The 48,339-nt window shown below is 61.8% G+C and carries 42 protein-coding genes, 7 tRNA genes and 1 pseudogene (1 of these 50 cut by a window edge); 40 read left to right on the forward strand and 10 right to left on the reverse strand.

Annotation, left to right across the window (positions count from 1 at the left end; genetic code table 11):
* The 3 genes from H618_RS0109910 to H618_RS0109920 form a co-directional block, all read left to right on the forward strand.
* Positions 1-994, forward strand: partial view of a hypothetical protein gene (locus tag H618_RS0109910; RefSeq protein WP_028694919.1) — the 3' end only. Its footprint begins 1,004 nt before the window's first position; 994 of the gene's 1,998 nt are visible here — the last part of the coding sequence; its start codon lies off the left edge, out of view; the stop codon is at positions 992-994.
* Positions 995-1,142: 148 nt separating this feature from the next.
* Entirely contained in the window at positions 1,143-3,335 is a 2,193-nt protein-coding gene (locus H618_RS0109915; protein WP_050577279.1) for an autotransporter outer membrane beta-barrel domain-containing protein, read from the forward strand.
* 410 nt (positions 3,336-3,745) lie between these two features.
* On the forward strand, positions 3,746-5,197 hold the full coding sequence (locus H618_RS0109920; protein ID WP_245586766.1) for a hypothetical protein: 1,452 nt from the start codon (positions 3,746-3,748) through the stop codon (positions 5,195-5,197).
* 14 nt (positions 5,198-5,211) lie between these two features.
* Here the strand turns inward: H618_RS0109920 and H618_RS0109925 are convergent, their stop codons facing one another.
* The 3 genes from H618_RS0109925 to H618_RS0109935 form a co-directional block, all read right to left on the reverse strand.
* On the reverse strand, positions 5,212-5,937 hold the full coding sequence (locus H618_RS0109925) for a fimbrial biogenesis chaperone (RefSeq protein WP_154660646.1): 726 nt from the start codon (positions 5,935-5,937) through the stop codon (positions 5,212-5,214).
* Positions 5,938-6,008: 71 nt separating this feature from the next.
* Positions 6,009-6,548 (reverse strand): fimbrial protein, encoded by a 540-nt coding sequence (locus H618_RS0109930; protein WP_028694923.1) that lies wholly within the window; start codon positions 6,546-6,548, stop codon positions 6,009-6,011.
* Between the two features lie 400 nt (positions 6,549-6,948).
* A complete protein-coding gene (locus H618_RS0109935) occupies positions 6,949-7,341 on the reverse strand; it encodes a PA2817 family protein (RefSeq protein ID WP_028694924.1) in 393 nt (130 codons plus the stop codon).
* 147 nt (positions 7,342-7,488) lie between these two features.
* Here H618_RS0109935 and H618_RS22105 point away from each other — a divergent pair, with 147 nt between their 5' ends.
* Entirely contained in the window at positions 7,489-9,012 is a 1,524-nt protein-coding gene (locus tag H618_RS22105) for a hypothetical protein (RefSeq protein WP_154660643.1), read from the forward strand.
* A 38-nt stretch (positions 9,013-9,050) separates the two neighbouring features.
* Here H618_RS22105 and H618_RS0109945 read toward each other — a convergent pair whose 3' ends face one another.
* Positions 9,051-11,498: an acyl-CoA dehydrogenase gene (locus H618_RS0109945; RefSeq protein ID WP_028694925.1), complete on the reverse strand. Its 2,448-nt coding sequence runs from the start codon at positions 11,496-11,498 to the stop codon at positions 9,051-9,053.
* A 203-nt stretch (positions 11,499-11,701) separates the two neighbouring features.
* Here H618_RS0109945 and H618_RS0109950 point away from each other — a divergent pair, with 203 nt between their 5' ends.
* From H618_RS0109950 to H618_RS0109960, 3 genes are all read left to right on the forward strand, one after another.
* Positions 11,702-12,325: a glutathione S-transferase gene (locus tag H618_RS0109950; RefSeq protein WP_028694926.1), complete on the forward strand. Its 624-nt coding sequence runs from the start codon at positions 11,702-11,704 to the stop codon at positions 12,323-12,325.
* A gap of 142 nt (positions 12,326-12,467) precedes the next feature.
* A complete protein-coding gene (locus H618_RS0109955) occupies positions 12,468-13,400 on the forward strand; it encodes an ABC transporter ATP-binding protein (protein WP_028694927.1) in 933 nt (310 codons plus the stop codon).
* Positions 13,397-14,176 (forward strand): ABC transporter permease, encoded by a 780-nt coding sequence (locus tag H618_RS0109960; protein WP_028694928.1) that lies wholly within the window; start codon positions 13,397-13,399, stop codon positions 14,174-14,176. Before H618_RS0109955 ends, H618_RS0109960 begins: the two co-directional genes overlap by 4 nt.
* Positions 14,177-14,185: 9 nt before the next feature.
* On the opposite strand, the pseudogene H618_RS22430 reads toward H618_RS0109960, so the two are convergent.
* Positions 14,186-14,686 (reverse strand): annotated as a pseudogene (locus tag H618_RS22430) (DUF2062 domain-containing protein); the annotation flags it as partial.
* 136 nt (positions 14,687-14,822) lie between these two features.
* Between H618_RS22430 and H618_RS0109965 the strand changes: the two are divergent.
* The 8 genes from H618_RS0109965 (at position 14,823) to murB (ending at position 21,689) form a co-directional block, all read left to right on the forward strand.
* The gene (locus tag H618_RS0109965; RefSeq protein WP_028694929.1) at positions 14,823-17,063 is read left to right on the forward strand and encodes a DNA internalization-related competence protein ComEC/Rec2; all 2,241 of its coding nucleotides are present in this window, start codon (positions 14,823-14,825) and stop codon (positions 17,061-17,063) included.
* Positions 17,064-17,163: 100 nt separating this feature from the next.
* Positions 17,164-17,799, forward strand: a complete 636-nt coding sequence (locus tag H618_RS0109970; protein ID WP_028694930.1) for a MotA/TolQ/ExbB proton channel family protein — start codon at positions 17,164-17,166, stop codon at positions 17,797-17,799.
* Positions 17,796-18,230: an ExbD/TolR family protein gene (locus tag H618_RS0109975; RefSeq protein WP_028694931.1), complete on the forward strand. Its 435-nt coding sequence runs from the start codon at positions 17,796-17,798 to the stop codon at positions 18,228-18,230. The genes H618_RS0109970 and H618_RS0109975 overlap by 4 nt, the downstream gene beginning before the upstream one ends.
* Complete coding sequence (gene lpxK, locus H618_RS0109980) at positions 18,230-19,222, forward strand: tetraacyldisaccharide 4'-kinase (RefSeq protein ID WP_028694932.1); 993 nt, start codon at positions 18,230-18,232, stop codon at positions 19,220-19,222. Before H618_RS0109975 ends, lpxK begins: the two co-directional genes overlap by 1 nt.
* A gap of 40 nt (positions 19,223-19,262) precedes the next feature.
* Positions 19,263-19,448, forward strand: coding sequence for a Trm112 family protein (locus H618_RS0109985; protein ID WP_028694933.1), 186 nt, complete (start codon positions 19,263-19,265; stop codon positions 19,446-19,448).
* Positions 19,445-20,209 carry a 3-deoxy-manno-octulosonate cytidylyltransferase gene (gene kdsB / locus H618_RS0109990; RefSeq protein ID WP_028694934.1) on the forward strand — a complete coding sequence of 255 codons (765 nt, stop codon included), beginning with the start codon at positions 19,445-19,447 and terminating at the stop codon, positions 20,207-20,209. Before H618_RS0109985 ends, kdsB begins: the two co-directional genes overlap by 4 nt.
* The gene (locus H618_RS0109995) at positions 20,209-20,673 is read left to right on the forward strand and encodes a low molecular weight protein-tyrosine-phosphatase (RefSeq protein WP_028694935.1); all 465 of its coding nucleotides are present in this window, start codon (positions 20,209-20,211) and stop codon (positions 20,671-20,673) included. The genes kdsB and H618_RS0109995 overlap by 1 nt, the downstream gene beginning before the upstream one ends.
* Complete coding sequence (gene murB / locus H618_RS0110000; protein ID WP_028694936.1) at positions 20,670-21,689, forward strand: UDP-N-acetylmuramate dehydrogenase; 1,020 nt, start codon at positions 20,670-20,672, stop codon at positions 21,687-21,689. The genes H618_RS0109995 and murB overlap by 4 nt, the downstream gene beginning before the upstream one ends.
* 93 nt (positions 21,690-21,782) lie before the next feature.
* Here murB and rne read toward each other — a convergent pair whose 3' ends face one another.
* Positions 21,783-25,178, reverse strand: coding sequence for a ribonuclease E (rne, locus tag H618_RS0110005; RefSeq protein WP_028694937.1), 3,396 nt, complete (start codon positions 25,176-25,178; stop codon positions 21,783-21,785).
* Positions 25,179-26,195: 1,017 nt separating this feature from the next.
* Here rne and rluC point away from each other — a divergent pair.
* From rluC to H618_RS0110020, 3 genes are read left to right on the forward strand one after another with little or no spacing between them, the layout of a single operon-like run.
* Positions 26,196-27,152 (forward strand): 23S rRNA pseudouridine(955/2504/2580) synthase RluC, encoded by a 957-nt coding sequence (rluC, locus tag H618_RS0110010; RefSeq protein WP_028694938.1) that lies wholly within the window; start codon positions 26,196-26,198, stop codon positions 27,150-27,152.
* Positions 27,142-27,822, forward strand: coding sequence for an HAD family hydrolase (locus H618_RS0110015; RefSeq protein ID WP_028694939.1), 681 nt, complete (start codon positions 27,142-27,144; stop codon positions 27,820-27,822). Before rluC ends, H618_RS0110015 begins: the two co-directional genes overlap by 11 nt.
* 2 nt (positions 27,823-27,824) lie before the next feature.
* A complete protein-coding gene (locus tag H618_RS0110020) occupies positions 27,825-28,808 on the forward strand; it encodes a S49 family peptidase (protein WP_028694940.1) in 984 nt (327 codons plus the stop codon).
* Positions 28,809-28,864: 56 nt separating this feature from the next.
* On the opposite strand, the gene H618_RS0110025 is transcribed toward H618_RS0110020, so the two are convergent.
* Entirely contained in the window at positions 28,865-29,443 is a 579-nt protein-coding gene (locus H618_RS0110025; RefSeq protein WP_028694941.1) for a Maf family protein, read from the reverse strand.
* Positions 29,444-29,538: 95 nt separating this feature from the next.
* On the opposite strand from H618_RS0110025, the gene H618_RS0110030 reads away from it, so the two are divergent.
* From H618_RS0110030 to mltG, 9 genes are all read left to right on the forward strand, one after another.
* The gene (locus H618_RS0110030) at positions 29,539-30,066 is read left to right on the forward strand and encodes a YceD family protein (protein WP_028694942.1); all 528 of its coding nucleotides are present in this window, start codon (positions 29,539-29,541) and stop codon (positions 30,064-30,066) included.
* Between the two features lie 13 nt (positions 30,067-30,079).
* Positions 30,080-30,262, forward strand: coding sequence for a 50S ribosomal protein L32 (gene rpmF / locus H618_RS0110035; protein WP_008096416.1), 183 nt, complete (start codon positions 30,080-30,082; stop codon positions 30,260-30,262).
* Between the two features lie 3 nt (positions 30,263-30,265).
* A complete protein-coding gene (gene plsX, locus H618_RS0110040) occupies positions 30,266-31,300 on the forward strand; it encodes a phosphate acyltransferase PlsX (RefSeq protein WP_081673753.1) in 1,035 nt (344 codons plus the stop codon).
* Positions 31,301-31,401: 101 nt separating this feature from the next.
* The gene (gene fabD / locus H618_RS0110045) at positions 31,402-32,340 is read left to right on the forward strand and encodes an ACP S-malonyltransferase (protein WP_028694944.1); all 939 of its coding nucleotides are present in this window, start codon (positions 31,402-31,404) and stop codon (positions 32,338-32,340) included.
* 16 nt (positions 32,341-32,356) lie between these two features.
* On the forward strand, positions 32,357-33,097 hold the full coding sequence (gene fabG / locus H618_RS0110050; protein ID WP_028694945.1) for a 3-oxoacyl-ACP reductase FabG: 741 nt from the start codon (positions 32,357-32,359) through the stop codon (positions 33,095-33,097).
* Between the two features lie 201 nt (positions 33,098-33,298).
* Positions 33,299-33,535 (forward strand): acyl carrier protein, encoded by a 237-nt coding sequence (gene acpP, locus H618_RS0110055; protein ID WP_028694946.1) that lies wholly within the window; start codon positions 33,299-33,301, stop codon positions 33,533-33,535.
* A gap of 103 nt (positions 33,536-33,638) precedes the next feature.
* Complete coding sequence (fabF, locus tag H618_RS0110060) at positions 33,639-34,883, forward strand: beta-ketoacyl-ACP synthase II (RefSeq protein WP_028694947.1); 1,245 nt, start codon at positions 33,639-33,641, stop codon at positions 34,881-34,883.
* Positions 34,883-35,698: an aminodeoxychorismate lyase gene (gene pabC, locus H618_RS0110065; protein WP_028694948.1), complete on the forward strand. Its 816-nt coding sequence runs from the start codon at positions 34,883-34,885 to the stop codon at positions 35,696-35,698. The genes fabF and pabC overlap by 1 nt, the downstream gene beginning before the upstream one ends.
* 3 nt (positions 35,699-35,701) lie before the next feature.
* Entirely contained in the window at positions 35,702-36,880 is a 1,179-nt protein-coding gene (gene mltG, locus H618_RS21555) for an endolytic transglycosylase MltG (protein ID WP_033727595.1), read from the forward strand.
* A gap of 24 nt (positions 36,881-36,904) precedes the next feature.
* Here the strand turns inward: mltG and H618_RS0110075 are convergent, their stop codons facing one another.
* Positions 36,905-37,714, reverse strand: a complete 810-nt coding sequence (locus tag H618_RS0110075) for a deoxynucleotide monophosphate kinase family protein (protein ID WP_028694949.1) — start codon at positions 37,712-37,714, stop codon at positions 36,905-36,907.
* Positions 37,715-37,900: 186 nt separating this feature from the next.
* On the opposite strand from H618_RS0110075, the gene H618_RS0110080 reads away from it, so the two are divergent.
* The 5 genes from H618_RS0110080 to H618_RS0110100 all read left to right on the forward strand — a co-directional run bounded on the left by H618_RS0110080 (position 37,901) and on the right by H618_RS0110100 (position 41,984).
* Positions 37,901-38,887, forward strand: coding sequence for a DNA polymerase III subunit delta' (locus tag H618_RS0110080; protein ID WP_028694950.1), 987 nt, complete (start codon positions 37,901-37,903; stop codon positions 38,885-38,887).
* A 30-nt stretch (positions 38,888-38,917) separates the two neighbouring features.
* Positions 38,918-39,700, forward strand: a complete 783-nt coding sequence (locus H618_RS0110085; RefSeq protein WP_028694951.1) for a TatD family hydrolase — start codon at positions 38,918-38,920, stop codon at positions 39,698-39,700.
* Between the two features lie 368 nt (positions 39,701-40,068).
* Positions 40,069-40,704 (forward strand): TetR/AcrR family transcriptional regulator, encoded by a 636-nt coding sequence (locus H618_RS0110090; RefSeq protein WP_028694952.1) that lies wholly within the window; start codon positions 40,069-40,071, stop codon positions 40,702-40,704.
* A gap of 84 nt (positions 40,705-40,788) precedes the next feature.
* Positions 40,789-41,394 (forward strand): DUF4823 domain-containing protein, encoded by a 606-nt coding sequence (locus H618_RS0110095; protein ID WP_028694953.1) that lies wholly within the window; start codon positions 40,789-40,791, stop codon positions 41,392-41,394.
* Between the two features lie 8 nt (positions 41,395-41,402).
* Complete coding sequence (locus H618_RS0110100) at positions 41,403-41,984, forward strand: DUF1285 domain-containing protein (RefSeq protein WP_028694954.1); 582 nt, start codon at positions 41,403-41,405, stop codon at positions 41,982-41,984.
* A gap of 53 nt (positions 41,985-42,037) precedes the next feature.
* On the opposite strand, the gene H618_RS0110105 is transcribed toward H618_RS0110100, so the two are convergent.
* Together H618_RS0110105 and H618_RS0110110 are read right to left on the reverse strand one after the other, a co-directional pair.
* Positions 42,038-42,113: transfer RNA gene (locus tag H618_RS0110105), tRNA-Asn, on the reverse strand.
* Positions 42,114-42,167: 54 nt separating this feature from the next.
* Positions 42,168-43,364, reverse strand: a complete 1,197-nt coding sequence (locus H618_RS0110110) for an amino acid aminotransferase (RefSeq protein WP_028694955.1) — start codon at positions 43,362-43,364, stop codon at positions 42,168-42,170.
* Positions 43,365-43,640: 276 nt separating this feature from the next.
* Between H618_RS0110110 and uvrB the strand changes: the two genes are divergently transcribed.
* The 8 genes from uvrB (at position 43,641) to H618_RS0110150 (ending at position 48,214) form a co-directional block, all read left to right on the forward strand.
* The gene (uvrB, locus tag H618_RS0110115) at positions 43,641-45,656 is read left to right on the forward strand and encodes an excinuclease ABC subunit UvrB (protein WP_028694956.1); all 2,016 of its coding nucleotides are present in this window, start codon (positions 43,641-43,643) and stop codon (positions 45,654-45,656) included.
* 115 nt (positions 45,657-45,771) lie between these two features.
* The gene (gene gltX, locus H618_RS0110120) at positions 45,772-47,253 is read left to right on the forward strand and encodes a glutamate--tRNA ligase (protein ID WP_028694957.1); all 1,482 of its coding nucleotides are present in this window, start codon (positions 45,772-45,774) and stop codon (positions 47,251-47,253) included.
* Positions 47,254-47,483: 230 nt separating this feature from the next.
* Positions 47,484-47,559, forward strand: a tRNA-Ala gene (locus tag H618_RS0110125).
* A 72-nt stretch (positions 47,560-47,631) separates the two neighbouring features.
* Positions 47,632-47,707 (forward strand) — tRNA-Glu (locus H618_RS0110130).
* A gap of 52 nt (positions 47,708-47,759) precedes the next feature.
* Positions 47,760-47,835: transfer RNA gene (locus tag H618_RS0110135), tRNA-Ala, on the forward strand.
* A 43-nt stretch (positions 47,836-47,878) separates the two neighbouring features.
* Positions 47,879-47,954 (forward strand) — tRNA-Glu (locus H618_RS0110140).
* A gap of 65 nt (positions 47,955-48,019) precedes the next feature.
* Positions 48,020-48,095, forward strand: a tRNA-Ala gene (locus H618_RS0110145).
* Between the two features lie 43 nt (positions 48,096-48,138).
* Positions 48,139-48,214 (forward strand) — tRNA-Glu (locus H618_RS0110150).
* Positions 48,215-48,339: the final 125 nt, after the last annotated feature.

Below are 48,339 nucleotides of genomic sequence, written 5' to 3' on the forward strand. Positions count from 1 at the left end.
GGTCTTCGATCTGGCGCCGAGTTTGTTGTGGGACCAGTACGGCGCCGCGAGCACCGGCAATGTCACCACTACGGTGCAATACAAGGTGCGCCGCGGAACGGTGGCTCAAGGCACCAAGACGATCGACATTGAAGTCAATCTTGAGCGACTGGGTCCGGTAGGACCTGACCCTGATCCGGAATGGCCCGATCCGGTGAACCCGCGGCTGGCATTGGCCGAGGTCTACGGCAAGTCCACCCCGACCCTTAAAAATGAATTGACCGATGCTGACGAGAATGAGCCTGCAACGCTGAAAGTCACTGTCGACGCTGCGCTCAAGGAGGGTGATACCCTCTCGTTCCATTGGGCCGATACGCCTGTCAGTGAAGCGGACTACGTCGTCAGGAGCGGCGACTTGGGTAACCAGGTCGAGCGGGAGATTCCCTGGTCCTACATCGCGGTTGGCAATGGTAACTTCAAGGTTCATTACACCGTCGCTCGTGCCGGCAATCCCAACTCGGTGCATTCGCCGAGCACGGATGTCACGGTCGACGCGAACGTGCTGAGGCCTGAAGCCGCCGAGTTTCTCGGGGCCAACACGAGCGCCCCAGTGGGCTGGCTGACCTGCAGGGCGCTGTATGCCGACCCGGTTCATCCAGGCGACCCAGCGATCAGGGTCGAGGTTCCGGATCTGACGGAATATGGCGTCGCGGCCGGTGCCGATCTGACGATGGAATGGAGCGCGGTGCACGGCTTCGTGGGTGAAACCGCCATTCCCGACGCGAGCTTCTCCGATTCGATCAAGCTCGATGCCACGACCGTCAAGGGCTTTGTCTGGCGAGTGCCCTACACCGACCATGTGCTGCCGATCTACGCCTTCCATGCGACCGACCACGACGGTCGAGGAAGGGTCACCTACCGCTTCGACCTCAATGGCAAGACCATCGTATCGAAACAGCTCGAGGCCATCGTTTCCATGCACGATGCCAGCGGCAGTTGTCCGTTGCGGCCCTGAGGAAAACGATATCGCTCCGTCGGGGCTCAGGCGCAGCTTGAGGAAGTGGGGATTTTTCCTACATGAAGCTGCTTTTGATGTTTGTAAGCTCCCCCGCGACTGGCTAGCCGGTCATGATTTCCACGTGGCATGACCGAGGTAGCCATCTATGCCTTTGACCCGATTCGTTCTATTCAATCCGTTGGCACATTGCCTGTTCGTCGGACCTGCGCTGCTCGTCACTTGCTGTCAGGCGTATGGCCTCACTAACGTCGAGGGCAGCAAGACCATCACTGCGGCCACGTCCACGGACAGCTATCGAGTCACTTCAGGTTCGACGCTGACGGCCAATGGCGCTACCACGCTACAGATCCAAGTGGATGCTACGGGCCGCCTGGTTACTCAGAAGGCGTCCATCAGCGCGACAGGTACGGATGCCATCAGACTGTCTACAGGAGCCGAGGCTACGCTTGGCGGCGACACGCGTGTCACCAGTGATCGTTATGGAATCCGCTTGAGCCGTACCGCTGCAGTCGGCTCGCAAGCGGTAATCAATGACAGCCACGTCGAGGGCCGATCAGGGGGGGCGCTGGTGTCCGCAGCGTCCAGTTTGACGCTGCGCAACAGTGAGCTCATTGGCTCGGGCACGACGGCATCGGCCGTTCTGTTCGGCAATGCCCGCCTGGAGGCAGAGGGCAGTAAACTGACCGGCGCCAGCGAGGGTCTGCACCTGTTCGCCGATAGTGACTTCGCAGAGTCTGCCAAGGTGAACTTGCTTGGCTCGCAGGTCGAAGGCAAGGATGGCTCGGCCATCCTGGTGGGCAACTCGCTGATTGGTCCGGCTCAAGCGCAAATCCTGGTTGGGGACGGTTCGACCTTAATTGGCAGCAACGGCGTACTGCTCGAAGTAGTAGGCAACTCCAGCGCCCTGATGACGGTAGATAACAGTACGCTGTCCGGTGACGTACGCGCCGAGGCTGGGTCCACTGCCAATCTGGTTCTGGATAACCGTGCCAGTCTCGTCGGTCGCCTCGACAACGTCGCGGGCCTGACGTTGACCAACGATTCGCAGTGGACGATGGTCGAGGACAGCCAAATCGGTAGCCTGGCGATCAACGGCAGCTCCATCCGATTCGGCGAGCCTGGTCAGTATCAACGCCTGACCGTTGGCACGCTGGCAGGCGCAGGTACGTTCATCATGGACGCCGACTTCAGCACTGGGCAGACCGATTTTCTCGACGTGACCGGGACTGCCACCGGGAATCATGCGTTGTTGGTCGGCAGCAGCGGGGCCGATCCAGTCGCTGAAAGCCAGCTGCAGGTGGTCCGTGTTGGGGCAGGTGATGCCCAGTTCTCTTTGCTGAACGGTCCAGTCGATCTGGGCGCGTTTTCCTATGAACTGGTGCAACGTGGAAATGGCTGGTTCCTCGACGGCTCGAGCAAGGTGATCAGCCCAGGTACAGCCTCGGTCCTCGCGTTGTTCAACACCGCGCCTACCGTGTGGTATGGCGAGTTGACTTCATTGCGCGGACGGATGGGCGAAGTTCGTCGCGATCAGGGCAAGGCAGGTGCCTGGGCCAGGGCGTATGGCAACAAATACAACGTTTCCGATGCCGCTGGCAGTCCTTACCAGCAGGTGCAACAAGGATTTTCACTGGGAGCGGATGCGCCATTGCGCGCAGGCGATGGGCAATGGCTGCTGGGGGTGATGGCCGGGCACAGTTCGTCGGAGCTCGACCTGATTCGCGGTGCTACCGCGCAGGTCAAGAGTTCCTATATAGGGTTGTACGGCACTTGGCTGGATGCGCAGACCGGTTATTACTTCGACAGTACGATCAAATTCAACCATTTCGACAACAGTGCCAAGGTATCGCTCAGCGATGGTCAGCGGACCAAGAGCGAGTACAGCAACCTCGGCGTGGGCGTCTCGCTGGAGCTGGGCCGCCACATCGAGCTCGGTGATGGCTATTTCATAGAGCCGTTCACACAGTGGTCGGCAGTGACGATCGGTGGCAAGGATTACCATCTGGACAACGGCTTGCAGGCCAAAGGCGACGATACCCAGTCAGTGCTGGGCAAGGTAGGCACCACACTGGGACGCACGCTCGACCTTGGCGGCGGGCAGTTCGTCCAGCCGTACGTACGCCTTGCTTATGCCCACGAATTCGTCAAAGACAACGAGATTCAGGTCAACGAAAATCGGTTCGACAACGATTTGTCCGGCTCTCGCGGTGAGGTCGGGGCCGGTATCGCAGTGGGGTTGTCCGAGCGTTTGCAACTGCACGCTGATTTCGACTACGCCAACGGAGACAAGATCGAGCAGCCGTGGGGGGCAAACCTTGGCCTGCAGTACCGCTGGTAGAAGGCGTAAAAACAAGTGCGTACTTGCCTCGACTCGCTTGGGCAGTCGCTGCAGCCCCACTGTCACGCCATGCTGAAGCCGCTTGGACCTCCAGACCTCGACTGCACGGCCATGTGCGGTAATGAGCTTGAGCCATGGCCGATCCTGCGGCTTGCCTGAGCGAACGGCATCTCAGCCTGCGCCCATCGTCGGCTCAGGCTGACCTGCGATGGCTGCCAAGGGACCCTGACGGGTGTACAGGTCAGGCGAATCAATACATCAAGGCCAATGCCTGATGCTGCCCAGTCAGCAGTGCAGAAGCGGGCTCAGCGTAGCGCCGGACCGTCGGCTTCTGCATGTTCTTGACTGACTGGCATCGGCCCAGCGCCTTTGCTTTTTCGATAGCGCTTGTGCCTGGAGGGTGGATAATCATGAGCAAAGCGTCGAGCAATCATGCGACAAGCACGCTGGCGCTTGCGCCAGCAATTTCTGGCGACGCACTACCGGATATTCCCGGTGGTAGTGTCAATCTCCTGCCCGTGACCGCGCTGTCCCAGCCCTTGCGCTTGAACGTGCTGCCCTGGCTCAACTCACGTCCTACACCCGATACGCCCGAACGGCTCACGCTGTACTGGAACGATCAGCCAGTGGGCGAGAAGAGCTGGGATGACACCATACGACCCGCCGATCTCTACATTGATGTCCCTGTAAGCTATCTCGTCGATGGCCAGGCCACCGTGACCTATGAGGTGCAAATCTACAACGGTGTGGTGACTCCGTCGCAGCCATTGCTTTTGACTGTTGATCGGATCGCACCGACACTGGGTGGGGACGAGGGCCAGCTGCAGTTCGACACTCATGAGGTAACGGAACGATACCTGGAGCAACATGACGACATCCTGCTGGGCGCGGTACCGGCTTACGCACAGGCCTCGGCGGGCGATACGCTGATTTATTACTGGGACGCGCGTCCGTTCGCCAATCAGAAGGCCGGTGAGCGCGAGCTGACCATCCGCGACATTGGCAAGCCGCTGTTCATCGCCTTCGAGGGTGAGCTGATCCGTGAACGCGAAGACGGTGAGCGCTATGTGCATTACCAGATCCGCGATCGCGCCGGAAACCTGAGCCCACGTTCAAGGCCTGCCGTACTCAGCGTTGCGGCGCTACCGGCCCCACGGATCCTGCCCGGACTGGATGTAGCACAGGCAGCCGGAGCAGGCGATCGGCTCACGTTGAACCTGGATGACTTCTCCCCGCCATTGCTCGTCCAGGTGCCAGCCTGCGTGGTCATCTATCCTGAAGAGACCCTCACGGTGGAGTGGGGCATGCCCGGAAGTGCCGATTACTATTGCACGCGCACCGAGCATCCCAATGGTGAGCGCCAGTACGAAATTCCCCTGGACAAAGTCCTGGCGCAAAGCAAGCGGACAATTCGCCTGGACTACACCTTGGTCGAGGATGGGCGTACCAGCGTTTCCACCCCAATCGAGCTGACTGTCAAGGCGTTGTCCCGAGGCTTGCCCCAACCCAACCTGACGGGTGCCAGCGCAACCGGCTTCAGCCTGGCGACGGCACCTGCGAACGTGCCGATCACCCTAGGTACCTGGCCGTTCATACAGGTCGGGCAGCGAGTTTCCATCAGCGTCACGGGTGTGCTTGCGAATGGCGCTGAAGCGCCGCCCTATCACGTTCTTGTGGCCCATGCAGTGACCGAGCTGCAGGCTGAACAGGGAATCGGCCTGGGCAACGAGGCTACCGTGTCCAAGGCGTTCCTGGCCGGCCTGAAGCGTCTCGAGCGCTTTACCACGGTCGCGCAAGTCAGTTTCGATGACGGCGCCACATGGGTCAGATTCCCTGTCTTGAACCTGACCTTGCGCGACTGATCTAGGTCGATCGATCACTGCCGGGCTACGGGACTGGTGAGCTCGGCCGAGGTGCCGCTGTAATCATTGATCGTGGTGAATCTGACCTCAAGGTCGTCCGCAGCGCTGAAGCTGCGCAGGGGGTACGACTGCCTGCCCAGTGGTGGCGCCATGTTGTTGGCGTTGACGCTTTCACTGGTACTGGCGCTGCTGACGACGACATTGTTGAAGGTGTAGTGGTACGGCGTAGGGTTATCCACCACAAGATGCGCTTTGCCCTCCACCATTTGCACCGACCAGGTCAGATCCTTGAGTCCGTCCTGGGGTGTCTTGCCGAGCATGCTTGGACGGTAGAACAGCTTGATGCGCGTTCGCAGGGCAATGGTCAGGGCATTTTGTGCATCGCCAGGCTGGCTCTGCGGAATTTCCTGCAGATTGAAGTAGAACAGTGATTCGCGGTCTTGTGGCAAGTCATTGGGCAGGGCATTGATCTGCACACTCTGTTCTTTGCCTGGATCGATTCGGAACAGGCTGGGGGAGGCGACCAGCGCTACTGGAGTGGTTTGGTCGTCCGCCTCGGTATTGACCCACGCCTGAGCCGCGAAGGTCCTGTCCGATGGGTTGGCGATGATCACCGACGCGCTGCGTTTGGCGCTGTCGTGAATGATTCGAGTGTGACTGATCGTCAGCGCGGCATGGGCGCTCGACACACTGCCGAGCAGCAGCAAGCCGCAGGCGAGGCTGTTGAAAATGGGGGGCATGGGGCGCATGGGAATCGACCGAAGCGATGGGTAAATCGACACCAGGCGCACGTATGCACCTGGTGATGCGGTTATGGCAGTGAGACCACGAAGCTGACCTCAGCCTCCGCCAGACCGTCGCCGACGGATGCTTCATACGACTCGTAGGCCGCATAGAACCTCAGGTCGGTGGGGCGATTGTCGTAGAGATCGTAGTCTTTGGATGCGGCGCCTGGGGTGATCTTGGCGTGCAGCTCGTCTTTGATCGACATGCCCAGCCCGGACGCACCGCCCTGACGGATCGCGTAGAGGTCAGTGCCGACCGAACCATGCAATGGCGTGAAGGTGATGCTGGCTTTGCTGTTGGGTGGAATGACGCACGTCGCATCAGGGGTGACGCGCAGGGCGAAGCTGACTTCCGGGGTAGAGACGCCCACTTTGGAGAAGTATTTGCTGGTGAAATTACCGAGCGTCACTCGCGGAATGACACTCCCACCAGGATTGACCACTTCGATCGGGCATGTGCCGCCAGCGTATACAGTCCCGTAAAAGTTGATTTGACCAGATTCGTCCGCTGCAAATGCGGTGCTGCTCGCCAATCCCAGAGCGAGTGTGAGTACAGTCCATTTCATGAGGAATTTCCTTCGTGTTGGTTCGCGCACGCCCGGTTGGATTGATCGCTCCGGAAGGCCAGGCAATGCGAGTTAGGGAGCGGCGAACACAGTAGCGAAGGGGAGGCTGAGTGTTATGTAGGAATAGTCAGTAGGACCCAGGGGATCTTTGGATGGCACGGGCGTTATGGCGTGGTGTAACGACTTAGGTTTTGTACGAAAAACTTTGATACTTGGTGATACATTGTTGAAAACAGCCGGGGGCGCCTAGGCGGGGCACCTAGCCGGGGGCGCCAAGCCGGGGGCACCTAGCGGGGGCGCCTAGCCCGATCGAAATGCTCACGTGCTGCAGTAGGCTCCGCTGTTCGCCTGTTTTGGCGAGGCCGCCGTCGGCCTTGCCTCACCGGCGTCTCAGTACTGTTTATACAGACCCGAGCAGCGCTTTCTCTTGTTGCCAGTCAAAAGGTTCCCCTTGTTGCTCGGCCTCATGGCGGCGCTCTTCGAGTTGTTGGTAGAGATCCAACTCTTCATCGGGCATGAAGTGCAGGCAATCGCCACCGAAGAACCACAGCAGGTCGCGCGGCACCAGATGAGCAATTTGCGGATAGCGTAGGAATATCTGGCAAATCAGTTCCTGGCCCAGGTACTGCGAATCCAGCGGGTCGCCTGGCAAAAGGGCCAACAGTTCGTCGAAGCGTTCGAGAAACAGATGGTGGCTCTGTTCGGGTATAGGCTGCGCATCGTCGAGGGCGACGAGAATAGTGCGCAGGTGTTGCAGCAATTGCATGTGGTATTCGAGGTTGGGAGTGAGCATCGACATAGACTCTGCTGCGAGAAAACCCTCGAGTATACGTAGGAAAAGGGGGGGCGTGAAGGTCGCCATTGTCAACTGGCTGTTCTGTCAGTTGTCGCCCAGTGCCATGCCTGATTTGCTTGGAGCTCCTTCCTCGGGGATCAGCCCATGGCAAAACATAACGCTGAGCACGAATCGGCAAGTTCAACGACAGCTTCAGGGCTGCCAATCATCTATGTGACAGTCACGCGCGATATGCTCGCCCGTGCGTGGGCTCAGTATGCTTCGCAACACGCCATGGAGGTTACCGAGCGGGTTCAGTATTACCGAACCTCCGAGAATGGTACCTGGCAAGCGGGCTCTATCGCCGTCGGTGTCAGCATGATGGAATACGGCCAGCATGAAGTGACGCTGCGCAAGCGGATCCTTCAAGACAGCCTTTTCACCCTGAAGAGAGACTTCGGTCATGGCGGGCGACATATTCAGGAGATGCGCGACACTTGGCCCCCTGCCGGTACTCGCCTGTCGATCAAAGTGCCACTGGCTGACAGCTGTTTGCGTTACCAGTTGAATGAAGCCACTCAGCGCAACGAGCCGCCTGCGCTAAAACTGCATTGGTCAGGTCGGCCCACTTACGAACGCTCAGACGGAAACTACAGCTGGTCCGCACTCATCGAGTACTACAACCGTAGCAAATGCTCCGTGCTTTATCCGATGCCTCCCTCTTCGAGTCCATTGCTTCATCAGTTGCAAGGTGACTTCGTGAATCGCGCGGGGGAACTTGACATCCATTTCAACCTACTCGATTCCCTTCCGCACGCCATTAGCGGCGATATGCCGCCGGCCACTGTAGTCAGCGATCAGATCGTTATTTCATTCTTGGCCTTGATTTTTCCCGAGGTTCTTTTACCCGGTATGGCGCCGTTGCAACGACATTGGGTTGGGCAGCTTTTCGTACCGCCATCGACAGCGAGGTACTCATACGGCGCGTTCTGGCCGGTTACCGGATACTTCGTTGCCGGTTATGAATGCACCGCGTCGCGGCACCAGCCGATCGATAGCAAGATCGAGCAGCTTCCATTGACCATCACTCCTGCCTTCCGGGTGGTCAGTGCCGGTGCTCAGAGGCAGACGCTGGCCTTCGAGCCTGCTGGAGTCGTGGCTCAGTGCACGTTGGCGGCTGGAGCTGTGGGAGTGCTTGAGAACGTATCAGGGCAATGGTTCTATCAGCCAGCGCATGCCTCGGTCTCGGCAGCCATGCTTGAAGTGAACAACAAGACCAATGTCCCTGCATTGATCCGCTCGTCGAAGGCGTTTCCACTCGCCGTGGACGTCGTCACTGCCAGGAGCGGTTCCCGAACTGCGAATTCTTCATTTCTGACGATCTATACGCAGCCTACGCATTACTTCAAGGCCCATGTGCAGGCTGGCAAGATACGCTTGGCGCTGTGGTACACCAGCTTCGCAGGCCAGGCGACCGAAGTTCCTGCCGAAAAGGTTAGGTGGACGGTGAAATTCGGCAATGGCAGCGTGGATGCAGGCGGTGTGTTTACCGCTGCTGCCAGTCAGCCAACACCCTACACAGTAGTGATGGCTGAGGATCCCGACGCGAACTACCTGTACTGGGCATATCTGGTAATGGCAGTGCCTGCATTGGAGCCTGAAAGGATGGCGGAGTACATCAACTCCTGAGGGGCGGGCCGCAGCCGCGCCCCTCTGCAATTTTCAGGTCAGCGCACCTGCCCAGGGGAATGGGCAATGGCCTGTTTGTCGAACGCATCGACGTCGATGACAACCCTGCGTGCCGCCTCCGTCTGTTCCAGGCGCTGGCCCTCACTCGCTGAGAGGGCGCCACTGTCCACTGCTGCATCAATCAGTGCCTGGCCAGGTAGCGCCTTGACAGTGCCGTCCCTGACGGCTTGACGCAGCGACTTATGCACAGATGCGTTTTGATCAAGCAGGTCACTGGCCCGCTGCAACGCTGCCACCGGATCCCCCTCGGCCTGCGGTCTGTAGCAACCGGCAAGGAGTTCTTCCAAGGCAGGATCACCTTTGCTGCGGCCGATCAACGCAGCCACTTCGGCATCCAACTCATCGCTCGGCCCGGTGTGGCAACGGCCGAAGGGGAACACCAGCACGCGCAGCGCGCCACCGACCAAGCGATTGGGGAAGTTGTCGAGCAACTGATCGAGCGCGTGCTCGGCCTTGCCCAGACTCTCTTCCATGGCCCAACGCAGCAACGGCTGCATGTGCTCGGGTGAGCCGAGGTCGTGATAGCGCTTGAGCGCAGACGAAGACAGGTACAGGTAGCTCAGCACATCGCCCAGGCGCGCGCTCAGACGCTCGCGGCGTTTCAGCGAGCCGCCCAGCAGCATCATCGACAGGTCGGCGAGCATGGCGAATGCGGCAGCCTGGCGGTCGAGGGCGCGGAAGTAGCCCTGGCTCAGCGCATCCCCCGGCGCGCGCTCGAAGCGGCCCAGCCCCAGACTCAGGACCAGACTGCTGGCGGCATTGCGGATGGCGAAGCCGACGTGTTGCATCAGCAGCGGATCGAACTCCTTGAGCGCCTCCTCGTGGTCTTCACGGCTGGCCAGCGCCATTTCTTTCAGCACATAGGGATGGCAGCGGATCGCGCCCTGGCCGAAGATCATCAGGTTTCGCGACAGAATGTTCGCCCCTTCGACCGTGATGAAGATCGGCGCGCCCTGCCAGTTGCGACCCAGGTAGTTGTTCGGGCCCATGATGATGCCCTTGCCGCCGTGCACGTCCATGGCGTGCTGGATGCACTCGCGGCCACGTTCGGTGAGGTGATACTTGAGAATGGCCGACAGCACCGAGGGCTTTTCGCCCAGATCCACGGCCTTGGCGGTCAGCAGACGTGCGCTGTCCATCAGCCAGGCGTTGCCTCCGATGCGCGCCAGCGATTCCTGAATCCCTTCGAATGCGGCCAAGGGCACATTGAACTGTTCGCGGATGTTGGCGTACTGGCCAGTGACCAGGCTGGTGTACTTGGCCGCGCCGGTGCCCACGGCCGGGAGCGAAATGGAGCGGCCCACTGACAGGCAGTTCATCAGCATCATCCAGCCCTTGCCGAGCATCTCCTGACCGCCGATGAGGAAGTCCAGTGGCACGAACACGTCCTTGCCGCTGTTCGGGCCATTCATGAATGCCGCGCCGAGCGGCAAGTGGCGCTTGCCGATTTCCACGCCCGGGGTGTCGGTGGGAATCAGCGCCAGGCTGATGCCCAGTTCTTCCTGGTCGCCCAACAAGTGCTCAGGGTCGTAGGCCTTGAACGCCAGGCCGAGCAGGGTGGCCACTGGACCCAGCGTGATGTAGCGCTTTTCCCAGGTCAGGCGCAGGCCGATGACTTCTTCGCCTTGCCACTGGCCTTTGCAGATGATCCCGGTGTCGGTCATGGCGCCGGCGTCGGAACCTGCGTGCGGACCGGTGAGGGCGAAGCAGGGAATGTCTTCGCCGCGGGCCAGGCGCGGCAGGTAGTGGTTGCGCTGCGCTTCGGTGCCATAGTGCAGCAGCAGTTCGGCCGGGCCGAGCGAGTTGGGCACCATCACCGTGGAGGCCAGGTCACCGCTGCGGGTGGCCAGCTTCATGGCCACTTGCGAGTGGGCATAGGCCGAGAAACCTTTGCCGCCGAACTCCTTGGGAATGATCAGGGCGAAGAAGCCGTTTTCCTTGATGTGCTGCCAGGCTTGCGGTGGCAGGTCCATGTCCTGGCCGATCTGCCAGTCGCTGACCATGGCGCAGAGCGCTTCGGTCGGGCCATCGATGAAAGCCTGTTCTTCTGCCGTGAGGGTTGGGGCTGGGTAGGCGAGCAGGGTGTTCCAGTCGGGGCGGCCGCTGAACAACTGACCATCCCACCACACGGTACCGGCGTCGATGGCTTCACGTTCGGTCTGCGACATCGGCGGCAGCGTGCGCTGCACCCACTTGAAGGTCGGCGCGCTGACCGTTTTGCGGCGCCAGTCCGGCAGCAACAACAGTGCACCCACCGCAGCGATCAGTACCCACAGCAGCACCAGCAGCCATCCGGGCGCTGTGCTGAACAGGCCCATCAGCACGGTATACCCGGCCACTGCGGCCAGTACCTGCAGAGGCGACAACCGCCGATGCACGAGATAGGCGGTGCCGAGCACCAGTACAACCAGCCACAACAGCAACATACGTCTTTCCTCCGTGGAACCAGGGCGTAGAGCCGAAACCACAGAGCTTAGCCCGCTTGTGGTGGACGACCGTCATCAGTGCAGTGACAGGTTGTGTATCGGGGAGTTCGTTCCCAATCTTTGCCCGAGGTGTCGGGTGCCGTCAGCGATCGAGCTTGCCGATGCGCTACACTCGCAGCCCTGCCCATTGAAAGGAAGTCGCCATGTTGAAGATCTGGGGTCGGAAGAATTCGAGCAACGTACGCAAAGCCCTGTGGATCGCCCATGAGCTGGGCCTGGCGTTTCAGTCCATCGATGCGGGCGGTGCGTTCGGAGTGGTCGATGATCCCCAGTACCGCGACAAGAACCCCAACGGCCTGGTGCCGATGCTCGAAGACGGTGATCTGACGCTATGGGAGTCCAACGTCATCGTGCGTTACCTCTGTGCGCAGTATGGTCGCGAGCAAGGCTGGTACAGCGACAGTCCTGCGCAAAGGGCGCAGGCCGAGAAATGGATGGACTGGACCACCTCCAGCCTGGCCGGTCCGTTCAAGCCGCTGTTCTGGGGCCTGCTGCGCACCGCGCCAGAGCTGCGTGACTGGAGGGCGATCGATGCCGCGCGTGAGCAATGCGCTGGCCTGCTGGCGATCGCTGATCAGGCCCTGGCCAGGCAGCCATACCTCTCGGGTGCGCGCATCGGTATGGGGGATGTTCCACTGGGCTGTTTCGCCTACGCCTGGTTCGGCCTGCCCATCGAGCGCCCCTGCATGCCTCACCTCGAAGCCTGGTACCAGCGTCTGCAAGAGCGCCCGGCCTATCGCGCGGCGGTAATGACCGAGCTGACCTGATCGAACACCTCGGCCAGTTCGATAGTCACTATCGATACGCGTGACTGTACTTGCGCGACATGGCACAGCACCATGCTCGCACTCACGGCGCCGGCCACTTGCCTGGCGCCTTCTTTTTTTCCTGATTTGGTATCGGCCTGCTATGAGTTCTGCCCTGTCCATCCGACAGCTGACCAAGACCTACGGCAACGGCTTCCAGGCCCTCAAGGGCATTGACCTGGACGTTGCCGAAGGCGATTTCTTCGCATTGCTTGGCCCCAATGGCGCCGGCAAATCCACCACCATCGGCATTCTTTCGACCCTGGTGAACAAGACCAGCGGCACCGTCAACGTGTTCGGTCATGACCTCGACCGGCAACCGGCTGCGCTCAAGCGCAACCTGGGCGTGGTGCCGCAGGAGTTCAACTTCAACCAGTTCGAGAAGACCTTCGATATCGTCGTGACCCAGGCCGGGTACCACGGTATCGCGCCAAAAATCGCCAAGGAGCGCGCCGAGCAGTACCTCACTCAACTCGGCCTGTGGGAAAAGCGCGATGTGCAGTCGCGCGAACTTTCAGGTGGCATGAAGCGCCGATTGATGATCGCCCGTGCGCTGATTCACGAGCCGCGGCTGTTGATTCTGGATGAGCCGACTGCCGGGGTGGACATCGAACTGCGTCGCTCGATGTGGACCTTCCTCACCGAACTCAACCAAAAGGGCGTGACCATCATTCTCACTACCCACTACTTGGAAGAGGCCGAACAGCTGTGCCGCAACATCGGCATCATCGACCACGGCACCATCGTCGAGAACACCAGCATGCGCCAGTTGCTGGGCAAGCTGCATGTCGAAACCTTCCTGCTCGACCTCAAGCAGGACCTGCCCGTGGCCCCGACGCTGCATGGCTATCCATGCCGGCTGGTGAGCCCGCATACCCTGGAAGTGCAGGTCGATAAAGACATTGGCATCACCGCACTGTTCGGCCAGCTGGCGCTGCAGAACATCGAAGTGCAGAGCCTGCGCAACAAGACCAATCGCCTCGAGGAACTGTTCGTGTCACTGGTGGAAAAGAACCTGTCGAAGGTGGCGGTATGAATATCGAACTGCGCACCAACTGGGTCGCCCTCAATACCATCGTCTATCGCGAAGTGCGCCGCTTCCTGCGCATCTGGCCACAAACGCTGCTGCCGCCGGCGATCACCATGGTTTTGTACTTCGTGATCTTCGGCAATCTGATCGGCCGGCAAATTGGTGACATGGGCGGCTTCACCTACATGGAGTACATCGTGCCGGGGCTGATCATGATGTCGGTGATCACCAACTCGTACGGCAACGTGGTATCGAGCTTCTTCGGCAGCAAGTTCCAGCGTTCGATCGAAGAACTGATGGTTTCGCCGGTTTCGCCGCACACCATCCTCATCGGTTATGTGCTGGGAGGTGTATTGCGTGGGCTGGCGGTCGGCGTCATCGTCACCTTGCTATCGTTCTTCTTCACTCATATCCAGGTGCATCACCTGGGCGTGACGATTGTCGTGGTGCTGCTGACGGCGACCATTTTCTCGCTGCTCGGCTTCGTCAACGCCGTGTTCGCGCGCAACTTCGACGATATCTCGATCATTCCTACCTTCGTGCTGACGCCCCTGACCTACCTGGGCGGGGTGTTCTATTCGATCAAGCTATTGCCGCCGTTCTGGCAGACCGTGTCGTTGGCCAACCCTGTCTTGCACATGGTCAACTCGTTCCGCTACGGCATCCTTGGTGTCTCCGATATCCAGATCAGCACAGCCATCACCTTCATGCTGCTGGCGACCGTGGTGCTCTACGTGCTGTGCATCCGCCTGCTGGTGGGCGGACGTGGCATGCGTGCGTGACGCTCTGCCCTGGCGCCGGCGCCACTGCCGGCCCACCCACCAGCGCCAGTACAGCAGCGTGGTGCAATAGCCCAACAGGCCGAGCACCACGGCGCAGACCAGCGAGCCGAGCAGAAACGGCTGCCAGAGCGTTGCAAGCTGGCTACTGACCCAGTCGACGGTGATTTCATCAGGCAGAGTGCGCGGTGGCACGTCCAGCAGCCAGGTGCCGGTCATGTAGGTGACGAAGAACACCGGGGGCATGGTCAGCGGATTGGTCAGCCATACCAGGCTGACCGCAATCGGCAGGTTGCCGCGCAGCGGTATCGCCAGGGCTGCGGCCAGCAGCATTTGCAGCGGCATGGGTATCAGCGCCGCGAACAGCCCGACACCCATGGCACGAGACACACTATGGCGATTGAGGTGCCAAAGGTTGGGATCGTGCAGCAGGCGACCGAAGAACCGTAAGCTCTTGTGTTCGCGAATGCTGGTCGGATCTGGCATGTAGCGCTTGAACAGACGACGCGGCATGGGGGCTCCCGGCAGGCAAGTGGCCCAGTATGCCGACATCCTGCGCTGGCCTCGTTCAGAGTTTGTGACAATTGATAAGCAGGCACTGCGTCCGCATGGGCTATTGCTGAAGGGCTTTGTCGAGGAGCCCTAGCTGATGCGCACATGGATGCTGGCGCTGGCCGCAGGTCTGTTGAGCCTGCGCTTTCTACCCGTTTTGCCTGCAAGTGGCGTGCTAGTCGGCCTGGTGCTGATCGCCGTCCTGTGCCTCTGGCGTCGACACACCGTGGCCGCCTGCGTGTTGCTGGGGTTTTCCTGGGCCTGCTGGTCGGCCCAGCAGGCCATGCTCGACCGCCTGTCGGCAGAACTCGATGGCCGCACCTTATGGCTCGAAGCGACGGTGGTCGGCTTGCCCGCGCGCACGCAAAGCGGCGTTCGCTTCGAGGTCCAGCAGCCGCAATCACGTCGTGCGCAATTGCCCACCCGGCTGCAACTGAGCTGGTTCAATGGCCCGCCAGTTATCCCGGGTGAGCGTTGGCGTCTGGCGGTGTCGCTCAAACGTGCGCATGGCTTGCTCAATCCCCATGGCCCAGACCGCGAGGCCAGCCTGCTGGCCAGACGCATCGGTGCTACCGGTACGGTCAAGGCTGGGGAGCGCCTGAGCGCTCAGGCCGGTAGCTGGCGCGACGCCCTGCGCCAGCGTTTGCTCAGCGTCGATGCACTGGGTCAGCAAGCACTGCTCAGCGCCCTGGTGCTGGGCGACGGCAGCGGCATCCGTGCTGAGCAATGGCAGGTGCTGCGCGACACTGGCGCCGTGCATTTGCTGGTCATCTCCGGGCAGCACATCGGTTTGCTGGCCGGATTGGTGTATGGGCTGGTCGCGCTGCTGGCACGCCTTGGCCTGTGGCCGGCGCGCCTGCCATGGCTGACCTGGGCCTGCGCCCTGTCACTGGTCGCGGCCTTGGGCTACGGCTGGCTGGCGGGGTTTCAAGTGCCGGTGCAGCGCGCCTGCCTGATGCTTGCCGTGGTGTTGCTCTGGCGTTTCTGCTTTCGACAGTTGCCGGCAAGCTTCCCCCTATTGCTTGCGCTCAACGGTGTGCTGTTGATCGAGCCGTTGGCCAGCCTGCTGCCAGGGTTCTGGCTGTCGTTCGCCGCTGTCGCCACGCTGATCTATTGCTTTGCCGGGCGTCTGGGTGGCTGGCGACCATGGCAGGCCTGGACCCGTGCGCAGTGGGTGATTGCCGTGGGCTTGCTGCCGCTACTGCTGGCGCTGGGGCTGCCGGTGAGCCTGAGCGCACCGCTGGCCAATCTGCTGGCCGTGCCCTGGGTCAGCCTGGTGGTGCTACCGTTGACCTTGCTTGGCACCGCCTTGCTCTGGTTGCCCGTCGTTGGCGAGGCGCTCTTGTGGCTGGCAGGCGGCGCATTGCTGGGCTTGTTCGAAACCCTTGCCCAGTTCGCCCAATGGCGCCCGGCCTGGCTGCCGCCGGCGTTGCCGTGGAGCAACTGGACCTTGCTCGCCCTCGCCGTATTGCTGATGCTGCTGCCTCGTGGGCTGCCCCTGCGTGTGCCCGGCGTGCTCATGCTGCTGGCACTTTGGCCGCGTCTGGAGTCAGTGCCGTTGGGCGAAGCCGAGGTGCTGCACCTGGATGTCGGCCAGGGGCTGGCGGTACTGGTGCGCACCCGCCATCACACGCTGCTGTATGACGCAGGGCCGGCTTTCGGCGAAGTCGATCTGGGCGAGCAGGTGGTGCTGCCGACCCTGCGCAAACTCGGTGTCGACAGGCTCGACCTGCTGCTCATCAGCCACGCCCACGCCGACCATGCCGGCGGCGCCTTGGCGGTCAGGCGCGGGCTGCCCGTGGCACGAGTGGTCAGCGGTGAGCCGACAGAAGTGGCGCCAGCCCTGGCAGCGCAGCCTTGCGTGAGCGATGAGGCCTGGGAATGGGACGGTGTGCGCTTTTCCCTCTGGCAGTGGGCGGGCGGCGACAGCAGTAACGAGCGCTCCTGCGTGTTGCTGGTCGAAGCGTCGGGGGAGCGCCTGCTGCTGGCCGGAGACATCGAACGCGGCGCCGAGCAGGCGTGGCTGGCGCAGCCGCAGCGGCCCACCGTCGATTGGCTGCAGGCGCCTCACCATGGTAGTCGCAGCTCTTCTACGGGCGCATTCCTGCGGGCGTTGTCGCCGCGCGGCGTGTTGATTTCCCGTGGTCGCGGCAACAGTTTCGGTCACCCCCATCCGCAGGTGCTGGCGCGTTATCGCGATCTGGGCCTGGCCATCGGCGATACGGCAGTGGACGGCGCGCTGCGGCTTCGCCTGGGCCAGCATGGGCGCATCAGTGGGCAGCGCGAGCAGCGACGCTTCTGGCGCGACCCAGCGCAGGGCAGCGACGAACCGCGCTGATGCGAACCTGCGCAGGCGAGGGCGCTGCCACGACTTCCGGCAGGCCAGTGGCACATTTACCTATGGTAAAGTGGCGGCCTTTTTTCAGGGGGTGCCTAACGTGTGGGAATTGGTCAAGTCGGGCGGCTGGATGATGCTGCCGATCATTCTGAGTTCCATCGCTGCCATGGCGATTGTCGTGGAACGTTTGTGGACCTTGCGCGCCAGTCGCGTCACGCCCCCTCACTTGCTGGGTCAGGTGTGGATGTGGATCAAGGATAAACAGCTCACCAGCGACAAGCTCAAGGCGCTGCGTGCCGACTCGCCGCTGGGGGAAATTCTCGCGGCGGGGCTGGCCAACTCCCGGCATGGCCGGGAAATCATGAAAGAGTGCATCGAGGAAGCGGCGTCGCGGGTGATCCATGAACTGGAGCGCTACGTCAGCACCCTCGGCACCATCGCTGCGATGGCACCGCTGTTGGGCCTGTTGGGCACGGTGCTCGGGATGATCGACATCTTCAGCGCCTTCATGGGCTCGCAGATGACCACCAATGCCTCGGTGCTCGCCGGCGGTATCTCCAAGGCGCTGGTCACCACTGCAGCCGGTCTGATGGTGGGTATTCCTGCGGTGTTCTTCCACCGTTTCCTGCTGCGCCGGATCGATGAACTGGTAGTGGGCATGGAGCAGGAAGCGATCAAGCTGGTGGAAGTGCTGCAGGGTGATCGTGAAGTGGAAATCAGCGGAGCCAAAGCGTGAAGTTCCGGCGCAACCGCCAGCGCGAGAATGTCGATATCAATCTCGCCTCGCTGATCGACGTGGTTTTTGTGCTGCTGCTGTTCTTCGTGGTCACCACCACGTTCACCCGCGAGAACCAGCTGCGTGTCGAATTGCCCGAGTCGGTCAGCGCCAGTGCGGCGCCGGCGGGGCAGGAGCGTCTGGTGGAAATCACCATCAGCGCCGAGGGTGTGTATTCGGTCAACAACAACCTGCTGCCCAAGAGCGATCTGGCCACCCTTACCGAAGCCGTGCAACGTGCCTCGGCCGGTGATAACACCTTGCCGCTGCTGATCAGTGCCGATGGCAAGACTCCGCATCAGGCCGTGGTGACTGCGATGGATGCAGCCGGCAAGCTGGGCTTCAGCCAGTTGCGCATGACCACGGTCGAGGCGGTTCAGGAGACGCCGTGATGGCTTTCACCGAGCGCTTGTTGCAAGCCTGGTACAGCGGGCACCCGGCGCTGGCGCTGCTACGCCCGCTGGAGGCGTTGTACCGCCGCGTCGTTACCCGCAAGCGCGCAGTCTTCATCTCTGGCGAGCGCCCCAGCTACCGTGCCCCGGTGCCGGTGATCGTGGTCGGCAATATCACCGTTGGCGGCACTGGCAAGACGCCGATGATTCTCTGGCTGATCGAACACTGCCGCCGCCGCGGCCTGCGCGTGGGCGTGGTGAGCCGCGGTTATGGCGCCAAGCCGCCGTCCTTGCCCTGGCGGGTGGAAGCCGGGCAGAGCGCCGAGCAGGCTGGTGATGAGCCATTGCTGATCGTGCGCCGCACGGACGTCGCGCTGATGATCGACCCTGACCGCCCCAGGGCCGTGCAAGCGTTGCTCGCAGCGCAACCGCTCGACCTGATCCTCTGCGACGATGGCCTGCAGCACTATCGCCTGGCGCGTGACCTTGAACTGGTGCTGATCGATGCCGCGCGAGGCCTGGGCAACGGCCGCTGCCTGCCGGCCGGGCCCCTGCGCGAGCCGGCCGAGCGTCTCTCTTCGGTCGATGCAGTGCTGTACAACGGTGCCAGCGCGGATTCGACGGGGGGCTTTGCCTTCCAGCTCAGGCCAAGCGCTCTGGTCAATCTGCTCAGCGCAGAGCGTCAGAGCCTCGATCATTTCCCCCCTGGCCAGACGCTGCACGCCGTGGCCGGTATCGGTAACCCCCAGCGTTTCTTCAATACCTTGCAGGCGCTAGACTGGCAGCCACTGCCGCACCCTTTCGCCGACCATGCCCAGTTCAGCCGCCAGGCGCTGAGCTTCAGCCCCTCGCTGCCGTTGGTCATGACCGAAAAGGATGCGGTCAAATGCCAGGCCTTCGCCGCCGATGACTGGTGGTATCTGGCGGTCGAAGCGCAACCCAGTGCGGCCTTCACCGACTGGTTCGATGCCCAATTGCAACGCCTGCTGTGAATCCCTTTTCTTTTCCGGCCAACGCCCCCAGGACCCCTTCATGGACACCAAACTGCTCGACATTCTGGCTTGCCCGATCACCAAGAGCCCGCTCAAGCTCAGCGCCGACAAGACCGAGCTGATCAGCAAGAGCGCGGGCCTCGCCTATCCGATTCGCGACGGCATTCCGGTGATGCTGGAAAGCGAAGCCCGCACGCTGACCGACGAGGAGCGCCTGGACAAATGAGCCTGAATTTCACTGTCGTCATTCCTGCTCGCCTGCGTTCCACCCGCCTGCCAGGCAAGCCGCTGTTGCTTATCGCTGGCAAGCCCATGGTCCAGCATGTCTGGGAACAGGCATGCAAAAGTGCCGCGGCGCGGGTGGTGATCGCCACCGATGACCAAAGCATCCTCGATGCCTGCCTGGCGTTCGGCGCCGAGGCCGTGATGACCCGCGTCGATCACGAGTCGGGCACTGACCGCCTGGCCGAAGTGGCCGCGCTGCTGGGCCTGGCAGATGACGCCATCGTGGTCAACGTCCAGGGCGACGAGCCGTTGATTCCGCCGGTGATCATCGACCAAGTGGCGACCAATCTGGCAGCCCACCCGCAAGCGGGCATCGCCACCCTGGCCGAAGCGATCGAAGACCCACAGACCGTGTTCAACCCCAATGCGGTCAAAGTGGTCAGCGACAAGAACGGCCTGGCGCTGAGCTTCAGCCGGGCACCGCTGCCCTGGGCGCGCGATGCGTTCGCCAAGAACCGTGAACAGTTGCCTGAAGGCGTGCCGTATCGTCGCCACATCGGTATGTACGCCTACCGTGTTGGCTTCTTGCAGGATTTCGTGAGCTGGGGCCCGTGCTGGCTCGAACAGGCTGAGTCGCTGGAGCAATTGCGCGCCCTGTGGCATGGCGTGCGTATCCACGTGGCCGACGCCTTCGAAGCACCAGCGGTGGGTGTGGACACTCAAGAAGATCTCGAGCGCGTTCGGCGCCTGCTGGAGCACTGATGCGCATTCTGTTCGTCTGCCTGGGTAACATCTGCCGTTCGCCCACCGCCGAAGGCGTCATGCGCCAACAGCTCGAGCGCGCGGGGCTGGCCAAGCGGGTCGAGGTGGCCTCGGCTGGCACCGGCGACTGGCATGTCGGCAACGCCCCTGACAGCCGCACCAGTCGCGCCGCGATGGCCCGTGGCTACGACCTGTCGCGCCAGCGCGCGCAGCAGGTCAAGGCAGAGGATTTCGCCGAGTACGATCTGATCCTGGCGATGGACTCGAGCAACCTGCGTGATCTGCAAGCCTTGCGACCGGCCAACGCCAGCGCCGAGCTCGATCTGTTCCTGCGCCGCTATGGCGCCTCAGTCGAGGACGTTCCTGATCCGTACTATGGCGGCGCTGACGGCTTCGAGCAGGTCCTCGATCTGATCGAGACGGCCTGCGCGAGCCTGCTCGACGAAATCAAGGGGCGGTCATGACCGCGACCTGGCAGGAGCAAGCGTCGCTCAAGGCGCTCAACACCTTTGGCATCGATGTCGCCGCACGCTATCTGGTGCGCGCCAGCAGCGACGATGATATTCGCCAGGCCCTGGCAGCGGCAGCGCAGCGCGATCTGCCGGTGCTGGTGCTGGGCGGCGGCAGTAACCTGTTGCTGACCCGTGATGTCGATGCGCTGGTGCTGCAGATCGCCAGCCGTGGCCGGCGTGTGCTGGGTGACGTTGATCAGCGCGTGGTGGTCGAAGCCGAGGCGGGGGAGCCTTGGCATCCTTTCGTGCAGTGGAGTATCAGCCAGGGTTTGTGTGGCCTCGAAAATCTCAGCCTGATACCGGGCACGGTGGGCGCCGCACCGATGCAGAACATCGGCGCCTATGGCGTGGAAATCAAGGATGTATTTGCAGGGCTCAGCGCGTTGGACCGCCAGACCGGCGAGGTGCGTGAGTTCAGCCTGCAAGACTGCGCATTCGCCTATCGCGACAGCGTGTTCAAGGCCAATCCTGGTCGCTGGTTGATCCTGCGGGTGCGCTTCGCATTGAGCCGTACGCTCGATGCGCACCTCGACTACGGACCTGTGCGCCAGCGCTTGCTGGAAGAAGGCTGCGAACAGCCCACTGCCCAGGCCATCAGCGAGGCCATTTGCAGCATCCGCCGCGAGAAACTGCCTGATCCGGCAGTGCTGGGCAACGCTGGCAGCTTTTTCAAGAACCCAGTGGTGTCCGCCGAGTGCGCCCAGCGTCTGCGTGCCGCTCACCCAGGGCTGGTGGCTTACCCGCAGGGCAGTGCGGGGGTCAAGCTCGCCGCTGGCTGGCTGATCGAACAGGCTGGCTGGAAGGGCTATCGCGAGGGCGACGCTGGCGTTCACCAGCAGCAGGCCCTGGTGCTGGTCAACCATGGCCAGGCCACAGGTGCCCAACTGCACGCGCTGGCCGGCAAGATCCAGGCCGATATACGCGCGCGCTTCGGCGTCGAGCTGGAAATGGAGCCCAATCTCTACTGATGCCGTAACCCAAATCGAGACATCGATCTACAGACGCCCAACAAAAAGCCCCGCCAGTTCGCACTGGCGGGGCTTTTCGTTCAGGCGGTCAAATCAATCGTGATGCGGTTTCTGTGCATCGATCGGTTGGTCTGCCTGGGCCTGTGCAGCGGCGGCGGCGGCAGCAGCTTCGGCCTCACGCTTGCGGCGACGCACTTCCCGCGGGTCGTTCGGCGCACGGCCATTGGACAGCATCACCGTGGCAGGCTCGGCAGCAGGTGCCTGCTCTGCAACGGGCTCGGCTGGCTCAGGCGCTTGCTCGGCGCTTTGCGCGGTCGCTTCGGTCTGAGCTGCGACTGCAGGCTCGGGTGCCGATACCGCTTGCTCGGTGATTACCACAGGGGCCGGTTGGGGCGCTTGCTCGGCTGCGGGCGCCTCTACTACTGCGGTGGCAGCAGTTGGCTCGACCTCGGCGACTTCGGCAGCCGGTGCTGGCTGCTCTGCCCGCACCGCTGGCTCGATTTCGCCACCCTCGGCGACTGGGGCAGCTTCGACTGCTTCGCGGCTGCGTTGCGGAGTGTGCTCGACCACTGGCGTGGCATCGGCGACAACCTCGGTTACCGGCTCGGGCTGTGCTTGCTCGACCACCGGGGCGATGGCCGCGGCTTCAGCCGGTGGCGGCACTTCTGCAGCCTGCGGCGCTTCGAGGGTCTGCTCGACGGTCTCGGTCGCGCGCTCAGCTTGCTGTTGCGCCTGAGCTTCGGCATCGGCACTGACCTGGCTGCTGGCGACAGCTGCGGTGACTGCCAGGCCGGCGGCCAGTTCGGCGCCCAGCGGCGAGGCCTGGTGCTGTTCAGTGGGCTGCTCGGAAGAGGCCGCAGCTTGCGTTTCGCTGCCTTCTTCTTCGCCTTCGATCAGCTCGCCATTGGCATTGCGCTGACGCTCGCGACGGTTGCTGCGGCGACGCTGCCCACGGGAGCGGCGGCGCGGACGCTCGTCGTCACCGTTGTCCTGATCGGCCTGGGCTTCGTCGGCGGCGTCGGTAGACGCTTGCTCGTCACTGGTTTCGGCAGCCTGCTCGGCGGCGCGCGGTTGACGCTCTTCACGCTGGGCACGTGGCTGACGCTCTTCGCGAGGCGCGCGCTCTTCCTGCTTGGCAGGTGCTTGGGTAGCGGCCGCTTCGACTTGGGCAGCGTCGTTCTGTACGACTTCGGTCGACAGCACTTCGGTTGGCACGACTTCACTCAAGGCGACAACGGCTTCCTGAGGTGCACGCTCTTCGCGGGGTGCGCGTTCTTCGCGGCTGGCACGGCCTTCGCGCGGTGCACGCTCTTCGCGAGGGGCACGTTCTTCACGGCCTTCGCGTGGAGCGCGTTCTTCCCGTGGGGCGCGCTCGCTACGCGGTGCGCGTTCTTCACGCGGTGCACGCTCCTCGCGAGGGGCACGTTCTTCACGGCTGGCTGCAACGGCAGGGGCGGCATCCAGTGGCTCGCGCAGTTCGCGGACCGGGCGATCTTCACGATTGCCGCGACGGTCTTCGCGCGGCTGGCGGGCTGCTCGTTCTTCACGCGGGGCGCGTTCTTCACGTGGCTGACGCTCTTCACGCGGCTGGCGTTCCTCACGGGCAGGGCGCTCGCTGCGTTCTTCGCGCGGCTTGCGTTCTTCGTCGCGACGACCACCGCGGTTGCGGCTCTGCTGGCGACCGTTGCGGCGCTCCTCGTTACGTTGGCTACGCTCGCTGGCGGCCGGTTTTTCCGGGCTGGCGACCGGCGCTGGTGCGGGCTCTTCCTTGGCGGCGAACAGGCTGACCAGCGACTTCACCAGGCCTTTGAACAGGCTTGGCTCGGGCGCTGCGGGGGCGGCCGCGACGGGGGCGACCGGCTGCTCTTGCGGGGTGCTCGGCACCGGCGCACTGGTGCGTGGCGGAGCGGTCTTGACCGCAGCTTCCTGACGCACCAGGGTGCGGGTGGCGGCTTGCGGCTGGACTTCTTCGGTCTCGCTGGTGGCGATTTCGTAGCTGGACTGGTTGTTCAGCACTTCCGGATTGTCGTCGCGCAGGCGCTGGACTTCGAAGTGCGGAGTTTCCAGGTGATCGTTCGGCAGGATGATGATGCGTGCGCGAGTGCGCAGTTCGATCTTGGTGATCGAGTTGCGTTTTTCGTTGAGCAGGAAGGCCGCAACCGGAATCGGCACCTGGGCGCGCACTTCAGCGGTGCGATCTTTCAGGGCTTCTTCTTCGATCAGGCGCAGGATCGCCAGCGACAGCGACTCGACGTCACGGATGATGCCGGTGCCCGAGCAGCGCGGGCAGACGATGCCACTGCTTTCGCCCAGGGAAGGGCGCAGGCGCTGACGGGACATTTCCAGCAGGCCGAAGCGCGAGATGCGTCCTACCTGAACACGAGCGCGGTCGGCTTCCAGGGCTTCACGGACACGCTCTTCCACGGCACGCTGGTTCTTCGCCGGGGTCATGTCGATGAAGTCGATGACGATCAGGCCGCCGATGTCACGCAGGCGCAGCTGGCGGGCGATTTCTTCGGCTGCTTCCAGGTTGGTCTGCAGGGCGGTTTCTTCGATGTCGCTGCCTTTGGTGGCACGCGCCGAGTTGATGTCGATGGACACCAGGGCTTCGGTAGGATCGATGACGATGGAGCCGCCGGACGGCAGCTCGACGACGCGCTGGAAGGCGGTCTCGATCTGGCTTTCGATCTGGAAGCGATTGAACAGCGGCACGCTGTCTTCGTACAGCTTCACCTTGCTGGCGTACTGTGGCATCACCTGGCGGATGAAGGTCAGGGCTTCTTCCTGGGCCTCGATGCTGTCGATAAGTACTTCGCCGATGTCCTGGCGCAGGTAGTCGCGAATCGCGCGGATGATGACATTGCTTTCCTGGTAGATCAGGAACGGCGCGTTGCGGTCGAGGGAGGCTTCCTTGATGGCGGTCCACAGTTGCAGCAGGTAGTCGAGGTCCCACTGCATTTCTTCGCTGCTGCGACCAAGGCCTGCAGTGCGCACGATCAGCCCCATGTCGGCCGGAACGGTCAGGCCGTTGAGGGCTTCACGCAGTTCGTTGCGCTCTTCACCTTCGATGCGACGGGAGATGCCGCCGGCACGCGGGTTGTTGGGCATCAGCACCAGGTAGCGGCCGGCCAGGCTGATGAAGGTGGTGAGGGCCGCACCCTTGTTGCCACGTTCTTCTTTCTCGACCTGGACGATGACTTCCTGGCCTTCGCTCAGGACTTCTTTGATGTTGACGCGGCCTTCTGGGGACTTCTTGAAGTACTCGCGGGAGATTTCCTTGAGAGGCAGGAAGCCGTGGCGTTCCGAGCCGAAGTCGACGAAAGCGGCTTCGAGGCTGGGTTCGATGCGAGTGATGCGGCCTTTGTAGATGTTGGCCTTTTTCTGCTCGCGGGCACCGGACTCGATGTCCAGGTCGTACAGACGCTGGCCATCTACCAGAGCTACACGCAACTCTTCGGGTTGAGTTGCGTTGATCAGCATTCTTTTCATGTTGTACCGTCGGTTTCCGGGCTGCCGGAAACGGCGTTCGGCACACACGACTTTCCATGGTCGGTGCCAAGGTGCGACAGGGGTAGCGAGCTACCCCCGTGTCCAGCGATATTCGGCACCAGCCGGTTGCCCAGCCTGCCGTGATCGCGACGACGCGTCCTGATTGCTGTGGTGCCACTTGGCCTGGGGTCTCAGGTTCAACCCTACAGGCCGGGGCATGGGCGATAAGTGCTTGCGTGTCGATCAGGCTCCATTGAAGCCAGGCCCGAAACACAGGGGAGGCCTGCGAAATCGCGTTCTGTTGCCTGGTTCCAACTCGCCGGATCGTTGCTGGGCGACGTCTCGAACAAACCCTGTGCACTCAGTCAGGAGGAGGAATCAACCGTCGGCCGTGGACGCCAATAGGTTTTGTACGAAAAGTGCCTGCGCGACGATCACGCTGCGTTGAAAGCAGGCTCGGAATGCTCATTTGCAACCAGCAAACTCCGCTTCCTCGCCTGTTTTCGCCTTGCCTGATCGTCGCTCGACGACTTTGCGTACAAACCCTAGGCATCTGCTACACAGTCCGGCGGCTATGCATCTCCACCCTGCACGTATCCCTGAAAGTTCGGGTGCTGCCGTGCGCTGAATCCGCAACGGGTTGCATTTTTCGCCAGCTCAAGTTCGAGAGCTGACGCCATTTCATGTCCAAGGCAGGTATTTCCGAAGCGTTGGCCGGACGCTGCAGGGAGGTGACGCGGCGGGCAGAGGGGATAGGGCGAAAATAATCGGGAAGCAGGCATGACACCGAACTTGTCGTTTTTTTTCGGTCTTCTCTACTCAGCGCTGGCGGCGATTCCAGGCAGTTCATGTAGCTGGCAAACACCCCGTAGGACGGCCTCGCGTCCTCGAGAATTGCGTAGATCAGGGGCTTGCATTGAGCCATATGCCGCTGACCTACCGCTTTTGGCGGCGTTCGCGACTATAGCAGCAATGATTAAGTGCTTCAATTGCATCAAAAATTGTTATCATCGCGGGATGACAACCCATACCCCCCCAACTTCCGGCGTCCAGCTGATTGAAGTTCCGCCGGAGCTTGCCGGCCAGCGCATCGATAATTTCCTCATTACCGCATTGAAGGGCGTGCCCAAGACGCTGGTGTACCGCATCCTGCGCAAAGGTGAAGTGCGCGTCAACAAGGGGCGCATCAAACCCGAATACAAACTCCAGGCCGGCGACATCGTTCGCGTACCGCCTGTGCGTCTGCCCGAGCGCGATGCGCCGGCGCCGGTCGCTCAAGGCCTGCTGCAGCGCCTCGAGGCAGCCATCGTCCATGAGGACAAGGCGCTGATCGTGATGAACAAGCCGGCCGGAATCGCCGTGCACGGTGGCAGCGGCCTGAGCTTCGGCGTCATCGAGGCGCTGCGTCAGATGCGTCCCGATGCCAAGGAGCTCGAACTGGTGCATCGCCTGGACCGTGACACGTCCGGGCTGCTGATGATCGCCAAGAAGCGCAGCATGCTCCGGCACCTGCACGCGGCCTTGCGCGGTGATGGCGTCGACAAGCGCTATATGGCGCTGGTGCGTGGCCACTGGCCCACCTCGAAGAAGCAGGTCAATGCGCCGCTGCTCAAGAGCAACCTGCGTTCCGGCGAGCGCATGGTCGAGGTCAACGACGAAGGCAAGGAGGCGCTGACCCTGTTCCGCGTGCTGCGCCGCTTCGGTGAGTTCGCCACCATCGTCGAGGCCCGACCGATCACCGGTCGCACCCACCAGATTCGAGTTCACGCCCTGCACGCCGGGCACATGATCGCGGGCGACAGCAAGTACGGCGACGAAGATTTCTCGCGGGAAATTCGTGATTTGGGCGGCAAGCGCCTGTTCCTGCATGCCTATGCCCTGACGGTGCCGCTGCCCGATGGCGGTGAGCTCAAGCTCGAAGCACCTGTCGATGAGGTATGGGCGGCCACGGTGGAGCGTTTGAGTGCGACCTGACTACGAGCTGCTGATTTTCGACTGGGACGGCACCCTGGCCGACTCCATTGGCCGCATCGTCCAGGCCATGGCTGAGGCTGCAGATCGCGCCGCTCAGCCGCGCAGTGCCGACTCTGCCGTCAAGGGCATCATCGGCCTGGCCCTGGACGAGGCCATCGCCACGCTCTACCCGCATCTGGATGCTGCGCAGGTAGAGGCCTTCCGTAGGCACTACGCCGAGGTATACGTTGAACTCGACCGCCAACCCTCGCCGCTGTTCGACGGGGTGGTGGAGTCGCTGGAAGCCTTTCGTGCCCAGGGCTATCGTATGGCGGTTGCCACTGGCAAGGCTCGTCGCGGTCTCGACAGGGTGCTCAAGGCCAATGGCTGGGAGCACTATTTCGATATCACGCGCGCAGCTGACGAGACCCGCGGCAAGCCGCATCCGCTGATGCTCGAAGAGATTCTCGCCCATTGCGGCATGGCGCCGGAGCAGGCGCTCATGGTGGGTGACTCGGCGTTCGACTTGCAGATGGCCAGCAACGCCGGCATGCACTCGGTGGCGGTAGGCTATGGCGCCATGTCGCTGCAAGCGCTCGCAGAGTTCGGGCCACAGCTATGCATCAGTCATTTTTCTCAATTGCGCGACTGGCTCGACGGTCGCGCGCCGGTTTCACTCCAAGGTAGGTGAGCATGGCGGATCAATGGAAGGCTCCCGAAACGGGAGATGAAGAAGACCGCAAGAGCTGGAAACTGCTGGAGAAAACCCTGCTGGCGGGTGTTCAGGAGCAACGTCGCGCCCGGCGCTGGGGGATTTTCTTCAAGCTGCTGACCTTCGTCTATCTGTTCGGTCTGCTGTTGCTGTTCTCGCCTTTAATGGACATGGACACCTCTGCCGCCCGCAGCACCAATCACACGGCACTGGTTGAGTTGCGCGGGGTGATCGCCGATCAGGAGTCGGCCAGTGCCGACAATCTGGTCAAAAGCCTGCGCGAAGCCTTCAAAGACGCGAAAACCAAGGCCGTGGTGCTGCGTATCAACAGCCCGGGTGGCAGTCCGGTGCAGTCTGGCTATGTCTATGATGAAATCCGTCGCCTGCGTGGCGAATACCCGGACATCAAGCTGTACGCGGTGATCGCCGATCTGGGTGCGTCGGGCGCCTACTACATCGCCAGTGCCGCAGATGAAATCTACGCCGACAAAGCCAGTCTGGTGGGTTCGATTGGTGTGACGGCGGCAGGCTACGGCTTCGTCGGAGCGATGGAGAAGCTGGGTGTCGAGCGGCGCCTGTACACCGCGGGCGAACACAAGACCTTCCTCGATCCGTTCTCGCCGCAGAAGCCAGACGAGACCGCGTTCTGGCAGGGTGTGCTGAACACCACGCACCAGCAGTTCATCTCCATGGTCAAGCAGGGCCGGGGTGATCGCCTGAAAGACAAAGAGCATCCTGAGCTGTTCAGTGGCCTGGTGTGGTCGGGCGAGCAGGCCAAGGCGCTGGGTCTGGTCGATGGGCTTGGCAGTGCCAGCTATGTGGCGCGTGAAGTCGTTGGCGAGAAGACTCTGGTCGACTTCACTGTGCAGGAGTCGCCGTTCGATCGCTTCTCCAAGCGCATCGGCGCCAGCATGGCCGAGCGTCTGGCACTGTGGATGGGCCTGCAAGGGCCTGCGCTGCGCTGATTAAAGCGGCCTGAACGAAGCGGGGCGAGTCGAGCGGTCGACTCGCCCCGCTTCGTTCAGGGGATGCGCACCTGCTCGTGCAGCAGCATGTCCACCAGGCGAATGAGAGGCAGGCCAATCAGGCTGGTGGCATCGTTGCCTGAGGTGCTTTGAAACAGGCTGATGCCCAAACCTTCGGCCTTGAAGCTGCCCGCGCAGTCCAAGGGCTGTTCTGCCTGGATGTAGCGTTCGATGCGGGCTCGGTCCAGGGCCCTGAAATTGACCGTGAACGGCACGCAGTCGACCTGGCACTCTCCGCTGCGTGTGTTGAGCAGGGCCAGGCCGGTCAGGAAGGTCACCGACCTGCCGCTGGCGGCCAGCAGTTGTTCGCAGGCGCGTTCGGCGGTGTGGGGCTTGCCTAGGACCTGGTCGTCCAGCACTGCCACCTGGTCCGAGCCGATGATCAGGTGCTCGGGATGGCGAGCTGCCAGTGCCTTGGCCTTGTCCATGGCGAGGCGCCTGACCAGGGTTTCTGGCGACTCGTTCTCAAGGCGCTGCTCGTCGATGTTCGGGCTGGCGCAGGTGAACGGCAACTGCAGGCGTTGCAGCAGTTCGCGGCGGTAGGGTGAGCTGGAGGCGAGTAATAAAGGAAGCATCATGGACTCCGGACGATTGTGCGCAACCTTAACATACGCAGCCCCGCCTAATTTCCTTTGACAGGTGCGGGGTGCATCCCTAGAATGCTGCGCCTATGTTGAATGACCCGATTCCACCTCACGTTGACCCGCGCAAATTGGCCGATCGTGGCGTAACCCTCCAGGGTTCGCTGCAACTCGCTGATTTGGAAAGACTCTGCGACCCGCTTTCCGACAATGTCGGTACGGTGCAGGCGAAGTTCGATTTTGAACGAGATGAACAGCACGCCGTGGTTATCCACACCGAGCTGGATGTCGAAGTCAAAATGGTTTGCCAGCGTTGTCTTGAGCTGGTCACCCTGCCGATCCACAGCGAATGTACATACGCCGTGGTGAAGGAGGGTGCGAATACCCAGTCGTTGCCGAAAGGCTATGACGTGCTGGAACTGGGCGAAGATCCTTTGGATCTGCAGGCGCTGATCGAAGAAGAGCTATTGCTCGCTCTGCCTATCGTGCCTGCTCATCATCCGGAAGAATGCCAGCAGCCGGCGGGCGCAGATGAGCCCGAGCCGAGCAAGGACGAGGTATCGCGGTCCAACCCGTTCAGTGTTTTGGCGCAGTTAAAGCGTGACCCAAACGTTTAGGAGTTAATCAATTATGGCTGTTCAGCAGAACAAAAAATCCCGCTCTGCCCGTGACATGCGCCGTTCGCACGACGCCCTGTCGGAAAACGCGCTGTCGGTAGAGAAGAGCACCGGTGAAGTTCACCTGCGTCACCACGTTTCGCCAGAAGGCGTATACCGTGGTCGCAAAGTGATCGACAAGGGCGCTGACGAGTAATCCTTGTCCGTCCAGATCATCGCGATCGACACAATGGGCGGGGACTTCGGTCCCCGTCTCATTGTTCAGGCAAGCATCGCCTGCCTTAAAGCTACTCCCTCGCTTCACCTCATTCTTGTTGGTCAATCCCCTCTTCTCGAAGAACTTGTCAGCGGTGTTTCTGCTGCCGAGCGCTCGCGCCTGTCCATCGTTGCGGCCAGCGAAGCGATCAGCATGGATGAGCGGCCTGCGCAGGCACTGCGCGGCAAGCCCGATTCCTCGATGCGTGTGGCCCTTGAGCTGGTCCGCGATGGCAAGGCCCAGGCCTGTGTCAGTGGCGGCAATACCGGGGCGTTGATGGCGTTGTCGCGATTCGTGCTCAAGACCTTGCCAGGTATTGATCGTCCGGCCATGGTGGCGGCAATTCCGACACGTTCGGGTTTTTGCCAGTTGCTCGATCTGGGCGCCAATGTCGATTGCAGTGCCGAGCATCTGTATCAGTTCGCTGTCATGGGGGCGGTCGCTGCGCAGACCCTGGGTATCGCGCGTCCGCGGATCGGCCTGCTGAACGTGGGCACCGAGCAGATCAAGGGCAATCAGCAAGTCAGGCAGGCTGCGGCACTGCTGGCCGAGTCGCGCGGCTTGAACTACATCGGTTTCGTCGAAGGCGATGGGTTGTACCGCGGCGAGGCGGATGTAGTGGTCTGCGATGGCTTCGTCGGCAATGCCGTGCTCAAGTCCAGCGAGGGTCTGGCCAGCATGATCGCCGAGCGTCTGCAGGTGTTGTTCCGCTCGGGGCTGCTCGCGCGCCTCGCCGGCGTGCTGGCGCTACCCTTGCTCAGACGCCTGCGCGCGGATCTGGCTCCGGCGCGGCATAACGGCGCGAGTTTTCTCGGGCTTCAAGGGATCGTCATAAAGAGCCACGGCTCTGCGGGCATGCAAGGTTTTCAGAGCGCCATCGAGCGTGCGCTGAGCGAGATACGGCACAACGTGCCCGAGCGCCTGCGCAGTCACCTCGAAGACCTGCTGCCGCGCTCTACAGGCACCCCGGGCGGTTGAATGTGACCGGCTGGTCGGGGTTTTCATCCAAGTCTTCAGACTGCGCGTCGGGCCAGGGTCCGGCGCACCTCATCGATGACACGATCATAAGGGCTCGTTCCATGTCTGCATCCCTCGCATTCGTCTTTCCTGGGCAAGGTTCCCAGTCGCTGGGCATGCTCGCCGAGCTTGGCGCCGAGCAGCCGCTCATCATTGAAACCTTCAAGGAAGCCTCTGCCGCCCTGGGCTACGACCTCTGGGCGTTGGTTCAGGATGGCCCGGTGGAGCAACTCAATCAGACCGACAAGACGCAGCCGGCGATCCTCACCGCCTCGATTGCGCTCTGGCGTCTATGGCTGGCACAGGGTGGCGCCCGCCCTGCGTTGGTTGCCGGGCATAGCCTGGGCGAATACAGCGCGCTGGTCGCCGCGGGCAGCCTGTCCCTCGCCGATGCCGTTCGCCTGGTCGAGCGCCGCGGCCAATTGATGCAGGATGCTGTGCCGGCAGGGCATGGCGGCATGGCGGCGATTCTCGGTCTGGACGATGCCAAGGTCGTGGAAATCTGCGCCGCGGCGGCTGAAGACCAAGTGGTCAGCGCGGTCAATTTCAACTCTCCGGGCCAAGTGGTGATCGCTGGTAACAAGGCCGCGGTTGATCGCGCCATCGAGCTGTGCAAGGCTGCCGGCGCCAAGCGTGCCATGCCTCTGGCGGTCAGCGTACCGTCCCATTGCGCACTGATGAAGCCTGCTGCCGAACGCTTCGCCGAGGCGGTCAACGCCATCGACTGGAAGGCCCCGTCCATTCCGGTGGTGCAAAACGTTACCGCAGGCGTGGCCGCGGACCTGGAAACGCTCAAGCAAGACCTGCTGGCACAGTTGTATCAGCCGGTTCGCTGGGTCGAGTGCGTGCAGGCGCTGGCGGCGCAAGGTGCTGTGAATCTGGTCGAGTGTGGCCCGGGCAAGGTCCTGGCTGGCTTGAACAAGCGCTGCGCCGACGGCGTGACCACCTACAACCTCAACACCCCTGACGCCGTTGCCGCAACCCACGCGGCACTGGCCTGATTTAGGAGAAACTTGCATGAGCCTGCAAGGTAAAGTTGCACTCGTCACTGGCGCCAGTCGTGGTATTGGCCAGGCCATTGCGCTTGAGCTGGGCCGCCAAGGCGCCACCGTCATCGGTACCGCCACCTCCGATTCCGGCGCGCAGCGTATCGCCGAAACCCTCAAGGAACACGGCATCAGCGGTACTGGCATGGCCCTCAATGTCACCAGCGACGAGTCGGTCACGGCCGTTCTGGCAGCCATTGCCGAGCAGTTTGGCGCCCCGACCATTCTGGTCAACAATGCCGGCATCACCCGCGACAACCTCATGTTGCGGATGAAAGACGACGAGTGGTTCGACGTGATCGATACCAACCTCAATAGCCTGTACCGTTTGTCCAAGGGCGTTTTGCGCGGCATGACCAAGGCCCGCTGGGGCCGTATCATCAGCATCGGCTCGGTGGTCGGTGCAATGGGCAACGTCGGCCAGGTCAATTATGCCTCTGCCAAAGCGGGCCTTGAAGGCTTCAGCCGTGCCCTGGCGCGTGAAGTCGGTTCGCGTAGTATCACGGTCAATTCGGTAGCGCCGGGCTTCATCGATACCGACATGACCCGTGAGTTGCCCGAGGCGCAACGTGAGAGTCTGCAGTCGCAGATTCCTCTGGGGCGTCTGGGTCAGGCTGACGAAATCGCCAAGGTGGTGGGGTTCCTCGCCTCTGAAGGCGCAGCCTACGTCACCGGTGCCACCATTCCGGTGAACGGCGGTATGTACATGTAACCTGCTGGCAAATGTGACGGACTGCTTCAAAAAACAGTCATACTGCGAGCCTAAAATCCGTTATAAAGCTGCAACCAGATTCCAGGTAACTGAGCGGTAATTCACCTGAAAACGCTTTACGCTTGAAAAGCGGGCGTCTTTCTATAAAATTACCCACCGGTCAGCTGCCTGACATATGTCCATTAGGAGTGAAAACTAGGTATGAGCACCATCGAAGAACGCGTCAAGAAAATCGTCGCCGAGCAACTGGGCGTCAAAGAAGAGGATGTGACCAACGATAAGTCCTTCGTCGATGACCTGGGTGCCGATTCGCTTGACACCGTTGAGCTGGTGATGGCTCTGGAAGAGGAATTCGAGACCGAGATTCCGGACGAAGAAGCCGAGAAGATCACTACCGTTCAAGCTGCAATCGACTACGTCACCAGCCACCAGGCTTAAGACCTCAGTAGTCGACGCTTCTTGTCGGGAAAAACCGCACTGCCGTTACTGGCGTGCGGTTTTTTCTTTGCAAGAGCCGTAGTCATTTGAAAAGGAGAGTACTGTGTCGCGTAGACGCGTCGTAGTCACCGGTATGGGGATGCTGTCGCCCCTGGGTACTGACGTACCGAGCACCTGGCAGGGCATTCTGGCTGGACGCAGTGGTATCGGTCCGATCGAACATACCGACTTGACTGCCTACTCCACCCGTTTTGGCGGCTCGGTGAAGGGCTTTGAAGTCGAGCAGTACCTGTCAGCCAAGGAAGCACGCAAGCTCGATCTGTTCATTCAGTACGGTCTGGCGGCCGGTTTCCAGGCGGTGCGAAATGCCGGGCTGGACATCAGCGATGACAACCGTCAGCGCATCGGCGTGGTGATGGGGTCGGGCATCGGCGGCCTGACCAACATCGAAGAGACCAGTCGCACGTTGCATGCGCAGGGGCCACGGCGGATCTCGCCGTTCTTCGTGCCGGGTTCGATCATCAACATGATTTCCGGTTTCCTCTCGATCCACCTGGGCCTGCAGGGCCCCAATTATGCGGTTTCCACTGCCTGTACCACGGGCACCCACTGCATCGGCATGGCGGCACGCAACATTGCCTACGGCGAAGCCGATGTGATGATTGCCGGCGGGGCCGAGATGGCCGCCTGTGGCCTGGGCATGGGCGGCTTTGGCGCGTCGCGGGCATTGTCGACGCGCAACGATGAGCCTGCCCGCGCCAGCCGTCCCTGGGATAAAGGCCGCGATGGCTTCGTGCTGTCCGACGGCGCAGGTGCCTTGGTTCTGGAAGAACTCGAGCACGCCCAGGCGCGCGGAGCCACCATCTATGCCGAGCTGGTCGGATTCGGCATGAGCGGCGACGCCTACCACATGACCTCGCCCCCTGAAGACGGCGAAGGTGCCGCCCGCTGCATGGCCAACGCCCTGCGCGATGCGGGTATCGCCCCTGAGCAGGTCAGCTACATCAACGCCCACGGTACTTCGACCCCAGCCGGCGACATCGCCGAGGTGGCAGCCATCAAGCAGGTGTTTGGCGAGCACGCTTACAAGCTTGCGGTTAGCTCGACCAAGTCGATGACCGGCCATCTGCTGGGTGCGGCGGGTGCGGTAGAGGCGATCTTCAGTGTCCTGGCGATCAACAGCCAGATGGCGCCGCCCACCATCAACCTGGACGAACCTGACGAAGGGTGTGATCTGGACTTCGTACCGCATCAGGCGCGCAGCATGCCTATCGACGTCGTACTGTCCAACTCCTTCGGCTTCGGCGGCACCAACGGATCGCTGGTATTCCGCCGGTTCCAAGGCTGATGCAAGGCTGGGTGGACGGTCAGCCGGCCTCTGTGCTCGATGTGCAGAACCGCGGGCTGGCCTACGGCGATGGTCTGTTCGAGACCATCGCCGTGCGCGGCGGTCGGCCGAGCTTGCTCGACGGTCATCTCGCCCGCCTGGCGCTGGGCTGTGCACGTCTTCTGATCGAGGTCGACCCGGCCTTGGTCCGCGAAGAGGTCGAACGTTTCGCCAGCCAGCTTGGCGAAGGCGTCGTCAAACTCATCCTTACCCGCGGCGATAGCCAGCGAGGCTATGCCTTCGCCCCGGCATCGCCGGCGCGGCGCATTCTCCAGGCGGGTCCTTTGCCTGCTTACCCGGCAGCGCACGCCGAGCAGGGCATTCGCCTGTTCGCCTGCCAGACGCGGTTGGCCGAACAGCCCCTGCTGGCGGGGCTCAAGCACCTCAATCGGCTCGAGCAGGTATTGGCACGCGCGGAATGGCAGGATGCCGAGCACGCCGAAGGCCTGATGCGCGATACCCAGGGCCGGGTGATCGAGGGCGTCTACAGCAACTTATTCCTCGTTCACGGTGCTGAGCTGTATACCGCAGACCTTAGCCGGTGTGGCGTGGCGGGCGTGATGCGCGCAGCGCTGATCGAGCAGGCGAAACGGCTCGACATGGCTGTTCGTATCACTGACCTCGCAAGCGATGATCTGGCCAGGGCCGATGAAGTATTCGTGTGCAATAGCGTGTATGGCATCTGGCCGGTGCGTGCCTGTGGTGCGCTGAACTGGTCGCCAGGGCCAGTCACCCGTAAACTGCAGACCGTTGCCCGTACGTTACTGGATACCTGATTCGTGAGACGTAAATTCCTCCTGCTGCTTGAAATTGGCCTGGTCCTGGCGGGCCTGACGTTCGGCTGGGCGGCCTGGAAAGTGCATTCCGTGGTCGATCAGCCCATCCAGCTCAGCGCCGAGCGCATGCTCGAGGTGCCGAGCGGTACCACGCCCAATCGCATGTTCTATCGAATGCAGCAGGACGGCTTGCTCGACGACCCTGTATGGCTGCGTTTGTACTGGCGCTTCAACATGGCCGGCACGGCCTTGCACACCGGCGAGTATCGCTTGACGCCCGGCATGACCATGGGTGAGCTGTTCGATGCCTGGCGCCGTGGCGATGTCGTGCAGTACACCCTCACCCTGGTCGAGGGCTGGAATTTCCGCCAGGTGCGCGCAGCGCTTGCCAGGCATGACACCCTGCAGCACACCCTCGATGGCCTGAGCGATGCCGAGGTGATGGACAAGCTTGGGCATTCAGGCGTGTTTCCCGAAGGCCGCTTCTTCCCTGATACCTATCGTTTCGTGCGCGGCATGAGCGATGTCGAGCTGCTGCAGCAGGCTTACATGCGCCTGGACGACGTACTGGCCCAGGAATGGGCGGCCCGGGCCACCGATTTGCCCTACCGTGATGCCTATCAGGCGCTGATCATGGCTTCTCTGGTCGAGAAGGAAACGGGCATTCCCCAAGAGCGCGGGCAGATTTCCGGCGTCTTCATCCGCCGGTTGCGCCTCGGCATGATGCTGCAGACCGACCCCACCGTGATCTACGGCATGGGCGAGCGCTACAACGGCCGCATCACCCGCGCCGATCTGCGCGAACCGACCCCCTACAACACCTACACCATGGTCGGTCTGCCGCCAACGCCGATCGCCATGGTTGGACGTGAGGCGATTCATGCGGCGCTCAATCCTTCGTCCGGCACGAGTTTGTATTTCGTGGCCCGCGGCGATGGCAGTCATGTGTTCTCGGATGACCTGAACGATCACAATTCTGCGGTACGTGAATACCAGATCAAGCGCCGTGCCGATTACCGCTCAAGCCCGGCGCCGCGTGGCACTGCCACACCTGCCGCGCAGGACGCAGTGCCCGACAAGCCCGAGACAGTGCCCAAGGGCGGCGACAGCGACGCGCCCGCAGGTATCGGTCCAGACGCTTCAACGCCTGAAGCGGCCGACAAGCCAGCCGCTGCGCCTTAACACGCAGCCTGGCTCGTCGCAAGGTCAGTGCTGATGCTCGACCAACCGCTCCCAAGCGCCTTGCACCGTCTGTTTCAGCGCTGCCAGTGAGCCATTGTTCTCGATGACCACGTCGCCGCTGGCGCGGGCGATGCCAAGTTCCGAGGAGTGGGCGTGAACCCTGACTGCGTCATCGCGGGTGATGTGCCAGATCACCCCTCCATGGGCGCGCCAGAACGCCGCTTCGTTTTCGTAGCGAATATCCTTGATGACGAAAACCGATTTGCCGGCAGCATCGGTCAGACGCCGAGTGCCCTCCAGTATCGGCTGACGGGCTCGCTTGCTCACGTAGTCGGGTACATCACGTTCGACGCACGCGGTCAGAATGGCGAACATCGCATGCGGCGTTTTTCCCCAATAAGTGTCGGGCTCGCATCTGCAGGCCTTGCTCCAGGTCTGCTCATGGTTGAGCCCCCAGAAGGCCTGCACAGCCAGCCAGAGCGCTGCATCGGGTGATGCCAGTTGCTCGGCGGTGGCGCAGAGGTGAGGGGGGGCAGGGTAGTTGAGCTGTCGATCCGCTCGCAGCAGCCAGTGGTCTGGATTATCATGCCGCATCCATTCCGTGCCTGCGCGCTGGAACATTTGCCGCGGAGAAGTGCCCCACAGATCGATCGGCAACTCTTTGTAGGCGTCTTGCCAGGCCTGCTCATCGCTCAGGCCGAACAGTGCCTGGCAGCCGAGTTTCAATGGATCAGCCAGGGCGTAGGCGGCCACTTGAGGATGCTCGAGGAGCATGCAGGCGACGGTGTCCTTGCCGCTTCTGGCGATGGCGGCGAGACCAATGATGGTAGGCATAGTCAGGCTCAAAGCTGCGATTTTCTTGGCATAACCAATGAATGTAAAGGGTAGGGTGAGTGGAAGAGGTGCGTAACAGTCTGATGGCGCAATTGTTTGCACGGTCACGTTGTGCAGATACCCGGCGGCATGACCACGATCCTCTGGCGTTCGCTGGCCTGTCCAGTGGCCTGTGGGGGCATTGTGGTGGTTGACGTCTATCCGTGGCAGACAGCCCTGTGGCAGCAAGTGGCGGGGCGTACTCAGCATGCCCATGCTTACTTGCTGCACGGTTCCCAGGGTATTGGCAAAAGGGCGCTGGCCGAGCGCCTGATGGCGCGCCTGTTGTGCCAGCAACCGCAAGGTGCCGACGCCTGCCAGCGCTGCAAGTCGTGCCTGTTGCTCAAGGCCGGTAGCCATCCCGACCATTTCGTCCTCGAGCCCGAGGAAGCGGACAAGCCGATCAAGGTCGACCAGGTGCGCGAACTGGTGACTTTCGTGGTGCAGACTGCTCAGCAGGGGGGGCGCAAGGTGGTGCTCATCGAGCCGGTCGAGGCGATGAATATCAACGCGTCCAACGCACTGCTCAAAAGCCTCGAAGAGCCTTCCGGTGACACGGTGCTGCTGTTGGTCACTCACCAGCCCAGCCGTTTGCTGGCAACCATCAAGAGCCGCTGCCAGCAGATCGCCTGTCCGCAGCCCACTGCCGTTCAGAGCCAGGCCTGGCTGGCCTCGGCGCTGCCGGACTGCGAGCCTGAGCAGCGCGACGTGTTGTTGACGCTTGCCAGTGGATCGCCGCTGTCGGCCCTGGCCTTGCACGAACAAAGCGTGCTCGAGCAACGTGCTCTGGTGGTCGAAGGGGTGAAGAAACTGCTCAAGCAGCAGCAATCCCCCAGCCAGTTGGCCGAGGCCTGGAATGCGATCTCGCTGCTGCGGCTGTTCGACTGGTTTTTCGAATGGACCCACCTGATCCTGCGCTACCAACTGACCCAGGACGAGGAAGGTCTAGGCCTTGCCGACATGCGTAAGGTGGTTCAGTACCTGGGGCAGAAGAGCCCGCAGGCCGGTGTTCTGCAGGCGCAGAACTGGGTGCTGGAGCAGCGCCAGAAAGTGCTCGGCAAGGCTAACCTCAACCGCGCATTGCTACTTGAAGCACTGCTGGCGCAGTGGGCGCAGTTGCCCGGCTCGCGCTGATTTCCCATTGAACACGATGTAAGGCTTCTCATGCTCGTAGATTCCCATTGCCACCTAGACCGACTCGATCTCAGCGTCCATCAGGGATCGCTCGATGCTGCCTTGCAGGCGGCGCGTGATCGCGGCGTCGGTCACTTTCTGTGCATTGGCGTCAGCGCCGACAACGCCTCGGCGGTCAAGGCGCTGAGCGAGCGCTACGTCGATGTCGACTGTTCAGTGGGCATTCACCCGCTGGACCTTGCCCCGAACCAGATGCCTGTCCTGGACTGGCTGCTTGCCGAGCTGGCGCATCCCCACGTCGTGGCGATCGGTGAGACCGGCCTTGATTACCACTACGAGCCGCAAGCGGCCAAGGTGCAGCAGGACTCATTCCGTCTGCACCTGGAAGCCTCGCGGCAGACCGGCAAGCCGGTGATCGTGCACACGCGGGCCGCGCAGGCCGACACCCTTGCATTGTTGCGCGAAGCCAGCCTGCCGCAGGCAGGCGTGCTGCACTGCTTCACCGAAGATTGGGAAATGGCCAGGGCCGCGCTCGATCTGGGCTATTACATTTCACTCTCGGGCATCGTGACCTTCCGCAATGCCGAAGCGCTGCGCGATGTCGCCCGGCGCGTGCCGGCTGATCGCTTGCTGGTGGAAACCGACTCTCCCTACCTGGCACCCATTCCACATCGTGGCAAACCCAACCTGCCGCAATACGTGCGCGAGGTGGCGGAATTCATCGCCTCGGTTCGCAGCGAAAGCTACGAGAACCTGGCTAGGCAAACCACCGACAACTTCAAGCGTCTGTTCCCCCTGGCTCGGGTCGCCTGATCGGGCGCGGCTGCGCAGGTAAAAAAAACCCGGGTTCTGGGGGAGGGAATCCGGGTCAAGACCATTAGGAGTCAAACAAGGGCGGTTGGTCCTTTGCGCCCCTATCGACGAACCGCCAGGGGGAGGGCGGCGCGTCAACACCTCAAGTATTGGCCAGGATCCGCACAGTGCCAGTGTCCTCTGATCATTTTTTGCACAGTTACCGCTTGCGCCGCCGAACGGTCGCTGCCGCTACTCATCGCAAGGCTCGAGCGACGCCTCGCTGCTGCCCTGTGCGAAGTGGTGAAACAGACATATGCTCGATGTTCCGTGCATTTTGCCGCCATTTGGGCATAATAATCCGCTTCGATTGTCAGCCAGTCCTTCCCATGCAGAAAGAACCTCGCAAGGTCCGTGAATTCCGTCGTCGCGAACAGGAAATTCTTGATACCTCTCTCAAATTGTTCCTCGAGCAAGGTGAAGACAGCGTCACCGTCGAGATGATCGCTGACGCCGTCGGCATAGGCAAAGGCACCATCTACAAGCACTTCAAGTCGAAAGCCGAAATCTACTTGCGGCTGATGCTCGACTACGAGCGCGACCTGAACACGCTGCTGCACTCCGACGATGTCGACCGCGACCAGGAAGCTCTCTCGCGCGCTTATTTCGAGTTCCGCATGCGCGATCCGCAGCGCTATCGCCTGTTCGACCGCCTTGAAGAAAAGGTCGTCAAGGGCAATCAGGTGCCTGAGCTGGTGGAAGAGCTGCACCGCATTCGCGCCTCCAACTTCGAGCGCCTGACCTTGCTGATCAAAGGCCGTATCAGTGAAGGCAAGCTTGAGGACGTCCCTCCGTATTTCCACTACTGCGCCGCCTGGGCTCTGGTGCATGGCGCGGTCGCGCTCTATCACTCGCCGTTCTGGAGCAACGTGCTGGAGGATCAGGAAGGTTTCTTCCAGTTCCTCATGGATATCGGCGTACGCATGGGCAACAAGCGCAAGCGAGATTCCGAGCCCGCCCACTGATCCACGCAGGCTGGAGCGAACTGGCGCAAAAGCTGCATCTGGCGTCTGAACGTCGGTTTTTCGTCACCGGCATTAGGAGGAAGGATGCGCAGCCTGGGTTTGCTACTCGCGTTGATGACGCTGGGTGGTTGCATGAACGTGAGCGACATGGGCGAGGGCGTGCGCTACCACATGAGTGACGCCGGCCTGCTCGATCACAGCGATACACGGCGAACCCTGTCGGTTCGCCTGCAGCCTGACTCGTTCATCCTGATCGGCCAGGGCGCCTTCGTCCCGCCTGGTAAAGGCCCGGTGCCGCGGCAGAACGTGGTCGCCGAAGAGGCGTTCAAGGCCTTCATCGAATATTTCCCGCTGGTGCGTCGCGCCCAGGCCCCGCTGGGGCTCGAAGAGGCGCTGTCCGAGGCGCGGTCTCTGGGCGCGCACTACGTGTTGTATACCCGCTACGCGCGCACCGACGACCGGATTGGCAACGGCGATCAATGGTATGACGAGCAGGCCGTCGATCGCCTCGGCTGGGACAGCGGCGTGGTGCAGATGATGCTCATCGAAACCAGTACTCGCTACCTGATCGACACCGTCCGCATTCGCAGCCGCGGTGGCCTGTTGACCCTGCATGACACGACCCCGGCCGATTTGCTCGCAGCGCCCATGCGCGAGTACGCTCGAAGCCTGGTGGGTATGAGTCGCTGAGGCTAGACATGACCGATTCAGGCAAGGCCAACGATTTGCTGGCGCACATTCCCGGCGGCAAAGGATTACCGCCGGTTCATCTGTGGAACCCGGCGTTCTGCGGTGACATCGACATGCGCATCGCGCGCGATGGCACCTGGTATTACCTGGGCAGCCCTATCGGCCGCAAGCCGATGGTCAAGCTGTTTTCCTCAATCCTGCGACGCGACGGCGATGACTACTTCCTGGTGACGCCGGTCGAGAAGGTCGGCATTCAGGTCGATGACGCGCCGTTCGTGGCAGTCCTGCTGCAGGTCGAAGGCGAGGGTGAGCAGCAGCGCCTGCGCTTCACTTCTAACGTCGAGGATGACATTGAAGCTGGCCCTGAGCATCCATTGTGGGTGACGGTCGATCCGCTGACCGACACCCCGGCGCCTTACCTGAGCGTGCGCGGCAATCTGCATGCGCTGATCAATCGCAGTGTGTTCTACCAACTGGTCGAGTTGGCCGTGTCACGGCTTGTCGAAGGGCAAGAGCGACTGGGTGTGTGGAGCCACGGTGAGTTCTACCCGATCGATGGCAGCAGCCCGCAGCAGTCAACCGCGGACTGACTCGCGCAGAATGCAAAAACCCCCAGTGCTCACGCATCTGGGGGTTTTGTGTTTGGCTCCGCGACCTGGACTCGAACCAGGGACCCAATGATTAACAGTCATTTGCTCTACCGACTGAGCTATCGCGGAATTTGCGCGTATCTTACTGATTCAAAAGGGGAAGTCAAGCCTCCCCAGGGTGGATCAGAGCACCTCGACGATGGCCTTGGTGACCACGTGGATGTTGGCCTGATTGAGTGCCGCCACGCAGATACGACCGGTGTCCAGGGCGTAGATGCCGAATTGATCCTTCAGGCGCGCCACTTGCTCGGCGCTCAGGCCGGAGTACGAGAACATGCCGCGTTGGCGACCGACGAAGCTGAAGTCGCGCTGGGCGCCGTATTCGGCCAGCAGCTCGACCATCTGCTTGCGCATGCCGTGGATGCGGGTGCGCATCTCGCCCAGTTCGGTTTCCCACATCTGCCGCAGTTCGGCGCTGTTGAGGACCGCCGCGACGATGCTGGCGCCGTGGGTGGGCGGGTTGGAGTAGGTAGTGCGGATGACTCGCTTGACCTGCGACAGCACGCGGGTGGCTTCATCCTTGGATGCGGTCACGATCGACAGTGCGCCGACGCGTTCGCCATACAGCGAGAACGATTTGGAGAACGAGCTGGAGACGAAGAAGTCCAGACCCGATTCGGCGAACAGGCGCACGGCGAAGGCGTCTTCGTCGATGCCGTCGCCAAAGCCCTGGTAAGCCATATCCAGGAAGGGCACATGACCTTTGGCCCTGATCACGTCCAGCACGTTCTTCCAGTCGTCCAGGCTCAGGTCGACGCCGGTCGGGTTGTGGCAGCAGGCGTGCAGCACGATGATCGAGCCGGCAGGCAGTTGGTCGAGGTCTTCGAGCATGCCGGCGCGGTTCACGTCGTGGCTGGCGGCATCGTAATAGCGGTAGTTCTGGACCGGGAAGCCCGCGGTCTCGAACAGGGCGCGGTGGTTCTCCCAGCTGGGATCGCTGATTGCCACGACGGCGCCGGGGCTCAGGCGCTTGAGGAAATCGGCGCCGATTTTAAGTGCGCCGGTGCCACCCACTGCCTGGACGGTCACCACGCGGCCCGCCGCGAGCAGGGGCGATTGGGCGCCGAACAGCAGTTTCTGCACGGCCTGGTCGTAGCTGGCGATGCCGTCGATGGGCAGGTAGCCGCGGGAAGCGTGCTGAGCTGCGCGCTGGGTTTCAGCCTCGATCACTGCGCGAAGCAGGGGAATTCGGCCTTCCTCGTTGGAGTAGACGCCGACACCCAGGTTGACCTTGTGGGTCCGAGGGTCTGCATTGAAGGCTTCGTTGAGGCCCAGGATAGGGTCGCGGGGTGCCAGCTCGACAGCGGAAAACAGGCTCATTTTACCTTGGCTCTGATTGAAGAATGAGAGAACACGCACCCTTCAGCCCACATGCACTGAAGCGGTGCAAACGGGGAGTCAGTATAGTGATAGCGCCTGCGCACTGCGACAGTCTGGCGCAGGTTTTTGCGCGCTTTTGCGCAAATTTTTCCAACCATCGGTCGATTGCCCGGGTCCATTGCCAGAGGCCAGGCGGCAGTTGCCGGAGCAGGGGTCGCCGGGCTGCCGGATCAGGTATAGACTACTGGCTAAATTTACAGGTATGCGAGGTTGTTCATGTCCGAGTTCCAGCTCGTTACCCGCTTCGAGCCTGCTGGCGATCAGCCCGAGGCCATTCGCCAGATGGTCGAGGGCATCGAGGCGGGTCTTGCCCACCAGACGCTGCTTGGGGTCACCGGCTCGGGCAAGACGTTCAGCATCGCCAACGTCATTGCCCAAGTGAAGCGCCCGACTCTGGTGCTGGCACCGAACAAGACCCTCGCTGCGCAGCTGTACGGTGAGTTCAAGGCGTTCTTCCCCAACAACGCCGTCGAGTATTTCGTTTCCTATTACGACTACTACCAGCCCGAAGCCTACGTGCCGTCTTCCGATACCTTCATCGAGAAAGACGCCTCGATCAACGACCACATCGAGCAGATGCGCCTGTCGGCCACCAAGGCGCTGCTCGAGCGCCGCGATGCGATCATCGTGACCACCGTTTCCTGCATCTATGGTCTGGGCAGTCCCGAGACATACCTGAAGATGGTCCTGCACGTCGATCGCGGCGACAAGCTCGATCAGCGTGCACTCTTGCGCCGCCTGGCAGACCTGCAGTACACCCGCAACGAGATCGACTTCGCCCGGGCCACGTTCCGCGTGCGCGGCGATGTCATCGATGTGTTTCCGGCCGAGTCCGACCTTGAAGCGATTCGCATCGAGTTGTTCGACGACGAGGTGGAGAACATCGCGGCGTTCGACCCGCTGACCGGCGAAGTCATCCGCAAATTGCCGCGCTTCACCTTCTATCCCAAGAGCCACTACGTCACCCCGCGCGGCACCTTGCTCGAAGCGGTGGAAGGGATCAAGGTTGAGCTCAAGGACCGCCTCGAGTACTTGCACAAGCAGAACAAGCTGGTCGAAGCCCAGCGCCTCGAGCAGCGCACCCGTTTCGATCTGGAAATGATGCTCGAACTGGGTTATTGCAACGGCATCGAGAACTACTCGCGCTACTTGTCCGGTCGCCCCTCGGGGGCGCCGCCACCGACGCTGTACGACTACCTGCCGGCAGACGCCTTGCTGGTCATCGACGAGTCCCACGTCAGTGTTCCGCAGGTGGGTGCGATGTACAAAGGCGACCGCTCGCGCAAGGAAACCCTGGTCGAATACGGCTTTCGTCTGCCTTCGGCCCTGGACAACCGGCCAATGCGTTTCGATGAGTGGGAATCCATCAGCCCGCAGACCATCTTCGTATCGGCAACCCCTGGCCCGTATGAGAAGGAGCATGCCGGACGCGTGATTGAGCAGGTGGTGCGTCCCACCGGCCTGGTCGACCCACCCGTCGAGGTGCGCTCGGCGCTGACCCAGGTCGATGACCTGCTCTCGGAGATTCGCAAGCGTGTGGCCATTGGTGAGCGGGTGCTGGCCACGACCCTGACCAAGCGCATGTCCGAAGACCTGACCGACTACCTGGCCGATCACGACGTCAAGGTCCGCTATCTGCACTCGGACATCGACACCGTCGAGCGGGTCGAGATCATTCGCGACCTGCGTCTGGGCACCTTCGATGTACTGGTGGGCATCAACCTGCTGCGTGAAGGCCTGGACATGCCGGAAGTGTCGCTGGTGGCGATTCTCGATGCCGACAAGGAAGGCTTCCTGCGCTCCGATCGCTCGCTGATCCAGACCATCGGCCGCGCTGCCCGTAACCTCAATGGCCGCGCCATTCTGTACGGCGACCAGATCACCGGCTCCATGCAGCGCGCCATCGATGAAACCGAGCGTCGCCGCGAGAAGCAGATTGCGTTCAACGAGGCCCATGGCATCGTCCCCAAAGGTGTGGTCAAGGACATCACCGATATCCTCGAGGGGGCCACGGTGCCAGGCTCGCGCAGCAAGAAGCGCAAAGGCATGGCCAAGGCGGCAGAGGAAAGCGCGCGTGCCGAAGCCGAGCTCAAGACCCCGGCCGATATCACCAAGCGCATCAAGCAGCTGGAAGAGAAGATGTTCCAGGCCGCCCGTGACCTTGAGTTCGAAACCGCAGCGCAGCTGCGCGATGAAGTGGGCAAGCTGCGCGATCGTCTGATCACCAGTTAGGCCGTATCCAGCTAGCGCCCGCCTGCGATCACGCTGCGGGCGCGCCATTGCTGGAGCAGCAGGCCTGCTCCCTGCTACCATCGCGGCTTTGTTTCATTGCCATCCGAGACCCTTCATGACCACCGTTCGTACGCGCATCGCGCCGTCGCCCACCGGCGACCCCCATGTCGGCACTGCCTACATCGCCTTGTTCAACTACTGCTTCGCCAAGCAGCATGGCGGTGAATTCATCCTGCGCATCGAGGACACCGATCAGTTGCGCTCGACCCGCGAGTCCGAGCAGCAGATCTTCGACGCGCTGCGCTGGCTGGGCATCGAGTGGAACGAAGGTCCGGATGTCGGCGGTCCGCACGGTCCGTATCGGCAAAGCGAGCGTGGCGACATCTATGCGCGCTACGCCAAGCAACTGGTCGATGCCGGACACGCGTTCTACTGCTTTTGTACCAGTGATGAGCTCGAGCAGATGCGCGCCGAGCAGATGGCCCGTGGTGAAACCCCGCGTTATGACGGCCGTGCCCTGCAACTGAGCGAGGCTGAAGTGCAACAGCGCCTTGCCGCCGGCGAGCAGCACGTGATTCGCATGAAGGTGCCCAGTGAAGGTGTGTGCATCGTGCCGGACATGCTGCGCGGCGATGTCGAGATCCCGTGGGATCGCATGGACATGCAGGTGCTGATGAAGGCCGATGGCCTGCCGACCTACTTCCTGGCCAACGTGGTCGATGACCACCTGATGGGCATCACCCATGTGCTGCGCGGTGAAGAATGGCTGCCGTCGGCGCCCAAGCTGATCAAGTTGTACGAATACTTCGGCTGGGAACAACCCAAGTTGTGCTACATGCCGCTGTTGCGCAATCCGGACAAGAGCAAGCTGTCCAAGCGCAAGAATCCGACTTCGGTCACCTTCTACGAGCGTATGGGCTTCATGCCCGAGGCGATGCTCAATTACCTCGGTCGCATGGGCTGGTCGATGCCCGATGAGCGTGAGAAGTTCTCGCTGGCCGAGATGGTCGAGCATTTCGATCTGTCCCGCGTGTCGCTGGGCGGGCCGATCTTCGATATCGAGAAGCTGTCGTGGCTCAATGGCCAGTGGTTGCGTGAGCTGCCGGTGGAGCAGTTCGCAGCGCGCCTGCAACAATGGGCGTTCAACAGCCACTACATGATGCAGATCGCGCCCCATGTTCAGGGCCGTGTCGAGACCTTCAGCCAAGTGGTGCCGCTGGGTGGGTTCTTCTTCGAGGGTGGGGTCAAGCTCGATGCAGCGCTGCTGCAGAGCAAGAAACTCAGCGCCGACCAGGTGCGTCAGGTCATTCAGCTGATCTTGTGGAAGCTCGAAGGGCTGCGCCAGTGGGAAAAGGAACGCATCACTGGCTGCATCCAGGGTGTCGTCGACGCCTTGTCGCTCAAGCTGCGCGATGCCATGCCGCTGATGTTCGCCGCCATCACCGGACAATCGAGTTCGGTGTCGGTGCTCGATGCCATGGAAATTCTGGGTCCGGATCTGACCCGTTATCGTCTTCGTCAGGCACTCGACCTGCTCGGCGGCGTTTCGAAGAAAGAAAACAAAGAGTGGGAAAAGCTTCTGGCAGCCATTGCCTGAGGTTGAAATAAACCGCGATACCTTTGAGCAAGGCGAGCCTCTGCCGCCTTGTTTCAGGGGGCGCGAAGGGTAGGGGTAAGTGATTGTTATCTGTGAAAATTTTTTTGAAGTTTTTCAAAAATTAGTTTGACAGCTTCGCAATCCAATCTTAATATGCGCCCCGTCCACAGCGATCAGCCAAGATGAAGCGCCAGGCACCCAGCCAGCGGTTCGGTAGATTGCGACATTGTGGGGCTATAGCTCAGCTGGGAGAGCGCCTGCATGGCATGCAGGAGGTCAGCGGTTCGATCCCGCTTAGCTCCACCACATTCCGCTTGATGGCCACGGCCAGCAAGCAAGACCGGGTCCAGCAACCGGGTCTTGAAGGTAAGAAGGTTCGTCCCCTTCGTCTAGTGGCCTAGGACACCGCCCTTTCACGGCGGTAACAGGGGTTCGAGTCCCCTAGGGGACGCCAGTTTTGCACAAGCGATGAGCACTTCTTCGCTGGGCCGAGAGGCTAGAAATCCGGGGCTATAGCTCAGCTGGGAGAGCGCCTGCATGGCATGCAGGAGGTCAGCGGTTCGATCCCGCTTAGCTCCACCAATTTTGCCAGGATGCGTTTAACGCATCTGCACGAAGGTTGTATGTCCCCTTCGTCTAGTGGCCTAGGACACCGCCCTTTCACGGCGGTAACAGGGGTTCGAGTCCCCTAGGGGACGCCACTTTTACCTGCGTTTTGCAGGACTTAAAGAGGCTCATTCGCATATTGAATGGGCCTTTTGTTTTCGGGGCTATAGCTCAGCTGGGAGAGCGCCTGCATGGCATGCAGGAGGTCAGCGGTTCGATCCCGCTTAGCTCCACCATTTCTGCCAGGATGCGTTACAAGCATCTGCACGAAGGTTACATGTCCCCTTCGTCTAGTGGCCTAGGACACCGCCCTTTCACGGCGGTAACAGGGGTTCGAGTCCCCTAGGGGACGCCATTTTTACTCGCGTTTTGCGAGACTTCAAAGGCTCATTCGAATATTGAATGGGCCTTTTGTTTTTTCAGCCAGCCTCCCATTCCCTTTCTGCGCAGCCTCCTTCGGGCGGCAAAGCGTTCACGCTT

It is taken from the genome of Pseudomonas cremoricolorata DSM 17059 = NBRC 16634 (assembly GCF_000425745.1).
Taxonomy (GTDB): domain Bacteria; phylum Pseudomonadota; class Gammaproteobacteria; order Pseudomonadales; family Pseudomonadaceae; genus Aquipseudomonas; species Aquipseudomonas cremoricolorata.

What these genes read in the sequence shown, in the direction of transcription:
- H618_RS0109915 (WP_050577279.1), top strand. Translation starts at nt 1,143, where the DNA reads ATGCCTTTGACCCGATTCGTTCTATTCAATCCGTTGGCACATTGCCTG.
- rne (WP_028694937.1), bottom strand. Translation starts at nt 25,178, where the DNA reads ATGAAAAGAATGCTGATCAACGCAACTCAACCCGAAGAGTTGCGTGTA.
- H618_RS0110075 (WP_028694949.1), bottom strand. Translation starts at nt 37,714, where the DNA reads ATGCCTACCATCATTGGTCTCGCCGCCATCGCCAGAAGCGGCAAGGAC.
- kdsB (WP_028694934.1), top strand. Translation starts at nt 19,445, where the DNA reads ATGAGCCTGAATTTCACTGTCGTCATTCCTGCTCGCCTGCGTTCCACC.
- lpxK (WP_028694932.1), top strand. Translation starts at nt 18,230, where the DNA reads ATGGCTTTCACCGAGCGCTTGTTGCAAGCCTGGTACAGCGGGCACCCG.
- H618_RS0109920 (WP_245586766.1), top strand. Translation starts at nt 3,746, where the DNA reads ATGAGCAAAGCGTCGAGCAATCATGCGACAAGCACGCTGGCGCTTGCG.
- H618_RS0109995 (WP_028694935.1), top strand. Translation starts at nt 20,209, where the DNA reads ATGCGCATTCTGTTCGTCTGCCTGGGTAACATCTGCCGTTCGCCCACC.
- fabG (WP_028694945.1), top strand. Translation starts at nt 32,357, where the DNA reads ATGAGCCTGCAAGGTAAAGTTGCACTCGTCACTGGCGCCAGTCGTGGT.
- H618_RS22105 (WP_154660643.1), top strand. Translation starts at nt 7,489, where the DNA reads ATGGCAAAACATAACGCTGAGCACGAATCGGCAAGTTCAACGACAGCT.
- H618_RS0109960 (WP_028694928.1), top strand. Translation starts at nt 13,397, where the DNA reads ATGAATATCGAACTGCGCACCAACTGGGTCGCCCTCAATACCATCGTC.
- pabC (WP_028694948.1), top strand. Translation starts at nt 34,883, where the DNA reads ATGCAAGGCTGGGTGGACGGTCAGCCGGCCTCTGTGCTCGATGTGCAG.
- H618_RS0109930 (WP_028694923.1), bottom strand. Translation starts at nt 6,548, where the DNA reads ATGAAATGGACTGTACTCACACTCGCTCTGGGATTGGCGAGCAGCACC.
- H618_RS0109945 (WP_028694925.1), bottom strand. Translation starts at nt 11,498, where the DNA reads ATGTTGCTGTTGTGGCTGGTTGTACTGGTGCTCGGCACCGCCTATCTC.
- fabD (WP_028694944.1), top strand. Translation starts at nt 31,402, where the DNA reads ATGTCTGCATCCCTCGCATTCGTCTTTCCTGGGCAAGGTTCCCAGTCG.
- H618_RS0110020 (WP_028694940.1), top strand. Translation starts at nt 27,825, where the DNA reads ATGGCGGATCAATGGAAGGCTCCCGAAACGGGAGATGAAGAAGACCGC.
- H618_RS0109935 (WP_028694924.1), bottom strand. Translation starts at nt 7,341, where the DNA reads ATGCTCACTCCCAACCTCGAATACCACATGCAATTGCTGCAACACCTG.
- H618_RS0110025 (WP_028694941.1), bottom strand. Translation starts at nt 29,443, where the DNA reads ATGCTTCCTTTATTACTCGCCTCCAGCTCACCCTACCGCCGCGAACTG.
- acpP (WP_028694946.1), top strand. Translation starts at nt 33,299, where the DNA reads ATGAGCACCATCGAAGAACGCGTCAAGAAAATCGTCGCCGAGCAACTG.
- uvrB (WP_028694956.1), top strand. Translation starts at nt 43,641, where the DNA reads ATGTCCGAGTTCCAGCTCGTTACCCGCTTCGAGCCTGCTGGCGATCAG.
- rluC (WP_028694938.1), top strand. Translation starts at nt 26,196, where the DNA reads ATGACAACCCATACCCCCCCAACTTCCGGCGTCCAGCTGATTGAAGTT.
- H618_RS0109985 (WP_028694933.1), top strand. Translation starts at nt 19,263, where the DNA reads ATGGACACCAAACTGCTCGACATTCTGGCTTGCCCGATCACCAAGAGC.
- rpmF (WP_008096416.1), top strand. Translation starts at nt 30,080, where the DNA reads ATGGCTGTTCAGCAGAACAAAAAATCCCGCTCTGCCCGTGACATGCGC.
- H618_RS0109925 (WP_154660646.1), bottom strand. Translation starts at nt 5,937, where the DNA reads ATGCCCCCCATTTTCAACAGCCTCGCCTGCGGCTTGCTGCTGCTCGGC.
- H618_RS0109955 (WP_028694927.1), top strand. Translation starts at nt 12,468, where the DNA reads ATGAGTTCTGCCCTGTCCATCCGACAGCTGACCAAGACCTACGGCAAC.
- gltX (WP_028694957.1), top strand. Translation starts at nt 45,772, where the DNA reads ATGACCACCGTTCGTACGCGCATCGCGCCGTCGCCCACCGGCGACCCC.
- H618_RS0110085 (WP_028694951.1), top strand. Translation starts at nt 38,918, where the DNA reads ATGCTCGTAGATTCCCATTGCCACCTAGACCGACTCGATCTCAGCGTC.
- H618_RS0109965 (WP_028694929.1), top strand. Translation starts at nt 14,823, where the DNA reads ATGCGCACATGGATGCTGGCGCTGGCCGCAGGTCTGTTGAGCCTGCGC.
- H618_RS0109950 (WP_028694926.1), top strand. Translation starts at nt 11,702, where the DNA reads ATGTTGAAGATCTGGGGTCGGAAGAATTCGAGCAACGTACGCAAAGCC.
- murB (WP_028694936.1), top strand. Translation starts at nt 20,670, where the DNA reads ATGACCGCGACCTGGCAGGAGCAAGCGTCGCTCAAGGCGCTCAACACC.
- H618_RS0110110 (WP_028694955.1), bottom strand. Translation starts at nt 43,364, where the DNA reads ATGAGCCTGTTTTCCGCTGTCGAGCTGGCACCCCGCGACCCTATCCTG.
- H618_RS0110095 (WP_028694953.1), top strand. Translation starts at nt 40,789, where the DNA reads ATGCGCAGCCTGGGTTTGCTACTCGCGTTGATGACGCTGGGTGGTTGC.
- H618_RS0110030 (WP_028694942.1), top strand. Translation starts at nt 29,539, where the DNA reads ATGTTGAATGACCCGATTCCACCTCACGTTGACCCGCGCAAATTGGCC.
- H618_RS0110100 (WP_028694954.1), top strand. Translation starts at nt 41,403, where the DNA reads ATGACCGATTCAGGCAAGGCCAACGATTTGCTGGCGCACATTCCCGGC.
- H618_RS0110090 (WP_028694952.1), top strand. Translation starts at nt 40,069, where the DNA reads ATGCAGAAAGAACCTCGCAAGGTCCGTGAATTCCGTCGTCGCGAACAG.